At 45.8% G+C, this 54,030-nt stretch carries 53 protein-coding genes, 1 tRNA gene and 1 riboswitch; of the genes, 17 read left to right on the top strand and 37 right to left on the bottom strand.

Annotated features, from left to right (window positions below; translation table 11 throughout):
* Nucleotides 1-307 precede the first annotated feature (307 nt).
* Nucleotides 308-763: an RNA-binding protein gene (locus LIX84_RS21990; RefSeq protein WP_031780357.1), complete on the top strand. Its 456-nt coding sequence runs from the start codon at nucleotides 308-310 to the stop codon at nucleotides 761-763.
* Here LIX84_RS21990 and murI read toward each other — a convergent pair.
* The 3 genes from murI to btuB are packed head-to-tail and all read right to left on the bottom strand — an operon-like array spanning nucleotide 726 to nucleotide 4,149.
* The gene (murI, locus tag LIX84_RS21985) at nucleotides 726-1,529 is read right to left on the bottom strand and encodes a glutamate racemase (protein WP_104974705.1); all 804 of its coding nucleotides are present in this window, start codon (nucleotides 1,527-1,529) and stop codon (nucleotides 726-728) included. The two genes, LIX84_RS21990 and murI, sit on opposite strands and share 38 nt — an antisense overlap.
* A 40-nt stretch (nucleotides 1,530-1,569) precedes the next feature.
* Nucleotides 1,570-2,253 (bottom strand): ATPase, encoded by a 684-nt coding sequence (locus tag LIX84_RS21980; RefSeq protein ID WP_104974704.1) that lies wholly within the window; start codon nucleotides 2,251-2,253, stop codon nucleotides 1,570-1,572.
* Between the two features lie 60 nt (nucleotides 2,254-2,313).
* A complete protein-coding gene (gene btuB / locus LIX84_RS21975; protein WP_226422169.1) occupies nucleotides 2,314-4,149 on the bottom strand; it encodes a TonB-dependent vitamin B12 receptor in 1,836 nt (611 codons plus the stop codon).
* A gap of 56 nt (nucleotides 4,150-4,205) precedes the next feature.
* Nucleotides 4,206-4,403, bottom strand: a riboswitch (cobalamin riboswitch).
* A gap of 186 nt (nucleotides 4,404-4,589) precedes the next feature.
* Between btuB and trmA the strand changes: the two genes are divergently transcribed.
* On the top strand, nucleotides 4,590-5,699 hold the full coding sequence (gene trmA, locus LIX84_RS21970; RefSeq protein ID WP_033907263.1) for a tRNA (uridine(54)-C5)-methyltransferase TrmA: 1,110 nt from the start codon (nucleotides 4,590-4,592) through the stop codon (nucleotides 5,697-5,699).
* A gap of 67 nt (nucleotides 5,700-5,766) precedes the next feature.
* Here the strand turns inward: trmA and LIX84_RS21965 are convergent, their stop codons facing one another.
* Together LIX84_RS21965 and fabR are read right to left on the bottom strand one after the other, a co-directional pair.
* Nucleotides 5,767-6,132: a YijD family membrane protein gene (locus tag LIX84_RS21965; protein WP_005378634.1), complete on the bottom strand. Its 366-nt coding sequence runs from the start codon at nucleotides 6,130-6,132 to the stop codon at nucleotides 5,767-5,769.
* Nucleotides 6,132-6,773, bottom strand: a complete 642-nt coding sequence (fabR, locus tag LIX84_RS21960) for an HTH-type transcriptional repressor FabR (protein ID WP_005378632.1) — start codon at nucleotides 6,771-6,773, stop codon at nucleotides 6,132-6,134. Before fabR ends, LIX84_RS21965 begins: the two co-directional genes overlap by 1 nt.
* A gap of 263 nt (nucleotides 6,774-7,036) precedes the next feature.
* On the opposite strand from fabR, the gene sthA reads away from it, so the two are divergent.
* Nucleotides 7,037-8,467, top strand: a complete 1,431-nt coding sequence (gene sthA, locus LIX84_RS21955; protein WP_005389689.1) for a Si-specific NAD(P)(+) transhydrogenase — start codon at nucleotides 7,037-7,039, stop codon at nucleotides 8,465-8,467.
* Between the two features lie 57 nt (nucleotides 8,468-8,524).
* On the opposite strand, the gene dinF is transcribed toward sthA, so the two are convergent.
* The 3 genes from dinF to lexA all read right to left on the bottom strand — a co-directional run bounded on the left by dinF (nucleotide 8,525) and on the right by lexA (nucleotide 11,542).
* Entirely contained in the window at nucleotides 8,525-9,874 is a 1,350-nt protein-coding gene (gene dinF / locus LIX84_RS21950) for an MATE family efflux transporter DinF (RefSeq protein WP_226422168.1), read from the bottom strand.
* A 55-nt stretch (nucleotides 9,875-9,929) separates the two neighbouring features.
* A complete protein-coding gene (locus tag LIX84_RS21945; protein WP_005378679.1) occupies nucleotides 9,930-10,724 on the bottom strand; it encodes a class I SAM-dependent methyltransferase in 795 nt (264 codons plus the stop codon).
* Nucleotides 10,725-10,918: 194 nt separating this feature from the next.
* On the bottom strand, nucleotides 10,919-11,542 hold the full coding sequence (gene lexA / locus LIX84_RS21940; RefSeq protein ID WP_005393778.1) for a transcriptional repressor LexA: 624 nt from the start codon (nucleotides 11,540-11,542) through the stop codon (nucleotides 10,919-10,921).
* Between the two features lie 368 nt (nucleotides 11,543-11,910).
* Here lexA and plsB point away from each other — a divergent pair, with 368 nt between their 5' ends.
* Nucleotides 11,911-14,337: a glycerol-3-phosphate 1-O-acyltransferase PlsB gene (gene plsB, locus LIX84_RS21935; protein WP_226422167.1), complete on the top strand. Its 2,427-nt coding sequence runs from the start codon at nucleotides 11,911-11,913 to the stop codon at nucleotides 14,335-14,337.
* A gap of 67 nt (nucleotides 14,338-14,404) precedes the next feature.
* On the opposite strand, the gene ubiA is transcribed toward plsB, so the two are convergent.
* Nucleotides 14,405-15,259, bottom strand: coding sequence for a 4-hydroxybenzoate octaprenyltransferase (gene ubiA / locus LIX84_RS21930; RefSeq protein ID WP_226422166.1), 855 nt, complete (start codon nucleotides 15,257-15,259; stop codon nucleotides 14,405-14,407).
* The gene (locus tag LIX84_RS21925; RefSeq protein ID WP_005393781.1) at nucleotides 15,260-15,799 is read right to left on the bottom strand and encodes a chorismate lyase; all 540 of its coding nucleotides are present in this window, start codon (nucleotides 15,797-15,799) and stop codon (nucleotides 15,260-15,262) included.
* 161 nt (nucleotides 15,800-15,960) lie between these two features.
* Here LIX84_RS21925 and LIX84_RS21920 point away from each other — a divergent pair, with 161 nt between their 5' ends.
* Entirely contained in the window at nucleotides 15,961-16,371 is a 411-nt protein-coding gene (locus LIX84_RS21920; RefSeq protein ID WP_046874381.1) for a flagellar basal body-associated protein FliL, read from the top strand.
* Between the two features lie 58 nt (nucleotides 16,372-16,429).
* Here the strand turns inward: LIX84_RS21920 and glpG are convergent, their stop codons facing one another.
* From glpG to ftsY, 6 genes are all read right to left on the bottom strand, one after another.
* Nucleotides 16,430-17,272: a rhomboid family intramembrane serine protease GlpG gene (gene glpG, locus LIX84_RS21915; RefSeq protein WP_005393785.1), complete on the bottom strand. Its 843-nt coding sequence runs from the start codon at nucleotides 17,270-17,272 to the stop codon at nucleotides 16,430-16,432.
* Complete coding sequence (glpE, locus tag LIX84_RS21910; RefSeq protein ID WP_005378691.1) at nucleotides 17,272-17,592, bottom strand: thiosulfate sulfurtransferase GlpE; 321 nt, start codon at nucleotides 17,590-17,592, stop codon at nucleotides 17,272-17,274. Before glpE ends, glpG begins: the two co-directional genes overlap by 1 nt.
* A 493-nt stretch (nucleotides 17,593-18,085) precedes the next feature.
* Nucleotides 18,086-18,943, bottom strand: a complete 858-nt coding sequence (gene rpoH / locus LIX84_RS21905) for an RNA polymerase sigma factor RpoH (RefSeq protein ID WP_005378693.1) — start codon at nucleotides 18,941-18,943, stop codon at nucleotides 18,086-18,088.
* A 177-nt stretch (nucleotides 18,944-19,120) separates the two neighbouring features.
* The gene (ftsX, locus tag LIX84_RS21900) at nucleotides 19,121-20,089 is read right to left on the bottom strand and encodes a permease-like cell division protein FtsX (protein ID WP_226422165.1); all 969 of its coding nucleotides are present in this window, start codon (nucleotides 20,087-20,089) and stop codon (nucleotides 19,121-19,123) included.
* Entirely contained in the window at nucleotides 20,079-20,753 is a 675-nt protein-coding gene (gene ftsE / locus LIX84_RS21895) for a cell division ATP-binding protein FtsE (RefSeq protein ID WP_005393800.1), read from the bottom strand. The genes ftsX and ftsE overlap by 11 nt, the downstream gene beginning before the upstream one ends.
* Before the next feature lie 22 nt (nucleotides 20,754-20,775).
* Complete coding sequence (gene ftsY / locus LIX84_RS21890) at nucleotides 20,776-21,972, bottom strand: signal recognition particle-docking protein FtsY (RefSeq protein ID WP_226422164.1); 1,197 nt, start codon at nucleotides 21,970-21,972, stop codon at nucleotides 20,776-20,778.
* Nucleotides 21,973-22,202: 230 nt separating this feature from the next.
* On the opposite strand from ftsY, the gene rsmD reads away from it, so the two are divergent.
* Together rsmD and LIX84_RS21880 are read left to right on the top strand one after the other, a co-directional pair.
* A complete protein-coding gene (rsmD, locus tag LIX84_RS21885) occupies nucleotides 22,203-22,802 on the top strand; it encodes a 16S rRNA (guanine(966)-N(2))-methyltransferase RsmD (RefSeq protein WP_012841297.1) in 600 nt (199 codons plus the stop codon).
* Between the two features lie 25 nt (nucleotides 22,803-22,827).
* Nucleotides 22,828-23,094, top strand: coding sequence for a DUF1145 domain-containing protein (locus LIX84_RS21880; RefSeq protein WP_005393805.1), 267 nt, complete (start codon nucleotides 22,828-22,830; stop codon nucleotides 23,092-23,094).
* Between the two features lie 57 nt (nucleotides 23,095-23,151).
* Here LIX84_RS21880 and LIX84_RS21875 read toward each other — a convergent pair whose 3' ends face one another.
* The 4 genes from LIX84_RS21875 to LIX84_RS21860 all read right to left on the bottom strand — a co-directional run bounded on the left by LIX84_RS21875 (nucleotide 23,152) and on the right by LIX84_RS21860 (nucleotide 26,206).
* Nucleotides 23,152-23,736: a YhgN family NAAT transporter gene (locus LIX84_RS21875; protein WP_005393807.1), complete on the bottom strand. Its 585-nt coding sequence runs from the start codon at nucleotides 23,734-23,736 to the stop codon at nucleotides 23,152-23,154.
* 107 nt (nucleotides 23,737-23,843) lie between these two features.
* Entirely contained in the window at nucleotides 23,844-24,065 is a 222-nt protein-coding gene (locus LIX84_RS21870; protein ID WP_005393809.1) for a YecH family metal-binding protein, read from the bottom strand.
* Between the two features lie 69 nt (nucleotides 24,066-24,134).
* Nucleotides 24,135-24,755: a lysoplasmalogenase gene (locus LIX84_RS21865; RefSeq protein ID WP_005393811.1), complete on the bottom strand. Its 621-nt coding sequence runs from the start codon at nucleotides 24,753-24,755 to the stop codon at nucleotides 24,135-24,137.
* A 1,082-nt stretch (nucleotides 24,756-25,837) separates the two neighbouring features.
* Nucleotides 25,838-26,206: a hypothetical protein gene (locus tag LIX84_RS21860; protein WP_005393815.1), complete on the bottom strand. Its 369-nt coding sequence runs from the start codon at nucleotides 26,204-26,206 to the stop codon at nucleotides 25,838-25,840.
* Between the two features lie 328 nt (nucleotides 26,207-26,534).
* On the opposite strand from LIX84_RS21860, the gene LIX84_RS21855 reads away from it, so the two are divergent.
* Nucleotides 26,535-26,864 (top strand): DUF2500 domain-containing protein, encoded by a 330-nt coding sequence (locus LIX84_RS21855; protein ID WP_005393817.1) that lies wholly within the window; start codon nucleotides 26,535-26,537, stop codon nucleotides 26,862-26,864.
* Here the strand turns inward: LIX84_RS21855 and LIX84_RS21850 are convergent.
* The 7 genes from LIX84_RS21850 to rhtB all read right to left on the bottom strand — a co-directional run bounded on the left by LIX84_RS21850 (nucleotide 26,861) and on the right by rhtB (nucleotide 33,540).
* Nucleotides 26,861-27,874: an acyltransferase gene (locus LIX84_RS21850; protein WP_005393819.1), complete on the bottom strand. Its 1,014-nt coding sequence runs from the start codon at nucleotides 27,872-27,874 to the stop codon at nucleotides 26,861-26,863. The genes LIX84_RS21855 and LIX84_RS21850 overlap by 4 nt on opposite strands.
* Before the next feature lie 285 nt (nucleotides 27,875-28,159).
* On the bottom strand, nucleotides 28,160-29,377 hold the full coding sequence (gene arsJ, locus LIX84_RS21845; protein WP_152815608.1) for an organoarsenical effux MFS transporter ArsJ: 1,218 nt from the start codon (nucleotides 29,375-29,377) through the stop codon (nucleotides 28,160-28,162).
* A 255-nt stretch (nucleotides 29,378-29,632) separates the two neighbouring features.
* Entirely contained in the window at nucleotides 29,633-30,127 is a 495-nt protein-coding gene (locus LIX84_RS21840) for a cyclin-dependent kinase inhibitor 3 family protein (protein WP_226422163.1), read from the bottom strand.
* A 12-nt stretch (nucleotides 30,128-30,139) separates the two neighbouring features.
* The gene (locus LIX84_RS21835) at nucleotides 30,140-31,141 is read right to left on the bottom strand and encodes an ArsJ-associated glyceraldehyde-3-phosphate dehydrogenase (protein ID WP_005393824.1); all 1,002 of its coding nucleotides are present in this window, start codon (nucleotides 31,139-31,141) and stop codon (nucleotides 30,140-30,142) included.
* A 42-nt stretch (nucleotides 31,142-31,183) separates the two neighbouring features.
* Nucleotides 31,184-31,519 (bottom strand): metalloregulator ArsR/SmtB family transcription factor, encoded by a 336-nt coding sequence (locus LIX84_RS21830; RefSeq protein ID WP_005393826.1) that lies wholly within the window; start codon nucleotides 31,517-31,519, stop codon nucleotides 31,184-31,186.
* A 155-nt stretch (nucleotides 31,520-31,674) separates the two neighbouring features.
* Entirely contained in the window at nucleotides 31,675-32,898 is a 1,224-nt protein-coding gene (locus tag LIX84_RS21825; protein WP_226422162.1) for an EAL and HDOD domain-containing protein, read from the bottom strand.
* A gap of 24 nt (nucleotides 32,899-32,922) precedes the next feature.
* Nucleotides 32,923-33,540, bottom strand: coding sequence for a homoserine/homoserine lactone efflux protein (rhtB, locus tag LIX84_RS21820; protein WP_005393828.1), 618 nt, complete (start codon nucleotides 33,538-33,540; stop codon nucleotides 32,923-32,925).
* A 65-nt stretch (nucleotides 33,541-33,605) separates the two neighbouring features.
* Between rhtB and LIX84_RS21815 the strand changes: the two genes are divergently transcribed.
* Together LIX84_RS21815 and LIX84_RS21810 are read left to right on the top strand one after the other, a co-directional pair.
* Nucleotides 33,606-34,613 (top strand): alpha/beta fold hydrolase, encoded by a 1,008-nt coding sequence (locus LIX84_RS21815; RefSeq protein ID WP_139059602.1) that lies wholly within the window; start codon nucleotides 33,606-33,608, stop codon nucleotides 34,611-34,613.
* 236 nt (nucleotides 34,614-34,849) lie between these two features.
* A complete protein-coding gene (locus tag LIX84_RS21810; protein ID WP_005393831.1) occupies nucleotides 34,850-35,674 on the top strand; it encodes a Cof-type HAD-IIB family hydrolase in 825 nt (274 codons plus the stop codon).
* Between the two features lie 53 nt (nucleotides 35,675-35,727).
* On the opposite strand, the gene LIX84_RS21805 is transcribed toward LIX84_RS21810, so the two are convergent.
* The gene (locus LIX84_RS21805) at nucleotides 35,728-36,198 is read right to left on the bottom strand and encodes an EVE domain-containing protein (RefSeq protein ID WP_006743014.1); all 471 of its coding nucleotides are present in this window, start codon (nucleotides 36,196-36,198) and stop codon (nucleotides 35,728-35,730) included.
* Nucleotides 36,199-36,245: 47 nt separating this feature from the next.
* Between LIX84_RS21805 and LIX84_RS21800 the strand changes: the two genes are divergently transcribed.
* Complete coding sequence (locus LIX84_RS21800) at nucleotides 36,246-37,796, top strand: COG3650 family protein (protein WP_226422161.1); 1,551 nt, start codon at nucleotides 36,246-36,248, stop codon at nucleotides 37,794-37,796.
* On the top strand, nucleotides 37,796-38,410 hold the full coding sequence (locus LIX84_RS21795; protein ID WP_226422160.1) for a tRNA-uridine aminocarboxypropyltransferase: 615 nt from the start codon (nucleotides 37,796-37,798) through the stop codon (nucleotides 38,408-38,410). The genes LIX84_RS21800 and LIX84_RS21795 overlap by 1 nt, the downstream gene beginning before the upstream one ends.
* A 74-nt stretch (nucleotides 38,411-38,484) precedes the next feature.
* Here the strand turns inward: LIX84_RS21795 and LIX84_RS21790 are convergent, their stop codons facing one another.
* The 7 genes from LIX84_RS21790 to lptM all read right to left on the bottom strand — a co-directional run bounded on the left by LIX84_RS21790 (nucleotide 38,485) and on the right by lptM (nucleotide 45,730).
* Complete coding sequence (locus tag LIX84_RS21790) at nucleotides 38,485-40,971, bottom strand: EAL domain-containing protein (protein ID WP_226422159.1); 2,487 nt, start codon at nucleotides 40,969-40,971, stop codon at nucleotides 38,485-38,487.
* 138 nt (nucleotides 40,972-41,109) lie between these two features.
* Complete coding sequence (yigB, locus tag LIX84_RS21785) at nucleotides 41,110-41,826, bottom strand: 5-amino-6-(5-phospho-D-ribitylamino)uracil phosphatase YigB (RefSeq protein ID WP_226422158.1); 717 nt, start codon at nucleotides 41,824-41,826, stop codon at nucleotides 41,110-41,112.
* Between the two features lie 8 nt (nucleotides 41,827-41,834).
* On the bottom strand, nucleotides 41,835-42,767 hold the full coding sequence (gene xerC / locus LIX84_RS21780; protein WP_226422157.1) for a tyrosine recombinase XerC: 933 nt from the start codon (nucleotides 42,765-42,767) through the stop codon (nucleotides 41,835-41,837).
* Complete coding sequence (locus LIX84_RS21775) at nucleotides 42,733-43,464, bottom strand: DUF484 family protein (protein WP_226422156.1); 732 nt, start codon at nucleotides 43,462-43,464, stop codon at nucleotides 42,733-42,735. Before LIX84_RS21775 ends, xerC begins: the two co-directional genes overlap by 35 nt.
* Nucleotides 43,458-44,288, bottom strand: coding sequence for a diaminopimelate epimerase (dapF, locus tag LIX84_RS21770; protein ID WP_226422155.1), 831 nt, complete (start codon nucleotides 44,286-44,288; stop codon nucleotides 43,458-43,460). Before dapF ends, LIX84_RS21775 begins: the two co-directional genes overlap by 7 nt.
* Nucleotides 44,289-44,298: 10 nt before the next feature.
* Complete coding sequence (gene lysA / locus LIX84_RS21765) at nucleotides 44,299-45,552, bottom strand: diaminopimelate decarboxylase (RefSeq protein WP_006743007.1); 1,254 nt, start codon at nucleotides 45,550-45,552, stop codon at nucleotides 44,299-44,301.
* A 61-nt stretch (nucleotides 45,553-45,613) separates the two neighbouring features.
* Nucleotides 45,614-45,730, bottom strand: a complete 117-nt coding sequence (gene lptM, locus LIX84_RS23585; RefSeq protein WP_005378746.1) for an LPS translocon maturation chaperone LptM — start codon at nucleotides 45,728-45,730, stop codon at nucleotides 45,614-45,616.
* 74 nt (nucleotides 45,731-45,804) lie between these two features.
* On the opposite strand from lptM, the gene cyaY reads away from it, so the two are divergent.
* The gene (gene cyaY, locus LIX84_RS21755) at nucleotides 45,805-46,119 is read left to right on the top strand and encodes an iron donor protein CyaY (RefSeq protein ID WP_012841286.1); all 315 of its coding nucleotides are present in this window, start codon (nucleotides 45,805-45,807) and stop codon (nucleotides 46,117-46,119) included.
* A 69-nt stretch (nucleotides 46,120-46,188) separates the two neighbouring features.
* On the opposite strand, the gene LIX84_RS21750 is transcribed toward cyaY, so the two are convergent.
* Entirely contained in the window at nucleotides 46,189-48,717 is a 2,529-nt protein-coding gene (locus tag LIX84_RS21750; protein ID WP_006743006.1) for a class I adenylate cyclase, read from the bottom strand.
* 346 nt (nucleotides 48,718-49,063) lie between these two features.
* Between LIX84_RS21750 and hemC the strand changes: the two genes are divergently transcribed.
* The 4 genes from hemC to LIX84_RS21730 are packed head-to-tail and all read left to right on the top strand — an operon-like array spanning nucleotide 49,064 to nucleotide 53,143.
* Complete coding sequence (gene hemC, locus LIX84_RS21745; protein WP_005393847.1) at nucleotides 49,064-50,002, top strand: hydroxymethylbilane synthase; 939 nt, start codon at nucleotides 49,064-49,066, stop codon at nucleotides 50,000-50,002.
* 2 nt (nucleotides 50,003-50,004) lie between these two features.
* A complete protein-coding gene (locus LIX84_RS21740; protein ID WP_046874396.1) occupies nucleotides 50,005-50,733 on the top strand; it encodes a uroporphyrinogen-III synthase in 729 nt (242 codons plus the stop codon).
* 17 nt (nucleotides 50,734-50,750) lie between these two features.
* Nucleotides 50,751-51,962: a uroporphyrinogen-III C-methyltransferase gene (locus LIX84_RS21735; protein ID WP_226422154.1), complete on the top strand. Its 1,212-nt coding sequence runs from the start codon at nucleotides 50,751-50,753 to the stop codon at nucleotides 51,960-51,962.
* Complete coding sequence (locus tag LIX84_RS21730; RefSeq protein WP_226422153.1) at nucleotides 51,962-53,143, top strand: heme biosynthesis protein HemY; 1,182 nt, start codon at nucleotides 51,962-51,964, stop codon at nucleotides 53,141-53,143. Before LIX84_RS21735 ends, LIX84_RS21730 begins: the two co-directional genes overlap by 1 nt.
* A gap of 730 nt (nucleotides 53,144-53,873) precedes the next feature.
* Here LIX84_RS21730 and LIX84_RS21725 read toward each other — a convergent pair.
* A tRNA-Ser gene (locus tag LIX84_RS21725) sits at nucleotides 53,874-53,964 on the bottom strand.
* Nucleotides 53,965-54,030: the final 66 nt, after the last annotated feature.

Here is a 54,030-nt window from a genome sequence, read left to right as displayed (position 1 = left end):
CGAGAGAGTCAAGCATTTTTTCAAATTTCTTTTTCTCTCACTTCCGACTCGCTGTGTGACTTTCGTCTCACTCCGTGTCGGTGGATGCGCAGTATAGGGGGTTGAGAAATTAGTACAAGCGTTTTTTGCAAAAAAACCTTCAACAGGTCATTAGTTAGCCAAAAGCGTGATATTTGCATATTTCTTCGTCACATTTGAGACATATCACAGCAATTGGTTGGAAAAACACCAACCATATACGTAAGATTCATGTGTCTATTCTGTTAATGGACAATCGATCTCTTTATCACTATGTGTAGTAATTAAAATGACGTCTAAAAAAAATCTGATTTTATGTGCTGGGCTGGCCGTCGTTGGGGGAATCGTTTTCTCTCAAGTCACCATCCCACCAGCCTTGAGTTTTCTCATTGGTGTTATCGCTACTGCTTTTTTATTTTCATTTTCTAGCCAGACACCTTCTATTCAATCAACAGACTCGGATCCATCAACTAAAACTCTGTATGTCGGCAACCTTCCTTATAAGGCCAATGAGAGTCACGTTCGCGATTTGTTTGCTGAATATGGACAGGTCTATGCAGTACGCTTAATGAAAGATAAGCGCACTGGAAAAAGAAGAGGGTTTGGTTTTGTCGTGATGGCTGCGGCAGATGCCAAGCCAGCTATCGCTAAACTTAATGAAAAGGAATATATGGAGAGAACGCTAAAAGTGAGAATTGCGAACGATCCTAAACACCCGGATGGTGGTAAACCAGAACAGGATTAAAACCTAGCTTCTTTAAACAAATGTTCAGTGCATCTTCCTGCCAAGGAGTTGCACTGGCATAAATCGACTTACTTCCCTCTTCCGTATCCTCAATTTCATCACTTAATAGTAATGCTTTTACTCGACGTGCAATGGCTGCACCCGAATCAATTAAAGTAACGTCCCCACCCAAAGCTTGATGAATTTCCTCTTTGATTAAAGGGAAGTGAGTACAACCGAGCACCGCAACGTCTACTTTATCGCGAAGCGGAAGCAGGATTTTTATCAGTTCGTCTAGAGAAACGCTGTTGCCTCGCAACTTCTCTTCGGCCATATCCACCAAGCGAGTTGATCCCAACAGCTCAACTGGTTTGCCTTGCGCAAAGTCTCGTATTAATTCGTGAGTATATTGACGTGTTACTGTCGCCGGAGTGGCGATCAGCCCTACCCCTTTTGATGCCAAAAGCGATGCGGGTTTAATCGCAGGGACAACACCAACAACGGGAATAGATAAATTTTCGCGTAGGGAAGGAAGCACTATGGTGCTTGCCGTATTACAAGCAATGACAACAATGTCGACTTGGTGTTCTTCGACTAATGAAGAGACCAGTTGGTTAACTCGTGAAATGAGTACCGCCTGATCGAGCTCACCATAAGGGTAAGCCTGATTATCGAATAAGTATAAGTAGTCAAGCTGCGGCAATAGGCGATGTATCTCTTGGAATACAGAAAGACCACCAACACCAGAGTCAAAAACTAGGACTTTTTTCTTACTTGCTACTCGCACGAGCCTTACCTAAAGAACAGAAACGTTGCGATCATACTGCTTAGATTTGTTTTGGCAATGCTTTAGCATGGTATCTTTGATGGCTGAATCTATCTCCAGATTCTACATCTCGCTTCGTCAGCTCGATATGCCCTTGAAAAGACGGCGAAGACGTGACCAATGTGTGAAATTCACCATTTTCCCCACAGGGATCAATTTGACTTGGTAATGACTCTATTAGGACTTTGTCATACCAGAGACCACACCATTCTGGAGGGAGAACACTTCCGTCGATAGTGATCAACATCGTTTGAATACCACGCTCTATGATTTCCATCGCTAGTTTGTCGCTGCTCTCCCCTAATAGCGGAAAGACGCACTCCCAGCCAGCAGGTTCAATATAGCTGCGTCGGTACTCGGCAATGCCATTGCAAAACATATCGCCAAATGCGACAGCTTCTATATTCAGACCACTACTTTGTAATGCATTAACGATGGTCGATTGATAAATGTCGTTACTCGGAAAGACTTCAGGTAGCTCGATAGTAATGAGCGGAAGCGCAAGTAAGTCTGCTTGCATTTGTACAACCTCAAGCGGAGTTGCTTGGAAAGGGACTTCTTTCCCTACGTAAGTCGTGTACAAACCGACAACTTGATAATTTGGATTCTCGTTAAGGCGCTCAAGCGTTAATGTCGAATCTTTGCCACTGGACCAACTGATCACCACTTGCTTAGGTTTCGTCATTCGATTTTCCATCACAAAAATATTAAAAACCGCCCGAAGGCGGTTTGTGTTCATTCACGATTAGAATTCGTAGCCGACGTTTAGATAGTACGCTCGCTCCGCGGCAGGGTAACCTTTTGCCATCTCATACTCTTCATCAAATAGATTATCGATACGAGCACTAATAGAGGTGGACTCATTCGGATAGTAAGTCACAGCCGTATCAACCAACGAGTAAGAAGAAAGCGCGATATCTTGTGAAGGCCAAGTGCTGTAATCCACATCTGGTCGGTTACCTACGTACTGATAGCTAACCGACCAGTCCACTTTATCGAAGCTCACTAAAGCGTTCCACTTATACATTTCTTTAGCGCGGCGCTGCAACTGATGCCCTTTATCGTCTTCAGCATCTTTGTAATCCGCACTCAACTGGTGCTGCACAATCCCTGTATCAAACTCAGTAACAAGCTCCAAACCTTGGATATGTGTTTCACCATCGACATTCAAATATTTATATGTGGTTGGATGGTAATCGATAAGATTCGTGATTTTATAGTCATAACCCGTTACGGACCAAAAAACGCCTTGGACATCACCGCTGAATGCTAGCTCCCAAGCATCTGACTCTTCCGGCTTAAGATCTTTCTCACCGTATGTTGGGTCATACTGTTGATATAGGTTTGGAGCCTTAAACGCAGTACCAAAAGAAGCTTTAACCCCAAACTCTGGCACAAACTGGTAACCAGCCGCTAAGCTGTAAGTGAACTCACTACCGTATTCTTCGTTATCATCAAGGCGAGCACTGCCCTCAAGCATTGCTTTATCAATACTGGTGGTTGCCATACCAAACAGAGCGCCATTGGTACGATCAAACGTTTTATTCGCACTCTTGTCTTTATAAGACTCATTACGCCAGTCAATACCACCAGCAAACGTCGTATTGTTGTTTAGCAAGTAACTGTTGGTCCACTGGACATTTTGCTGCTCAAGTTCATCTTCAGTACCTGAGTGTTTGCCTTTTGCTTGCTCATAGTTCCAAGACTTCTGTTTCTGTGCCGTTACTTGTAGTTCTGACATCACATTATCAGACTGATACTTACCGCCCAGAGTGGCAGAAAGGTCGTCTTTTTCTGCTTCGTAATAACCGCGACTGCCGTAGCTGCTGTCATATTGATAAACATTTTCGTAAGCACGTAGGTTACCAAATACAGACCACTGGTCATTGAAGTTATGCACGTAACCTAGCAGACCATTCTTTGTATCAAAGCCATGGCGATCGCCGTCATTAACTCCCGGTACAGGACGAACGTTATAACCATCATCACTTTCACTACCAAGCGCGATATTCAGTTGGCCGCTCTCTGTGACTTTAATGCCAGATGCCACACTCAATTCTTGGTAATCTAAGCTACCTAAACCCGCACTTAACTTCGTTCCTTCTTCGTCAGCACGCGCAATGGTGATGATATTGATCACGCCACCAATCGCTTCTGAGCCATAAAGTGACGCACGCGCACCACGCACGTACTCAATACGTTGAACGTAAGTAAGTGGGATTTGGTTAAAGTCCACAGCGCCCTTCGCTGCTCGTGCAAAACGTACGCCATCAACCAGTACTAAAACTTGGTCGGAACTGGTTCCACGAACAAATAAAGACGCTAACTGACCACGACCACCATTTTGTGAAACTTGAATCCCCGTAAGACGACGCAATATATCTGGAAGGGTTTTCGCTTGAATGCGATCGATGTCTTGTCGAGTAACCACTTCGACATCTGCCAACGTACGGCTTTCGGCTTGCTCAAAACGGTTTGCAGTCACAACGATGGTTTCGTCAGTGGAGGTTTCTTGGGCCTGTAGATAAGAGACAGGTGAAAGCAGCGATGCCAAAGTGATCGCCAGTGCGGATTTTCTCATTGTATTGTCCTAAATCGCGTAATTCCTTCCGAGCCCTGTCATCATGACAGTCCAGTGCTTTGGCTCAGTTGCTGGCAGGTATTCGGACTCAAGAGCACGGGTGTACCGCCTACTTGCTCGACTTCCCACATAAACTAATGCAGTGTCTGATGAGCGTTCGTTCTCTTTTACCGCTGCGCGTCAGTTCTGGATTCACACCAGATTCCCATTTCAGCCATCTAGATTGCTAGATAACACCAACTTGAGGCAAATATTATTCAGCTATTGATTATTTGTCCAGCCAATATTGCCCTTATAAGTTGTAACGTTTTGATTGATTTTGCTTTCTACTCTGTCTGTACGCACTATCTTTAAATCAATTCCAGTACAAAACTGGACATCCTATTGAGATTGAATAAAATCTGCGCTCTTAAATTGAATGCACCATAAAAGGTAAGATCATGGCTACTCTTGATGTAAATCCACAACGCTACCAAGAACAACTGGCTGAAAAAGTCGAACGTCTCACGGATATGTTCGCGCCATACAACATGCCAGAACTGGAAGTGTTTGAATCACCAGAGCAGCACTACCGCATGCGTGCTGAGTTCCGTGTTTGGCATGAAGGCGAAGATCTTTACTACATCATGTTCAACCAAGAAACTCGTGAGAAATACCGAGTTGACCAATTCCCTGCAGCAAGCCGTCTGATCAACGACCTGATGCCGCTATTGGTTGAAGCGATGAAAGACAACGACTCGCTACGTCGTAAACTGTTCCAGGTGGATTTCCTATCGACGCTAAGTGGTGAGATTCTGGTTTCACTCCTTTACCATCGCCAACTTGATGAAGAGTGGATTGAAAACGCGAAAGCCCTTAAACAGCGCTTAAATGATGAAGGCTTCAACCTAAACATCATTGGTCGTGCTCGTAAGATGAAGATTGTCCTAGACCGCGACTACGTGATCGAGAAGCTCGATGTAAATGGTCAGAGCTACATCTACCAACAAGTTGAGAACAGCTTCACTCAGCCGAACGGCAAAGTCGCAGAGAAGATGCTGGAATGGGCGGTCGACTGCACCCAAGAAAGCACTGGCGACCTACTAGAACTTTACTGTGGTAACGGTAACTTCTCGCTGGCCTTGGCACAGAATTTCGACCGCGTCCTAGCAACTGAGCTAGCGAAGCCATCTGTGGTATCTGCACAATACAACATCGCCGCCAATAAGATTGATAACGTACAAATCTTACGTCTATCAGCAGAGGAATTTACTCAAGCGATCGAAGGTAAGCGTGAATTCCGTCGTCTACAAGATGCAGGTGTGGATCTGAAGAGCTACAACTGCAACACGATTTTTGTCGACCCACCACGTGCTGGGATGGATGTCGATACTTGTAAAATGGTGCAAGGTTACGAGCGCATCATGTACATCTCTTGTAACCCTGAGACTCTAAAAGAGAACTTGGACATTCTATGCGAAACACACAACGTGACGCGTTTTGCTCTGTTTGACCAATTCCCTTATACCCACCATATGGAAGCGGGCGTGCTATTGGAGCGTAAAGCGTAACCCACCGCGTCAAATACAAAAAAAAGCGAGCTCAATGGCTCGCTTTTTTTAATTTGATTCGTTTTGCTTATTCCGCAGAAGTCTTCTTGCTGACAAAACCTAACTTCTTACCAATCCATGCGAGTAAGATCATTGAAACCATGATCGCAAAGAAGTTTGAGCCTGCTTCTGGGTATTGCGCTTTAATAAACGCAGAGTGGCCAAACGCACCTACGAAGAAACACGCCAAGCCAACTAATGGGATATCTTCTGATACCGGATTATTTAGGTACTCTTGGTAAAGAGCTTGTACAGCCAGTACGAGTGCAATCAATGGGAAGATTGAAAACGATACTTCACTCATGGTCAACCATGACAACAAAGCATCACCACACATACCTGCAACCAGTGCCAAAATCAGCGTTTTCTTTTCAGATTTATTTCCATTCGACATTATTCTATCCCGCCTTTTAATCGGTTACGTTCACGTTCTTTGCGATACCAATAGGCCCCTTTGGCTATCATTCGCAATTGCATGATCAATCGCTCGGCGAGTTCATCGCGCTCACGTCGATCTAAATCTAAAGCTTCAGCCCCCGAACTGAAAACCAAAGTCACAGACGCTTCTGCTTGAGTATACGCCTCTTCTCTGGTCACGCCGGTGCTCATTAAATACTCGGTTAATTCTGCCGCAAAATGCTGGATTTCTCGAGCAACAGCGGTACGAAATTCAGCAGAAGTGCCGGAGCGCTCACGCAACAACAAACGAAAGACGTTCGGACTACTTTCAATGAATTCCATAAAGGTTTCGACCGAGGTACGAATTACGCTACCTTCTTTCACAATACGTTGACGCGCCTGACGCATCAGTTGACGTAGTAGCAAACCGCCTTCATCAACCATGGTTAAGCCTAGCTCATCCATATCTTTGAAGTGACGGTAAAAAGAAGTCGGTGCAATCCCTGCCTCTCGGGCGACTTCTCGCAAGCTAAGGCTGGAAAAGCTGCGATCCGCACTTAATTGACTAAATGCCGCATCGATCAATGATCGACGTGTCTTCTCTTTTTGCTGTGCGCGGATTCCCATCGATTTCATTCTTAACTTGCTCTTTTTCTATAGGGTACAAGGGCCTCAATATAACGCAATTTGCTCCTACGGAGAAAGATATGTTGCTTCACTCGCTCTGAGCGCCGAGAACGTTACTATTGGCATGCATCTAATTGCAATGTTCTCGATGCAATTTATAGACATACAACATACCAAATCATCCTTTTGGTCGATTCTGCGTGATCACTTCCACTCTCTAACAGGCATGACGTGTACCAATAGAGTAAATGAGTTAAAATCGCGCTAAAGCAATGTTAAGCAAATATAACAAGGAAGGCATCATGGCGCATGTTAATCACTATGACGTGATCGTAATCGGTAGTGGCCCTGGCGGAGAAGGGGCTGCAATGGGATTAACCAAAGCGGGACTGAATGTTGCCATTGTCGAGAAAGAAAGCAGTGTCGGCGGCGGTTGTACTCACTGGGGTACTATTCCATCAAAAGCACTGCGTCATGCCGTTAGCCGCATCATCGAATTTAATAGCAACCCGTTATTTTGTCGAAACAACACCAGCGTTCATGCAACATTTTCTGACATTTTAGGTCATGCTAAATCGGTCATTGATAAGCAAACTCGACTTCGTCAGGGCTTTTATGACCGTAACTCATGCACACTTTTGTTCGGAACCGCGCGATTTATCGATAACTACTCAATTGCAGTGATGCAAAGCGACGGCACAGAAGAAATCTATTCAGCGGATAAGTTTGTCATCGCGACGGGTTCTCGTCCGTATCAGCCTAACGACGTTGATTTCTTGCATGAGCGCATCTACGACAGTGATTCCATTTTGAGCCTGAAACACGACCCTCGCCATATCATCATTTACGGTGCGGGCGTTATCGGTTGTGAGTACGCTTCTATCTTCCGCGGTCTTGGAGTGAAAACCGACCTTATCAATACCCGCGACCGCTTGTTGGAGTTTTTAGATAACGAAGTGTCAGATGCGCTGTCTTACCACTTCTGGAACAGCGGTGTGGTAATTCGTAATGATGAGACCTATGAAAAAATCGAAGGCACAGAAGATGGTGTGATTATTCACCTACAATCTGGCAAGAAGATGAAGGCAGACTGCTTGTTGTATGCGAATGGTCGAACAGGTAACACCGATAAGTTGAATTTGGGTGCAGTGGGTCTGGAAGCGGACTCTCGCGGACAACTAAAAGTAAACCGTAACTACCAAACCGATATCGAACACATTTACGCTGTAGGCGATGTCATCGGTTACCCTAGCCTTGCAAGCGCCGCTTATGACCAAGGGCGATTTGTCGCACAAGCCATTACGAAAGGTCAGGCAGAAAACTATCTGATTGATGATATTCCAACGGGTATCTACACCATCCCAGAGATTAGCTCTGTGGGTAAAACCGAGCAAGAGCTAACAGCTGCGAAAGTACCGTATGAAGTAGGACGCTCTTCGTTCAAGCATCTAGCTCGTGCACAGATCGCAGGGAAAGACATCGGCAGCTTGAAGATATTGTTCCATCGTGAAACCAAAGAAATTTTAGGGATTCACTGCTTTGGCGAACGTGCCGCGGAAATTATCCACATCGGTCAAGCCATTATGGAGCAAAAAGGCTCAGCGAATACCATCGAGTATTTCGTCAATACCACCTTCAACTATCCGACGATGGCCGAAGCGTATCGTGTCGCTGCGTTGAATGGTTTGAACCGCTTGTTCTAATCTATGCTTCTTGATAGCAAACAGAAAAACAGCAGGCTTTGACCTGCTGTTTTTATATCAACATTGTGCGAGGAAGGTATCCTTGCGCCATTGGTAGAGAAAGATAACCCCTAAACCAACACCCCGCATCAACATAAAGCTCGTCATTGCAAACCACAGCGCGTGATTTTCCCACTCGGCGAATAAGTAAAAGACAACGAAGAAACTGCTGGTCGCGACAAACATACTATTGCGCATGTCTTTGCCTTTGGTTGCACCGACAAAAATGCCATCCAATAGAAAGCACCACATCGACGCAAGTGGCATCACCACCAGCCAAGGTAGATACACCGCTGCTTGCTGTTGTACAGCCTCAATTGAAGTGATCATGGCGATCAACTGCGACCCCGCCAAACCAAAGAGCGCGGTCAGTCCTAAGCAAATAACCAAACTCCAAAAAAAAGTACCGACAAGCGATGCACTCAATTGTTGCCTATCTTTGGCGCCAATCGCCTTCCCGACCATGGCCTCCATTGCATAAGCAAAGCCATCCATGCCATACGAGATAATCATCAGGAAGCTCATCAGTACCGCATTTGCAGCGACAACCTCATCACCAAAGCTTGCGCCTTGGAACGTCATAAAGCTAAAAGCCGCTTGCAGACACAAAGAGCGTAAGAAAATATCGCGATTCAATTTCACGAAGCGCCCTAACCCGTGTTGAGTGCTGGCTAGCAGCTTTTGAGGTGATGGTAATTGCCTCTCTCGCCAGGTTTTCCAGACACACATGAGACCAAAACCCATGCCTGAATAGTCAGCAATCACCGATGCCAGCGCAGCGCCTTCTACTTTCCACCCCAAACCAATCACAAACAACAAATCGAGAGCAATATTAGTCACGTTGGTGATGATCACCATCCACATTGGTGCTTTGGAATTTTGCGTTCCGAGCAGCCACCCCAACAACACAAAGTTCATTAGCGCAGCGGGGGCACTCCACACTCGGATAGAGAAGTATTGCATGCCGTAGTGCTTCACTTCAGCACTGGCGTCACTCCAACCAAAGATCAAATCAGCAATCGGGTTATGGGCAATAAGAAAGACTAACGCAAACAGCAGCGCCATAAGTGAGCCTTGCATAAACACCAAGGCAAGTTGCTTTCGGTCTTCACCGCCATAGGACTGCGCCGCCAATCCAGTAGTCGACATACGCAAAAAACCAAGCAGCCAAAACGTCACGCTGATCATGGTGCTGCCCAACGCAACACCACCCAAATACCAAGCGTGGTCTAGATGACCAATCACCGCAGCATCGATCAAACCGAGCAATGGAACAGTAATATTCGACAGCACCATAGGTATAGCTAAAGCTAAGACTTGGCGATGAACTTTTGGGTTAGATAAAGGAGAGAAGATTGAATTTGTCACAGGCACCTCATCAGTAAGATCGACGAGTGTACCTGAGCGCTTAACGATTAGCCAATTACCACTTGATGTGAACGAGGACTGGCGTGAGGCGATGCTTCAACATTGGAATCTTATTAAGCCAACGCTGCCAAGCTTTCCAACGAGAACAGAATCTATCGAATGGCGAGAAAGCTTTCACCCATTGTGCCCATGGTAACCATTGCAATATCTGTGCTGCAGGCGCTTCAAAGCCATGAGCATAACGATCAGAGCCAAGCTTTTGTCCCCACTTGGTTTCCGTTAAATCTCCTGCCAGCACCATACACAGTTCAGCAGAGACAAAATGTCGACCCAAGGTTTGAATAAATTTCGCGACTTGACGCTCTGTGCAATCGAGCAGTGCCATTTCACATAAAATGAGTACCGGTGCTTGCTCTGGAATGGCTAACGTCTCTAGCCACGACATTTCATCCACACTGCCACAGCGATGTTCATAACGTTCATTTTTGTGGAACAAGCGCTGACGCCATACCAAATTTTCCGTCACATCCAGCTCTATCCAATGGCAGCGTCCATTATCCAAACGATAAAAGCGGGTATCCAGCCCAGCTCCGACATTGATAATCCAAGCATCGGGATACTGCTGTAAGAAGTGACTAACCTGCTGGTCACAAAGCTGAGTCAGCGTCACGTGCAGCAATTGCTTCTGCGCAATATCACCACTCAAACAATCCGGCGCCATCTTACAGCTCAAACACGCTTTAGCAGCTATCGGATCATACACCAAGCCATTGTCGACCATGCTTTCACGGCTACGCAATAACAGTGGTTTTAATAAATGGTTAGGAACTTGATGTTTAGACTGAGACATGGGCATTTCCTGCGCCAGAGAGAAAACATAGACATTAATAAAGATGACAATGAATATCAATTACATTATCAAGCTTATAAATTGCTCAAAACAAACAAGGTCAAGATGATAAGCAAGCTTTTGGAGGAAGTAGAAAAAGAGAAAAGAAGAGAAAAGACAAAACAGCCCAGATGAACTGGGCTGCTTAAACACACTTACATCCAATCGGTATTACGAATAATACCAACGGCTAAGCCTTCAATCGTAAGGTGCTGAGACGTTAAGTCCACTTGAATTGGGGCAAACTCTTCATTCTCAGCATGCAGTAATATGGTTGAACCTTTGCGCTCTAAACGCTTTACTGTCACATCATCATCAACACGCGCAACGACAACTTGACCGTCTCTCACGTCTTGGGTCTTATGCACCGCGAGCAAGTCACCATCCATAATCCCGATGTCTTTCATACTTTCGCCATTTACACGAAGTAAGAAATCCGCTTGCGGTTTGAACATCGCAGGATCGACTTGGTAATGCGCTTCTACGTGTTCCTGAGCCAATATGGGCTCACCCGCAGCAACTTGACCAATCAAAGGCAAGCCCTGTTCGTCATTAGCGGCAGAGTCATCAAGTAGGATACGAATCCCACGCGATGCACCTGGGATAATTTCAATTGCTTGCTTACGAGCAAGCGCTTTTAGGTGTTCCTCTGCGGCATTCGCAGAGCGGAAGCCAAGCTCACGCGCAATCTCTGCACGAGTTGGTGGCATTCCGGTGTCATCGATTTTACTTTTGATCAAATCGAAGACTTGTTGTTGGCGTGGCGTTAACGGCTTCATGTCTCACCTGTCTTTTTATACAGTTAACTGTGAGTATATCCAGTAAATGCTCAAATGAAAACCCAATTGGTTGTTTTTTAATTTATTTGTGGAGTGCACTTCGTTTGCTGCCTAAGTTCATTATTCATGCGTTTAAAACACCGCCTTTTCAGTTAATCAAAGTAAAGCAACAACTTAGGAGTTCGACTAATTTACAGCCAATAAAATTAAAAGGTTTGACCAGTTTCTGGTATCCTTGCTGCGCTTAAATTTTATCGCCTAGGCTTATTTCTATTGCCGTACTCATTTCTTTTTCTATAGAAGAGATGCAAAGCGGACACTGAAATAAGGTTAGGCCTGTTTGAATACCTATTGAGGCTGTGAACTTTATGTCTTCTGGACAATCATTTTCACGTTCATTACTAAAACTACCTTTATCGGTACTGGTAAAGGGCACCACAATCCCGTCGAACCCGATTGAAGATCTGAATATCGACCTCGCTAAGCCGATTGTATATGCCCTACCGTTCCGCTCGAACGTGGATTTGCTGACACTGCAAAAACAAGCCATGAGCCTTGGTCTGCCTGACCCGCTCAGTCCGCTGGAAATCAATGGCAAAACGCTGAACCGTTTCGTCTTTATCGCTGCGCGTCCAACTGTGATGAACAACGATAATGATGTCCCAACCGACTCTGTCTCTCTGTTCACAGACTTACTGGAACTGCATAAGCTGGATAGTGAGTTGGACGTTCAAATGATCCCTGCAACCGTGCTTTGGGGTCGTAAACCAGGTAAAGAAGAAAACCAAAAGCCTTATCTTCAGCCAATGAATGGCCCGCAAAAGGCGAAAGCGGTAATGGCAGCAGGACGCGACTGCTTGGTTCGCTTTAGTCCCGTGGTATCTCTGCGTTATATGGCAGACTCTCACGGTACCGACAGCGCAATTGCGCACAAATTGGCTCGCGTGGCGCGTATCCACTTCTCTCGCCAAAAACTGGCTGCTTCAGGACCAAACCTGCCACAACGCCAAGTGTTGTTTGCTCGTTTACTAAAATCTCCAGCTATTGAACTGGCGATCGCTGACGAAGCCAAGAGCAAAAACATCTCGATTGATAAGGCACGTAAAGAAGCCCACGACATCATGGATGAAATCGCCGCCGACTTCTCATATGGTCTAGTGAAAAACGGCGACCGCATCCTGAGTTGGTTATGGACCAAGCTGTACCAAGGGTTGCACATCAATAACGCCTCAACGGTGCGTCGTTTAGCGCAAGACGGCCACGAAATTGTGTACGTTCCGTGTCATCGTAGTCACATGGACTACCTACTGTTGTCTTACGTTTTATACCATGAAGGCATGGTGCCTCCGCACATTGCGGCAGGCATTAACCTGAACTTCTTCCCGGCCGGTCCTCTTTTCCGTCGCGGTGGGGCATTCTTTATTCGTCGTAGTTTTAAAGGTAACAAACTGTACTCAACCATTTTCCGCGAGTATCTAGCTGAGCTGTTTGCCAAAGGCTATTCAGTCGAGTACTTCAGTGAGGGTGGTCGTTCACGTACAGGTCGCTTACTGCAAGCGAAAACGGGTATGCTGGCTATGACTATCCAAGCAATGCTACGTGGTCTAAACCGCCCAGTAACACTAGTGCCGGTCTACATCGGTTACGAGCACGTAATGGAAGTAGGCACTTACGCGAAAGAGCTGCGTGGCAAACGCAAAGAGAAAGAAAACGCAGGGCTTGTACTGCGTACTCTGCGTAAACTGCGTAACTTTGGTTTGGGCTATGTGAACTTCGGTGAGCCAATTCAGCTCAACCAATACTTGAACGAGCATGCTCCTGAGTGGACGAAAGACATCGACAGCATGGGTGGTAACAAACCACAGTGGATGAATCCTGTGGTGAACGACCTTGCTAATAAGATGATGACGCACATCAATGATGCGGCGGCGGCAAACGCATTGACCTTGTGTGCAACCGCACTGCTTGCTTCTCGTCAACGTGCACTTTCTCGTGACTCGCTGATCAATCAGATTGAGTGTTACTTAAAGCTACTCAAAAGCAACCCGTACTCAAGCACCTCCACTATCCCTACCGAAAGTGCTGAGGAGTTGGTCGATCATGCGATTTCACTTGATAAGTTCGTGATTGAAACCGATAGCATGGGTGACATCATTTCGCTGGATCGTAGCCAATCGATCCTGATGACCTACTACCGCAACAACATCATCCACTTGTTTGCTCTGCCATCATTAATTGCTCAGATGATCATTCGTCAGCGCAACCTTTCGGTAGAAAAGATTCAAGCGAATGTCGCGCAAATCTACCCATTCTTGAAGAAGGAGCTGTTTTTAAGCTATCAAGAAGACGAGTTGGATGAATTGGTCGTTAAAACACTGCATGAGTTTGCCGATCAGAAAATGATTAGCCTCGATGGTGATAAGCTGGAGATCAATCAGTCGAACAACCAGCCTTTGGTTCTGCTAGGTCGTACAATCACGGAAACACTGCAGCGCTACTCTATCGCGATGAACTTGCTTGTTGCTTACCCAGAGCTCGGTAAATCGGACCTAGAACAGAAGAGCCAAGATATTGCTCAACGTTTAGGACGCTTACACGGTATTAATGCGCCAGAATTCTTCGATAAAGGTGTGTTTACCGCTATGTTCAATACACTCAAACAGCAAAAATACCTCGATAACGATGGTAACTGTGACACGAAGAAAACGCAGCAATTTGCACGATTACTATTCACTCTGCTTTATCCAGAAGTGAAACTGACGATCGAAGAGAGTATTCATCAACTTCAGTCGTAACCGTTTTACCTTCTTCCAAAATAAGAAAAAAGGCATCCAATCGGATGCCTTTTTGCTATTTCTTCGCTTACCAAAATGCGACCAATAACCCTATCGCTATCACCATGCCAACATAGTTGTTGTTGAGGAAAGCCTTAAAGCACAACTCCCGCTCGCGGTGACGAATTAAGTGCTGCTGATAAACAAACAACGACGCTGCAATCAAAAGGGTCCAGTAGTAACTTTGCCCCAATTGGTAGAACTGCCCTAACCAAACCAACATCGCGAGCGTAATCAGTTGCAATACCCCAATGATGAGTTTGTCATGACGACCAAACAAAATTGCCGTCGATTTAATGCCAACCTTTAAATCATCATCGCGATCGACCATCGCATACTGAGTATCATAAGCTATGGTCCATAAAGCGTTAATCAGAAACACAAACCAAACTATCAGTGGTAGCTCCCCGGTTTGTGCAGCCCACGCCATTGGAATTGCCCAGCTAAACGCCAAGCCTAAAAAGAGCTGTGGAATATGAGTGTAACGCTTCATAAATGGATAAATGAACGCCAACACGATGCCAGCGAAGGATAGCTGAATCGTCAACGGATTCATGGTCAGCACTAACAAGAATGAGCTGATACCCAAAACCAAAAATAATCCAATCGCTTCTTTTGCTGTCACTTTCCCTGATGGCAGTGGGCGTTGCTTGGTACGTTTTACATGGCCGTCGACTTTGCGGTCAGCAAAATCATTAATCACGCACCCCGCGCTACGCATTAGGAATACACCCAATACAAACACGATAAATACATCCCAACTCGGCATCCCTTGGGCTGAGATAATTAGCGCCCAAATCGTTGGCCACATCAGTAATAGTGAACCAATTGGGCGATCCATGCGCATCAGTTGCCAATATGCTTTGGCTTTTTCTGCGGACATTTACACTGTCTCCTTAGCGTAAACTGGTGAATTAGATAAGAATAACTCGGCGACCAGCATCGGTTTGTGATTCATCCACAACCTTGAGCGTCGCGCTAACAAACGTCCTTCTGGTACGGCTACCCATCCCATTTGCAAAGAGTCTCGCTCAACGTTGTCTGCGCTGAACACTGTTAGTCCTAATGGGATATCCCCTTGTTGAGCCAAATCATACTGCTGATCAACTAAGGTTGAGCGAGGAATTAATGTCCGTCCGATAACCCAGTTATCATTGTCACCACACAAAATTACCTCTCGCAGTAAGCAATCTTGTTCGGACAATAACTGGCTTTCGTCCTGTTTTAACGTCGCCGCAGTGACGATCTGATTTTGTAGCAATTCTACCGTTAATGCTTGGCAGTGTTGCTTTAAACGACGTGACAAAGACCCTTGCTCTTCAAGCCAGTGCTTGGCAAATTCATTTGGAAATTCGAATTCTTCGGGGTTTTGCCACTCTACTTCCAATAAAGAAGCAAGATAGAGTGATGTTGGCTGATTCATACTAGTATTCAATTGGAGGCTTTATGCGTACAATAAAGCAACAACTTACCGTCCATAGTAATGTATGTAACCGTAAGTTCCGTTATTTGTTATAGACGGCCCATTGTATCAAGACTGAAGCGATTCGAATATCGCGATCCAGAGAAAGAAAAGTTAGAAATATGTACAAACGTTATATAGCCCAAATTATTTTTGCGTTAACCATACTGTTCGCCGCACCAAGTTGGGCTGAAACGGAAGAAGCTGGACCTAAGTTGGCATACTTTACCCTTGAGCCTGATCTCACTACTAACTTTTACACCAAAGGCAAAAAGTTAGGTTATGTGCAAGTGCGCATCGACATCATGGTAATGAGCCAACAAGATTTATCGATTGTTGAGCATCACCAACCTTTGATTCGCGATGCAGTGATTGAATTACTGGGTAAGCAAACAGAAGATACGATTAAGTCCCTTTCTGGCCGAGAAGATCTGCGCAAAACCTTAGTGACGACCCTCAACGAAACACTTTTGCCCGAAACAGGTAAAACCATCATTGCCGATTTGTTGTTTACAAAATACCTTTACCAATAAACCCAAATCGTTTTGAACATAAAAAAGACCGCTCTTGAGCGGTCTTTTCATTTCAGCTTTAGGCTTGCTGTTGGTATTTCATCTTGCCTGAATCAAACAGCGCAATCGCCATCCCCGACAGTAAACCCACTAAGTGAGCGGTGTTTGCAATCGCCATGAACGGCTGCACAAAACCAAGAACTAACCATACCAACATAAAAACGATGATTGGCTTGGGTAGCGTAAGGCCTAAATGTGGCAAGCGGTAACCCAATATCCACAAATAGCCAAGCAGTGCATAGACCACGCCAGACAAGCCACCGAAGTTTGCCCCTTCAACATAGAATTGGCCAGCCCCAGAAAGCGCTGCTGATACTACAAAGAGTTGCAATAGCTTACCGGAACCGAGACGACGTTCGATGTCGCCCCCCAACTGCCACCACCATAGTAAGTTGAACACGATGTGAGTCACTGAAAAGTGCAGTAACGCATGGCTTAGCCATCGCCACACTTGCCATTGTTGCCCCTCAAAAGCCGGGAAGTGCAACAACTTAAACACGCCATTGCCAAAGCCAAACATTTGTAACAAGTAGATGATGGTACACACCGTCATGATCAGCAAAGTCATTGGGCCTGCTTTTGCTTTGACCATGCTCATGATACTCGGGCTAGAATAATGAAAGGTGCTCTTGCGAGTATCGGCAACGTCCCACGAGGCGGCGCTGTATTTTGAATCAGATGGGTTAGCGAGGAACTGCTTAAGTTCCGCTTCCGCTTCTATTTCATGCTGGCTATCAGTCAGCCACAGCGCAAATTGCCCGTCTCCTTCTGGCATCATTTCGATGTCAATTTGGCGAGAGGCCATATAATCAATAAAGGCTTGCGCCATACGTGGATTATTTAACGTTACCAATCTCTTCATTAACTTCTCACTATCGGTAGTTCTGCTCGGTGCCAGGCTTCAAAGCCACCATCCACACTGTACACCTGTTCAAAGCCTTGGTTAACTAAATATTGTGCGGCACCTTGGCTACTAATGCCGTGGTAACACATCACCAGAATGGGTTGTTCGAACTCCACTTCATCCATAAACGCAACGATCGTATCGTTGGTTAAGTGATACGCGGACTCCGCATGCGCAACGGCAAACGATTGAGGGTCACGGATATCTACAAGCTTCGCATCACCCTGCTCGAGCAGCGCTTGCGCACCTTGTACATCGATATGCTTAAACTGATCCATTTACTTTCTCATTGTCTTATTAATATACCCAAGCAACCTCGAACCTAACGTACTAATCAGCACCCGAGGTACAGCATAAAATCTATATTTGAAGCCGCTTGGGTATACTGCCGCTATTGTAACCTATCCAACGGCAAACTTAGACACATGGATAATCAGGGTTTTAAAAAGTGTACACATTCCAACCATTTGTGGATAAAGCTGTGAATTGCGTTGATAAAGTATATTTGGATCTTTTGATCCACAATATGTAGTGATGATCCTGATCTAACTGTGTGTATATATATAACTATCCCCAGATGGAAAAGTGCTTGAATCCCTTATTTTGTCCGGGTTTCGAACAGTTGATAAATAATTACTTCACAGAGTTATACACAGGTAGCACATAAAATCCGGATCGCAAACGCTATCGATTTTCGATCGACAATAAAAAAGCCGAGATCACATGATCTCGGCTTTCTATGAAAATCTTACTTTCAATTAGCAGTGGAAATTAAAATTCACCCACGGCCAATTTTAGTTTCTTCATTGCGTTTTTTTCTAGCTGGCGAATACGCTCGGCAGAAACACCGAACTCATCAGCTAAGTCTTGCAATGTTGCTTTCTCATCATCTAACCAACGAGAACGCACGATGCGCTGACTACGCTCATCCAAACTCGCTAATGCATGACCCAAGCGGTTGTTGGTGTGCATTTCCCAGTTTGCAGCTTCGATGTTGTCAGCCACATCAGACGATTTGTCTTCTAAGTACAGCATCGGCGCTGTGTAAGCGTTTGAGCTGTCGTCTTCATCAGTTGGCATATCAAAGGTTGAATCCACCGCAGCTAAGCGTGATTCCATCTCGCGAACTTCAGAAGGCTCAACACCTAACTCACGCGCAACGGTTTCGACTTCACCGTTGTTAAACCAACCCAAGCGCTTTTTCGACTTACGCAGGTTGAAGAACAATTTACGTTGCGCTTTAGTGGTCGCAATTTTCACGATACGCCAGTTACGTAGCACGTATTCGTGGATCTCTGCTTTGATCCAGTGGACAGCGAAAGACACCAAGCGAACCCCTACTTCTGGGTTAAAACGCTTAACGGCTTTCATTAGACCGATGTTACCCTCTTGCACAAGGTCCGCCATTGGCAAACCGTAGCCAGAGTAACCACGAGCAACGTGAACAACGAATCGTAGGTGCGAAAGAATTAGACCTTTTGCAGCCTCAATCTCACCTTTGTAGTGTAATCGTTCTGCCAGCTCACGCTCTTCGTCTGCAGTCAGCATTGGGTAACTGTTTACTGAGCGAATATAGCTATCAAGGCTATCTTGCGTGACTAGAGCCATCGGATACGCTTCTTTTGTCATTCAATTCCTCATCAATCTCTGATCTGGAGCATTACATTGCAAATTTAGCTTCGATATCTTGAACTCAAAATGAACAAGTTTCAAGAAGGGGAAGCAATTATCCATAAACATTCGGTCTAAACAAGGGATCCAGATTAGCTAGTGCTAATAAAATCCAAGTAGTAAGACCTTCATCACTTAAACTGGTTCAATTTCTTTTAAATGTCGTTGCGCAGAAAAGCGCGCCGCAATGCATCCCAAAAGACTACCAATGATGATTAATAGCAAAGATTCATCCCAGCTTAGACCAATCAGGCGAAACTGGCTGTCGTACAACGCAGCAAGATCTTCCACCGCACTATTCATAACAATGGTCACTAAAGCCGTTACCAACCACGCGATGGTGGCACCTAATACGCCAAACCACATACCCGTGTACAAATAAGGGCGCAGAATAAAACTGTCCGTCGCACCGATCAGTTTCATGGTTTGAATCTCTTCTTTATTCGCCAGCACATTAAATCGCAACGTGTTGCCAACGATTAAAAATACCGCACCGAGCATCAACACTGTCAGAGTAATGACAATAATACTCGCGAGAGTTTTGATCGCATCAAGACGCGCCAGCCAGTCTTCGTCAAGTCTCACATCGGTCACGTCTTGTTGATCTCGAACGTCTTTGGCTAATGACTGAATATCACTTTTTAGCTCCGAGGCTGGCGTAATCACCAACACACCGGGTAGCGCATAGCCACTTAAAAGGCTGATAGCCTGATCGAATCCTGCATATTGGCTCAAATCAGACAGACCTTGTTGCGGTGAAATATATTCTACTTCTTTTACCAAAGGCCAAGTTTCAATTTGATCTTTGAGAACCATCACACGTGCATCCGGCATGCCTTCTACTAAGTAAGCACTAACTTGCGAGGGAGATGCCACATCTTCCGCGGCACCCGCGACGTTTTTCCCCAGTAGATACAAACAAGCTGGCATAGCAAGTGCCATTGAAATCACGGCTAGGGTCAGGATATTACCTAAAGGTCGTTGCCATAAGGCGCTAAAAGAGGATTTTGCTTGTTTTGCATGGACAGAGAAAAAACCATCGGTATTTGCACGCTTGGCACTGCGGCCTTTCCCCTTCTTTTGGGAGTGCTTGTTACCTGCCATAGTCTTCTACCTCACTTAGGAAGCCTTGGTTTAATTCAAAATGACGATACTGTGGGCGAGTGTTTACTAACCCCACATCGTGCGTGGCGAGTAAGATGGTCACTCCCGCACGATTAAATTCTTCGAATAGACGCAACACACGGTTGGATAATTCTGGGTCAAGGTTACCTGTCGGCTCATCAGCCACCAGCAACGTTGGTCGATTGACTACGGCACGAGCAATACCGACGCGTTGTTGCTCACCACCAGAGAGTTGGCTCGGCAGGCAACGAGCCTTATCAAGCAAGCCCGTTTTATCTAACGCCGCAGAAACGCGGCGTTTGATTTCGTTTTCAGAAATCGATTCGATGCGCATTGGCAGAGCGACATTGTCGTATACGCTGCGATCCATCAATAGACGATGATCTTGAAAAACAATCCCAATATTGCGGCGCAAAAAAGGGATGTCTTTGCTTGGAATACGCGTGATGTCGTGGCCATTAAAATGGATTTTGCCATCGGTTGGTCGCTCTATCGCGCAGATCAATTTCAGCAAGGTACTTTTACCAGCCCCGGAATGTCCGCCTAAAAACGCCATTTCACCGCGCCTCAGGTGAAAATCGACTTTTTGCAGTGCTTGTCGACCACCTCGGTAAGCTTTGCTTACTTGCTGAAATTTGATCACCGTTGATTTCCTCTAACTCTTTTTATTCTTCACGACTAAACAGTGCGTCAATAAACTCTTGAGTTTCAAATGGATGCAAGTCTTCGATACCTTCACCCACACCGATGTAACGAATTGGAATACCAAACTGGTCAGCAATAGCGAAAATTACGCCGCCCTTGGCTGTACCATCCAGCTTAGTCAAAGTAATCCCGGTTAGAGGGGCAACATCACTGAAAAGTTTCGCTTGGCTAATGGCATTTTGTCCTGTACCTGCGTCAAGCGTTAGCATGATCTCATGTGGTGCTGAGTCATCAATTTTCTTCATCACACGTACAATCTTACGCAGCTCTTCCATTAGGTTCGCTTTGTTCTGTAGACGACCCGCTGTATCAGCAATCACAACATCCACACCACGTGCTTTTGCCGCTTCAATCGCATCATAGATAACAGAAGCACTGTCTGCGCCAGTATGTTGAGCAATCACAGGAACATTATTACGTTCACCCCACACTTGCAGCTGCTCAACCGCTGCGGCACGGAAAGTATCGCCCGCTGCAAGCATCACTTTTTTGCCTTGAGTTTGGAACTGCTTGGCAAGCTTACCGATGGTCGTGGTTTTACCCACGCCATTTACACCCACCATTAAGATGACGTAAGGCGTTTTGTTGCTGTCGATTTCTAGTGGCTGTTCGACTTTAGAAAGAATCTCAGCCATTTCTTCTTTCAACAAACCATAAAGGGCTTCGCCGTCTTTCAGATCGCCACGTGTGGCTTTTTCTGTCAGGTTGTTGATAATTTTTGTTGTGGTATTCATGCCCACATCAGCAATAAGCAGTTGCTCTTCTAGCTCTTCAAATAAGTCTTCATCGATTTTCTTACCGCTGAACAGACCGAAGAAGCCAGCACCGATGTTTGCTTTTGTGCGGCTTAGACTGCGTTTGAGGCGAGCAAAAAAGCTCTCTGTTGGCTTTTCTTGTTCTTGAACGCGAGGTGCAGCAGGCTCTTCTGCTTCTGCTTCTGCTTCTGCTTCTGCTGGGGCAGCCTCTGATTGTTTCGCTTCTTCTTCAAGTTCTGGCGTTGCTTCCGCTTGCTCAGCAGCCGCGTCGGTTTGCTGCTCTTCAGAAGGCGCTTCCACTGCTTCTTCTTTTACTGTTTCTTCAGTTTTTGGTTTTGGGCTTTGTTCTTCGTCACCAAAACCTAGCCACGAAAGTAATCCGCGCTTCTTTTTTTCCGTCATCTGGGGCTATCCTAGATTGTTCTTTTATCTATTAATGACTCTTTTTTGACAAGATTATTATCTGTCTAAAAAAGGCTAATGACAAAGTTCTGAAAACTTTCCGATTAGGTAATTCTAATCTTATTAGTGTTACACTCTGTCATCTTGAATATTCTGGGCTGTATCCAAGCTCCAAGCTCACTGCTTGGGCGATTAGATATAGTATCACTTTATTAGCGGTCAAAAAATCTATGGTAAGACGTCGCCAGCAAAACTCATCACAAAAAAAGCCAACAACGGGCTTTGTTCGCATTATTAGTGGCTTATGGAGAGGCAGAAAACTTCCTGTACACGATGCTGAAGGCTTACGCCCCACGACAGATCGCGTCAAAGAAACGCTGTTTAACTGGTTGGCACAAGATGTGCCGCAGGCAAAATGTCTCGACTTGTTTGCTGGCTCTGGCGGCTTGGGATTTGAGTCAGCTTCGCGCCAAGCAGAGCAAGTGACCATGGTCGAGCTGAACCCACAAGCTTTCCAACAGTTACAGAAGAATGTGGCGTCTCTCAACGCGAACAACATCCAAGTAGTGAATACCGACGCACTGAGCTTTTTAAAACAGCCGGGTACTGCGCACCATGTGGTGTTTATTGACCCACCGTTTCGTAAGGGACTATTGGATGAAACCGTGGCTCTGCTAGAACAAAATGGCTGGCTCGCGGAAGATGCGATGATTTATATTGAAACAGAAAAAGAACTCAATATTGCCGACTTACCAGAAAACTGGCAATTACATCGAGAAAAAACAGCAGGCCAAGTGAGCTATCGTCTGTATGAACGTACCTCCGCATAACGCCTCGATTTAAAAGGACACTTAAATGAAAGCATTAATTCTGCTGGCCAAAGCGGCTATCGCCTTTGTTTGGTTAGTATTGATCCTCAATATCTTTATGCCGTTTCCCGGTAATGCCGCGATTGCGCTGTACATCATGACCGCTTTTTTGTTCATCATGCACGGTTTACAAATGGCCATCTTCATTGGCGCATTTGGCGACAAAATTAAAATGAGCAGTTGGGAAAAATATTCCATCCTGATCTTTGGTATTTTTGCCCTGCTCGATATTCGTCGTAAACACATGATGTAATCGCCCAAATACTAAAAAGCCGCTCTCAAGAGCGGCTTTTTTATTGCGTTTATTCCGTCACCCAAGATAACTCTTAACACCATCCAAAAACATTTGAGTGGAGATCATCACCAGCAACAAGCCCATTAAACGCTCTACCGCTTTTAGACCACGCTCTCCCAACAAACGATTAAAGAAGCCATAAAACATTAGAATAAAAAATGTTGCGCCCCAGGCAATCACAACTGACGCGGACATTTCCAACATTTTTTCTGGATGCTGTGAAGATAGCAAAAGCAATGCTGCAATCACTGAAGGGCCCGCGATCATAGGAATGGCCATCGGAACAATAAAGGGCTCCTCGCCTGCCGCCAGTCCAGTGATGCTACCAGCACTCGGAAAGATCATCTTAATCGCGATAATGAAGAGAATAATGCCACCTGAAATGCTGAGCGTTTCTGGCTGGACATGCAAAAAACTTAAGATGCTTTGTCCTGCAAACAGAAACAACATCAAGATTAGTAAGGCAAACAGTAGTTCACGAATCAATACCTTACGGCGACGCTTAGGATCGATGTGCTTGAGAATAGACAACACAATCGGCAAATTACCGAGAGGGTCCATGATTAGAAACAGCATGGTCGCTGCAGAAAGAATGTCCATATTCTGGCCTCACCTAAAAAATGGCGGCCAGTGTATAGCAAACTGACAACGTGAGTACATGGCTGAGGGCGAAAACAGCATATTCACCCTCGCATCATAGCCGCCGCTTAGTGATTGCAGACACGCGCCATATTGACCACAAACTTACCTTCAAGCTCACGGATTTTGTCGCGCTTGAGCAAAAATGCTAGCAATGCATCTAAGTCTAGATCATTCAGTTTACAGGTGTGAAAGCGAACGGTGTTGCCAAAGTGCTGTGCCAGCGCTTCGCGATCCATTGGCGTTTCTCGAAGTAGGTTTAGCAGCTCGTGGGCATGGATTTCACTCATTATTGACTCCAGTCATCAAGAACAATACGTCCAGTTTACTGAAATCTTCGGGAGCTGCTTTGACTTAAATTAGTAAATGATAGAGGCAACAATGAGGGCGTGGGCAAAGAAGTAGCTACCACTTACCCACAAATAGGCGTGTTTCATCGGTTTTCGGTAACCGTGTATCGCATACGCCAACGCCGAATAGATCAAAACTAGGGTTCCGCTGAAACCGATAGCATTGGCATAGCTCGGGGCCTGCAACCAAACTTCACCCGCCGCCCAAGCAAGCTGAACCAACATCATCCCCATGATCACAACAGGAAACACCAGAGAGTCGAGTTGAGGTAGCAACAAAAAGAACGCCACGATACTCGCTGCGAGCAGTAGGGCCAACAGCCACCAGACAATCTCACCATTAAGCTGCACCCAAAATGACTTGCTGTAGCACACCTGAGCAAGTAAATACGCAGCAAAGTAAATTAGCTTGCGAGTTTTAAACGAGTGCAGCGTATCTGCCACCATAGACACAATAAGCCCACCCGCAATCCAGTAGGTATATGTTGCGGATGCGCCTTGAGTTAACACCAACACAAGAAGAAGTAGCAGAGTAAAGATTTTAAACACGAGGGATTGTGTCGGGTTAGCTTGTTTTGCTCCCAACACGGAATACACACCTGATAGCCCTATCGCCAGCCAACTCCACATGCCGTATACACCTTTTACTTAAACTCGCCGCTAGTCTAGGTAGACCAGTTTTGATGTAAAGACACAATCTGCGAAAGTTGGATCTCGCTAGCGATTCGAAACATTTTGTAACCCTCAGTCTGCACAACAATTAAGTCGATGAGCCTTAATGACGGCCATAAATATGGGGCAGAGCCCTATCCCATGAGCCAAGTTCATCAAATCACACGGCACAATAACCCTCGCTAAGTCAGGCCATTTAACTAAAAAGCAGCCCAATGGCCTTGGTAACCCATTACGTAAAAAACTGATGACTAAACCATCAGACTGTATACATCACAGGCAACAAGAATAAATATCAGACACAAAACAGAAAATCGTCTTGGTAGCGAGCTAAGATAGTAGAAACCACCGATGAACAGATTAGAACAACATGAAAAATCAAACTTAACTCAATAACAAAAACATCAAATAACGAACGTAAGCTAATGATAAATAAAGCCACACTCTCAATAACCATCGAAAACACCGACTTCATAAACCATCAAATCACTAAACACTTTTTAAGCCCATATTTTCTCATTAGATAAGAAAATTCCCCTTCCACACCGCAACTCAATGATGCACCTCCATAGCACATCTTTTTATTTTCTCAATTTTTGAGAAACACAGACAAAATCGGCAATCAACATACCAACCGAAACAAAAAACAATTTCCAAGCCAACAACAAACCAAGATTGACACTTTAAAATCATACACTTAAATTAAATACGAACAACAATCACACAATACGAGCATTTTAAATACAACACAAAAAACACAGTTTCATTAGTCAAAAACACGTAAAAAAAGACAAGTTAAGTGTATTTTTTGAAAAGATTATCGAGCATATGTTGATCAAACCCCAAAAACAGTGCTATATTAAATTCATCGAGTTCATCAAAGATTAAGGGGTAGTGTTATGATTTCATCTTCTCAAAAACAAGGGCTGGTAATGATTGCAGTGGTTGTGGGTTTAATGACACTGCCAATGATGTACTAACCTACTGATTAAAAATAAAAAAGGACGCAAATGCGTCCTTTTTTATTTATCTGTGCTTTTCTACTGTATGTGTTTGGACAAGATATCCCAATGCATGTAGTAGAAACCAAGAGCGGCGAGCGTAATCAACGTCATTAGCAAAATTGCTGCACGCCAAATAAAACGAGAGCTTCTTGGCGTTAGCTCTTTTTCACAAGCGTCACATGCCGCCATAAAGCCTTTCCGATCATCCAGCTTATAATCGTCTTCGTGAACCACTTTATTACGCACAGTAGCGATAAAACGAAGCTTCGCTATCACGTCATGTGGTAAACGTTCTTCACAACTATTAATAAGTTGGTGTAACCCTTTCCCTTCTGCATGGTACTGAGTACGCAAAAGTTTTTCGATCGTTCGGGTACGCATGACTACTTTTTCAATATCTGACATCGTAACCCTCCTTACCAGACCCTTCCCGTGTTCGTTATTTTTATTCTTCTATAAATTTAGAGCTTTTTCGAGCCGTTGAGTGCAATTTTACTTTCAATTTGTGCCCTTGAGCGCATATAGCCAGACAAGTGAAAGCTGCTTAGTTCAGCTTTAGTGACGTAGCTTGCAGATGAAGCAACGATTTCATCGCGCCCCCATTGAGGTAAACCGTGAAGTGCGCCGAATAAAATTCATGTCCCTTTCATTAGATTATGAATAAGTTATCTCAACTCATCGTTTCATCAATGAGTTCTGTAGAATAGAGCTCAATGAAACATCGGAGGTTAACATGCCAATCTCACTTATTGTCGCCCTGTTCGCCCTTATTGCTTTGGGCGCATGGGTATTTTTTCGTTTCTATAGCAAGCACTATGTGGGCGAAGACGCTCCAGAACAAAGTGCACAGGTAACTATTTTAGATAAGCAAGCTATCGACATCCCAGATGCACCACCAGGCCAAGACGACCAAGAATATTGGATTTATGTCCAACGCGGTTCTATTGGCCCTAAACGAGAGTTCCAAATTGGAGTGCACTACTACCATGCACTCAACCCTGGAGATAAAGGAACACTAACCTATCGTGGTAACAAATTCCTTCACTTCGCCATCAAACGTTAAGGCAGTAACCAACGAGTCTTGGCAGAGCGAGAAAAGAGATAGCTCATCGCCAAGGCTCCAGCTCCACTGATAATGATCCAGACTGGAATCACCCATGCGGGATGTCCGGTGTACCAACCAAACGCTTTCATCGGCCATAAGAAAATTGGGTGAAGTAAATAAATCCCCAAGCTGTGCTGACTGATCACACTCACCACTTTTTGTACTTTTGGTGACAAGCCTTCCCCAAAGTAACGACCGATCATGAAAATCATCGAAGCCGCTAGAATGACATTCAGTGTTTTGTAAGACAGCCAGCGTCCAACCGTGTACTTCTCCGCCTCTAAACTGTTCGTCACGACCATAGTAAATGTCACAGCCAACGCGACGAGGCCAAACCCTGTAAATAAGGTCACCATAGAGCGGTTCAAAGGCACTTTTTGAAATAGAACATAACCCAGAGGAAGGTAACCCATGTAGAGCCACATTTGGTTACTCCACGGACCATCAATCTTGAACAAAAACAGCGTGCTGGTGAAAAGCCAAAATGCGAGATAGGTATACAACACATTGTCATCAACGTTGCGTACCATCCATTGGAACAACGGAATCACAAAATACAGAGGTATAAAGTAATAGAAAAAACCGAGGTGGTAATACGTTGCGTGAAATGGGCTATTGCTTAACACCTCTTTTACGGTTTCAAAGTCAAACCCTTGAGCCGTCCAGCCAGAGAGGTATGCATAAAACATCGACCAAATAAGAAATGGGACTAGGACTTTGCCTAAACGCCTTTTGATATAATACTTACCGTCAAATGGTCGAGTGTCACTGAGCATCAGCGCTCCGGTGATCAGAATGAAAACTGGCACCGCCCAGCGGGTAACGCTATTAACGCCTACCGCCGTCAACCATTGGTCAAACGGAATCACTCCTAACTCATTTCGATAAGGGGCCAAGACGTGAATGGCGATCACTGCCACCGCAGCAAAGCAGCGCAATAAATCAAAAAACAGAACCCTTTCTCTCATACCTTTCCCTACTTTGAGTCGCTTATCGTTTATAGCATAGGGTAAATCTCAGCCAGTGAAATGGTTAACAATCTGTTTTTGCTTATTTTTAACGCAACAATGACCTACAACGGGGATTTCATCGCCACTCTAATCCGTTGGCGGGAACAAAAACCAAACATCAGCATGAACTCACGAGACCGAACCCACACCACTTGATTACGCCGCGTGATGTACAAGAAACAAAAAATGGCTCCAAGTTGGAGCCATTTTGTACGATCTACAGATAAAAACACCGGGCAAAATTTACGCTGTGGCAACGTTAGCTTTTGGCAACTTAATCGAAATCAACGTCGTCAACGCCAAGAAAGCAAAGGAGACCCATAAGCACGCCGCAAGACCAGCCTCTTGGTAGATCCAACCCGATAATACCGTGCCAATCAAACGTCCCATCGCATTGGCCATGTAATAGAAACCCACATCCAGAGATACGCCATCGCCTTTGGCATAGCTCACAATCAGATACGAGTGCAGTGAAGAGTTAATGGCAAACACAGCGCCAAAAATCATTAACCCCACAACAATCACCAACTCAGGCTGCCAACCGATTTGCACACCATAAGCAATACCGCCCGTAATTAACGCAAGAATTCCTGCCCATACTAATGCTGCACTACCATCAGGCACGCGACCTTGCGCTTTGCCAGTAATACGCGGCGCAAAGCCTTGCACAAACCCATAAGCAATGACCCATGCGGCTAAAAAGCCACCGACCCACAAGTGATCCCAGCCAAACACGCTACCAAGATAAATAGGCAGAGCAACGACAAACCACACATCACGAGCACCAAACAAGAACATGCGTGCTGCGGATAAAATATTTATAGATTCGGACTTGGAGAAAATTTGGCGAAACTTAGGTTTGCTCTTTGCTTTACCCATGTCTGCTTCTAGCCAGATCATGCTGCAAACAAACACTAATGCCAGCACACTCGACATAATAAACATCGAGTTTTGGAAGCCCACCCAAGACAACAACAAGCCACCAACAAAAAAGCCCGCTCCTTTGAGTGCATTCTTCGAGCCAGTCAAAATCGCTACCCATTTGTAGAGCGCCCCTTGCTGCTCGTCTGGTACTAGCGTTTTAATCGCGCTCTTAGCACTCATTTTGTTCAGATCTTTGGCAATCCCCGACAAAGCTTGCGCCGCCATCACCCAAGGAATCGTCAGCCATGCGTTGGGTACTGCCAGCATCAACAACGCAAACACTTGCATCGCTAAACCAATATTCATGGTTTTGTTCAGGCCTAACCTTGCGCCCAACCACCCACCAATCAAATTGGTCACCACACCAAAAAATTCATAGAAAAGGAACAGTGAGGCAATAGCTAACGTGGAATAACCCAAGTCGTGAAAATAGAGCACCACCAGCATACGCAGCGCTCCGTCGGTCACGGTAAAGTTCCAATAGTTAAACGTCACTAACATGTACTGACGAATACTTTTGTTCAATTGAGAAATCATATTGACCTCTTATGTACAGCGATAGAAGCATTTAGATCATCATGTGCCAAATGCTTATTAACCTGTACACCAACCATAAGGCGATACAACCTTAGTTCGAATTCACAAACACACCGAAATTTACAAACGGACAAAGATAACCAATAAAAACAAAAGCTTAAATTAAAACCTCTAGTTTACTGCTGACCTATTTTCCATTATATAAACTGGAGCATAGCTTTTGGATCATGATATTCCAAAAGCTATTTAAGCTGATCAAGCGTCTTGCGCCACGCGTTCGATGTACTCAAGCTGCACCGGCTTTGTAAACGCACCAGGGCGAAGAGCCTGCACTTCTCGCACGATATCTTCTAACTGCCATTTCTTCTCTAGCAGCAAGTGAGCCGCAAACAAACCTGTACGACCCGAGCCGCCCATGCAGTGCATCGCGACTTTGCCACCTTGAGCAAGAATCGCATGCAGTTCCGGACTGGCTTGGTGCCACTTCGCCGCAAATTCGTCACTTGGTGCGCAGTCATCTTCAATCTCGATCTGGAACCATTTCATGCCCAGTTGCTGAGTGGTGTCACCCAAAGCCGCAACGTCTTTCGCTGCTAACTCGCTATCGTCCAATGCGGTAACGACCGCTTGAACCCCCTGTTCCTTCAACTGTTCCAACGACGCTTTCAACTCGACGCCTTTGGTACCCGGGCACGGTGTCAGAACTAATGCACCGGAGTCCAAATCTAATTGCCATATAGGATGAGACATTATGAACTCCTGTTATGCCAGACCAACGTTTCGAACCAATTCTGCGGTGCGCGTTGCGTAACCCATTTCATTGTCGTACCACGCGTAAATCTTCACCATTCGTGAGCCAACCACCATGGTGGATTGTGCATCAACGATGGTTGAGCGTTGGTCGCCTTTGTAATCAATCGACACTAACGGACGTTCCTCAAAACCAAGAATGCCTTTTAGCTCCCCTTCCGACGCCTCTTTCAGCAAAGCATTCACTTCTTCTGCTGTGGTATCGCGTTTTACATCGAAGATGATGTCGGTCAATGACGCATTCGCCAATGGTACACGTACCGCGTGGCCGTTAATCTTGCCTTTTAAATCTGGGAAAATTTCCACAATTGCTGTCGCACTGCCGGTAGTGGTCGGGATAAGACTCATGCCGCACGCACGAGCACGACGCAGGTCTTTATGTGGCGCATCCAAAATGGTTTGCGTATTGGTCAAATCGTGAATTGTCGTGAAAGAGGATTGCTCAATGCCCAACTTCTCATGAATAACTTTCACCACAGGCGCTATACAGTTTGTTGTGCACGAAGCGGCTGTCACGATACGATGTTTTTCAGGATCGAAGATGTGGTCATTCACACCAACTACAATGTTCGCAATGCCTTCTTCTTTCACTGGTGCACTCACCACCACGCGCTTCACACCTTGATCGAGGTATTGGTCTAGGTACGAGGTTTTGCGGTGTACACCTGTCGCTTCAATCACAACATCGCAGCCAGACCAGTTCACAGCGTCGATATCACGTTGCTGAGTCGTGGCGATGCGCTTGCCATTGATGACGAGTTCATTGCCCTCAACCTGCACTTCATGGTGCCAACGACCTTGCACTGAATCGAACTCTAATAAGTGGCCAAGCGTCGCTGCATCACCTGCGACATCGTTGATTTGCACAAACTCTAACTCTGGCCAGTCGAATGCCGCTCGCAGTGCTAAACGACCAATTCGGCCAAAGCCATTAATTCCTACTTTAATTGTCATAGTTTTACCCTTTAATCTTCTACCTTGAATCTCTGTTTGCTATTAACAGCAAGCCTCACGACTTTTATCGTGCAAGCGTGTGATGTCGTCTTGGTACTCTTGCTTCAAACAGTTTGATGCCACTAAGTCTTCAATCAGCTTACGCATCCAACCTGGTAATTGCTGCGATAACTCGTAGTACACCCATTGCCCTCGGCGTTTATCCACCAAGATGCCACTAGAGCGTAACTGAGCAAGATGACGAGAAACTTTCGGCTGACTCTCTTGCAACGCAAACGCCAAATCACCCACGCAAGTTTCGCCTTCACGGGCCACCAGCATTAAACAACGTACGCGCGTTTCATCGGATAACAGCTTGAAAAACTGATGTGGAAGCATAATAAACATACCTATATATGGATATGCGTATATATTTATTTAACTCTGAGATGTCGTCAAGAGTGAACCCATCATCGTCATAAAAGTTTCACATCGAAACAGCCAATAAAGATTGAGAGAAGAACGGTTAGAGAGAATAAAGATACGGCAGAAATTTACGCGGTTGCGACGTTTTGACTCCAGCGAACCGCTTCGCCTAACGAAAGCTTGACCTCTTCCAAAGACAATCCCAACTGCGTCGTGATTTTTTCAACGCCTGACCAGTCGGCACGCTCGTAACACTCTTCGAGAGAAATCAGCGCACCATAAAATCCCTTGCGATGTAATAAGGCTTGTTGTACGGATTCGCTAAGTGGCAATTGCTTGACTAAAGATTCCACCGACAAATCGAGCATCGCATCTAAAATCGATAATAAACCGACCATAAACCCTTGTTCGTTGAGGTGGGAAAATGGCTGATAACGCGACATTAATTGGCAGAACTGCGCTCGTTGTAATGAAAGGTGATACAGCTCTCGAGGCTTGTTACTAGAGATATACGACGCCACGACCAAGGAGACAAACTGCTTAAGATTATCCTGACCAAGGTAGATCAAGGCCTGACGAAACGAGCTGATTTCGACAGCGAGGTTTGGCGCTTGCGTATTTACAAAGCGCAATAATTTGTACGACAACGCGACATCTTGCGTAATGATGGTTTCAATACGAGTAAAGTCTGGCTCTGGTGAGCAGACTTCACGAAAAAGCTGTAGCGCTAACACTTGCTCAGGGCTCACGTATTTTGTTTGCGAAACTAATGGCTTACTAAAAAAGTAGCCTTGGAAAAACTTAAAGCCAGCCGCTTTGGCTTGCTCAAACTCTTCTGCGGTTTCAACACGTTCCGCCAAAAAGTGGTATTTGACGCGTTTAGCAAGGTGAGCTTTGACCAACGCACACGCTTTTTCCAGCCCCATTGCCATGATATCGAGTTTAACGATGTGCACGTAAGGTAAGAAGCGACGCCACTCCGGCGTTAAGGTGAAATCATCCAGCGCGATCAAATAACCTTCTCGATACAACTCGCGAATCGCATCGAGAAGATCATCGGTCGGCTGGCAAGTTTCCAGGACTTCGACGACGATTTTGTTTTTTGGCAAGCTGCGCGGTAAGCGGCGCACCAGGCTTTGATGAGGAAAATTGATAAAGCATCGCGAAGAAGCAATCACTGGGTTAGTGCCGAGTGATAGGAAATTCTCGACAATTAATCGGTATGTTGCTCGGTTTGACTCAATATGCGAAGGGTATGCATTACTCTCCCCATCTCGAAACAACAATTCATAACCCAGCGTCTGTCTTTTGCGGTTAAAGATCGGCTGGCGAGCAACATACGTTGTATTCATGCTAAAGAAGGACCTATAAATGGCTTATGACTTTGCAGCTGCTAATAATGCACCACAACCCATAAACATTGAACCGAAGACTTTGTTTATTTTCCCCATGATTTTATCAGAGCGAATAAAACGTCCCATTTGCGCCGCCAAGGTGGTGTAACCCAACATCACACACGCGTCGATCACAACAGTCGTAACACCAAGCACCAACAGTTGCGTCAGTTGGTCTTGTGCCGGGTCAATAAACTGTGGAAACAACGCCACCAGAAAAACAATCGATTTAGGGTTCGTCAGGTTAATCAAAATAGCTTTGTACAAGAGTGCCATGCCAGACATGTCTTTGTGGCTCTCAGCCGCCACCAAGCTGGAGGTGTCTCGCCATTTCTGGATACCCAACCAAACCAAATAAGCCGCGCCAACCCATTTAATGACAGAAAATGCCGTTGCCGACTGTGCGACCAGCGCACCAATTCCCGCCCCAACTAACGCAATGTGAATGGCCAAACCAATTTGGAGACCGATCACAGCCCCCAAAGATTTGCGAGTACCGTAACTCAAACCATTGCTGATTGAGTTCACCGTGCCAGACCCCGGAGCCAAACTAAAAACGATTGCAGTTACTACATAAGCTAACCAGACGTGGGTATCCATTGCATTTCCTCACTAATTCTTCGATGATACATCGCGTAAACAACGTATCTTCAGGTAATCGACTAATGGCTACTAACCATTCACCTTTGACTTATACTCAAGAGTCATTATTTGAGCAAGCAATTGGTGGTCCGATCGCGGCACTTTGGCAAACTCGCCAAGAAGGCTTTGTTAAAGGAACTGAGAAAAAGAACATCTACTGGTGCAAACTGACCAACCCAGAACATAAAAAAGCCGTGCTCATCGTTAATGGGCGCATTGAATCTTCCTGGAAATACCAAGAACTGTTTTACGATCTCTATCGCCAAGGCTTCGACGTCTATTCCTTTGACCACCGCGGACAAGGTTTATCAGATCGTCTATTGTCTGACTCAGATATGGGTCACGTCTATGACTTTACTGATTATATTGACGATATGGACGTGGTCGTAAACAAACACGACCTTAGCGACTATCAGCAATGTTTCATCATTGCCCACTCCATGGGCGGCGCAATCGCTACACGTTATCTGCAAACTCACCCAGAACATCCCTTTACCGGCTTGATTCTCAGTGCGCCTATGTTTGGTATTAATCTGCCATGGTACTTATCGCCAATAGCGATTCCAGTGACACAAATTATGTCAGCGGTATCCACTTTGCCACGTTATGCGCCAGGACATCAGGCCTACTTTCCTAAACCCTTTGAAGATAACCCACTCAGCCAAAGTTACGGCCGCTACCAATGGTTCCGAAATCTCTATACGGAAAAACCGGAACTGCAAGTCGGTGGACCGAGCACTCGATGGGTATGGCAAGGGCTAATGGCAGCAAAACAATGCTTTTTATTGACTCGCCAAGTCAAAGTACCGGTGCTCCTGATTCAAGCTGGGAACGATCGTATTGTCAGCAATCTGGCACAAAAACGTTTTATCGATAAATTGCGTAAAACCAACCCATATGCGGAGCTACTTTCTATCGAAGGCGCACAGCATGAGATCTTATTCGAGACCGACCAGTATCGTAATCAAGCACTCGATGCGATCTTCCGCTTTATGAATGACCCGAAATCATCGCCAAACGAAAAAACATAATAAGAACTCTAGGCGACCATTTCACGGCCATGATTAAAGAGGAAATGTCTGCACATTGATTTGCCCTCTTTTTCATCCTCATTTTGACGTACACTGCTTGGGTCTGGCTGCGTTGAACCATGTAGATGCAACCGACCAAAGTTCCCCCGCATTCGGAGCAGCATGATCTAGTCAGTCTGCTGTACTCCGTTTGCAATCACCTGTTCCACACTATCCAAACCGTTTACGAGGACTTCATGAGCACATCGCTACCTTGCAAAGAGATCACTAAAATCGTTGCCTCTGATCTGGATGGCACGTTACTCGCACCAAACCATCAGCTCAGTGCTTATTCAAAAGAGACGCTAAAAGCGCTGCATGAAAAGGGTTACACCTTTGTCTTTGCAACAGGCCGTCACCACGTAGACGTTGCGAGCATCCGTCGTCAGGTCGGTATTCCGGCTTACATGATCACCTCGAACGGTGCCCGTGTGCATGACCAGGAAGATCAGCTGATGTACAGCGAGAATGTCCCTGCAGAACTGGTTCAAGGCGTGATCGACACGATCAAGCACGATCAAGAAATACTTATCCACATGTATCAAAATGACAGTTGGTTGATGAACAAAGACGACGAAACATTGCGTGATTTCCATGACGAATTCACATACGTCTTATTCGATGAAGACCAAGCGCCAACTGACGGTATTGCGAAAATCTTCTTCACCCATCCGGCACAAGATCACGAACGCTTGGTGGTGTTTGAAAACAAACTACGTGAACAATTTGGCGATAAGCTGAATATTGCGTTTTCAACACCATGGTGCTTGGAAGTAATGAGTGCAGGTGTGTCTAAAGGCCATGCTCTTGAAGCGGTAGCGAAAAAACTCGGCCTCACGTTAGAAAATTGCGTGGCATTTGGTGATGGCATGAATGACGTAGAAATGCTGTCGATGGCAGGTAAAGGATTGGTCATGGGTACATCACACGAGAAAGTGATGAAAGCATTGCCAAATAACGAAGTGATTGGCAGCAATGCAGAAGATGCGGTTGCACACTACCTACAAGATCACTTGCTGTAAGCAGCAATACTCCAAACAATAACAAAGGGCTGCACATTCGCAGCCCTTTTCTTTTATCGCTGACTTGGCAACTTCTCTTTGCCAAGGATCGCTTCCCACTCTTCTTCTGTCACAGGCATGATCGACAAGCGATTTCCACGTTTCACCAATGGCATGTTCTCAAGTTCTGGCATCGCTTTCATCACCGATAACGGAATCACTCGCGTGGTTTTACGCACGAATTCGACATCCACCATAATCCAACGCGGATTGTCTGGGTCTGACTTTGGATCGTAATAATCACTTTCAGGATCGAACTGGAAATGATCGGGATAGGCTTCTCTCACGACTTTAGCAATACCGGCAACACCAACATTCTTGCAAGAAGAGTGATAAATCAGGACGAAATCGCCCACCTTCACTTGGTCACGCATCATATTGCGCGCCTGATAATTACGAACTCCCTCCCAACATGAAACCTTTTGGGTTCGAAGCGTGTCAATAGAAAAGGTATCTGGTTCAGTTTTAAATAACCAATATGCCATAATGCCATCCGATGCCGATTGAGTAACAATAATGAGGAAGATATAACATGAAGGCTTTGAAAAACCCAGTGGCGCTTGTCACTCTGCTGGTTCTGCAAGCATGTAGTTCGCAGCCGCCACATTCTGGCGCTGCCGACCCAGCTTCTCCACCAGCCACCTTAGATAAGCCTGACACCATTCAACCTCAAACCTTTATGCTACGTGGAAAAGTGATCGTCGGTCACGAGAGCCAATACATCATGCCTTGTGGCAGCGACAAGCAATATTGGTTGCAACTATCACCACAGCAAATGCAACGAGCAATTCAGTTAAATAACGAGCCTTACCAGACCATGTATGGCGAGGTTATCGGCCACCTCAACCCACCGGGCATCGATGGGTTTTCTGCTGATTTCGATGCTAACTTTGTCGTGGAACAAGTGAACTTCCTCACAACGGAAAATCCAAACCGTTGTCAGCAACCAAACAAACCAACTCGCGTGTTTGGTAATGAGCCTTCTTGGTCGGCAAGCTTTGAGGCTAATGGACTAACATTCCAGCAAATCGGCAAACAAACCACAAAATTAGCGATTAAAAGCAGTCAGCTTCAACCTCGCCAGCGCACTTATCAACTACAAGATGGTGAGCTTCGCTTAACAGAAAACCTCTGCTCAGACACAATGAGCGATTCTTTGTATGGCTGGAAAGCAACACTAAAACATGATGGCGAGACGTATCAAGGTTGTGGCATGGCTGCAAACGTCGATGCAACGCTTGGTTGGGCTAATACCTATGTCGCGACCTCAACTCAATCACAAGGTTTTGAAGTACAAATGACCTTAAACCCAGACCACAGCGCCACAACAAAATACCGTTACGCCAATGGACAAGCACCATTAATCGAGCGTGGTTACTGGCAACAGTTAAGTCCGTCTCAGGTTCAAGTTGTCATGACGCATCATCAACAGCAAAGACTGATGTCAGAGCGACTGTTTACTCGAGAAGGCAATCAGCTCAAAGCGACCAAAGAAAAAGTCGGTAACTTGGTATACCCAATCGCCGATGGTGGTTTAGTCCTTTATCCTGCCACCGTTCGTGATGAAGGCATCATGCAACCAGCCGAAAAACGCGCCAACAAGCCCATCAGCAGTGCAGACGTACCTTCTAGTGCGGAGTTTGACTCCAAAGTAGATGCCGCCGTACGCAACTACTTCTTCATTCACCAAACCAACCCCAACAACAACCAGTACCGTTGGCTAACCTACGACCTCAACGGCGATGGTAACGAAGAGCTATTAGTACAGCTGGATTGGTGTGGTTCCGGTGGCTGTACATTGCTGATATTTGAACATCACGAAAAAGAGTGGCGCTTCAATAGCCGCATCACACTGGTACAAAGCCCGATTATGCTCGGCCAACAAACCTCTCATGGCTGGCGAGATCTTATTTTTAATGTCAGCGGTGGCGGATCTAAGGCAGCCCAACACGTGATGCAATACAGTGGGGTTAGCTACCCACTCAACCCAAGCATGGCACCAACGGCAACGCCAAACCAAATCAGTGGCGTGCGTCTGTTCTCGGATGGGGTTAGCCCTGTGCGCGAAGGAGTTCGTCTGTAATGTCGCAACCGTGTCCAAATTGTGGTTTTCAATTCAACTGTATGTGCTCACTGGTGCCGAAACTTACCAGCGAGCACAACATCTTGCTGTTGATGCATCCGAATGAACTGACGCGTGATACTAATACCGGCCAGCTACTAGAGCAGTGCCAACTCAATATTGAGCGAGTAATCTGGGACCGAAAACAACCACCAGCAGACTTGCTCGCTCGATTAGCTGACCCTTCGCTGTATCCAGTGCTTCTATTCCCAAGTGAAGAAAGCGTCACACTCGAACATGTGGCGCTCCAAAGCCAGCAACAAACCAAAAATCCGCTGTTTATTATTTTGGATTCCACCTGGCAAGAGGCGCGCAAGATGATCAACAAGAGCCGTTGGTTAGAAAGTATCCCTACTATGGAGCTGTCTGCATCGGCAGACTCGCAATATCAGCTGCGACGCAACCAACAACAAGGTAACTTGTGCACGTTTGAAGTCGCCGCACATTTACTCGGACAACTCGGCGAGCAAAATAACCAGCAAAAAATGCTCACATTCTTTGCTCACTACCTTGCACTATTTCAAGCCGAAAAAAGTGGACACGCTCTCAAGCAATCACCGAGCTCACGCAACTAAAACCGAATTACTCAAAATAAAAAAACGCAGCCAAGGCTGCGTTTTTATTTAGAATGGTTTCACGTGAAACAGCATTAAAATAATCGGGTCGGCTCACCCAGATAATAGCCTTGCAGATAGTCGACGCCCATATCCTGCGCGATTTTGCACACCTCTCGATTGTGGACAAACTCCGCGACCGTCTCCGCGTTAAACACCTGACATAAACGCACCAACTGAGAAGCTATTTTGCGCTGCTTTAAGTCTTTATCGATATCACGGATCAAGCTACCATCGAGCTTTATGACTTCCGGCTCCAGCTTTAGGATTTCATCAATATTGGAATAGCCTGAGCCAAAATCATCAACAATGATACGCGCTCCTAAGCTTCTAAAATGACTGCATACTTCGATCATTCGACCGTAGTCTTTGATTTGCTCAGATTCCAACACTTCCAAACCAATTCGCCTAGGGTCATTGAGCTGACAAATTTCATGCTCTAAAAGCATTAAAGTTTTATCACTAAGCAAATCTTGCGGCGATAAGTTAATAGAAAAGTCACCTTGCTTATCTCGCATGTAATATAACGTAGAATGGATCATGTGCCGACTCAATCGAGTATAAAGATGCGTATCGGAAATAATAGGCAGGAAGCGCCCTGGCGCAATCACCGTTCCATCCTCCTCCAAAATGCGAACCAAACATTCTTGGCTTGCCAATTTATGGCTATCCGCATGCACTATCGGCTGGCTATAGGTGATGATGTTCTGTTTGAGAATGGCTTTACTGACGCAACTCAACCATCCAAGTTGCTCTTTACGCACATCCTCACTGACTTCGATGTCTTTCGCATTGCAGATATGGGTATTACTGCGCACACCGGAACGCCTCGCTTCAATGCCTTTAAGCAATAGCTCATCTGCAGAAGCTGATGGAAAATCTCGACGACTCACTAAGCCACCGCACAGCGAGATAGAAAGATAATCTATTTCGCGCAGACCAATTGGTTCAAAATTAGTTTGCTCTACCGCGTCGGCAAAACGAGTAAAGTGCTGTTTGATGGTTTCGCTGCTTTGGTCAGCTTTAAATATGAACGCCCACTCACCAACCCCAATACTATAAAGCTGCAAAGCCGTTGGCATGCCAAAACGCTTTCGCAGTCGATTCGTAAAATGCATTGAGAGGTCTTTAAGTAGCTGATCCCCTACTCTATAACCGTATTTTTCATTGATATGGCTGAAGTTAAGTAGCTTTAGAGTCAGCAAGTGCTCATCCAAATCGATGCTACTCAGCCGCTCTTGCAGCGCGACTCGGTTTTGTAATCCAGTGCGACTATCTCGCCGATAGCTTTCTTGTAACTTGCGCGTTTGGCGATCGAGTTGATACCCCATATGCGCGTTCATATGGTTGAGGTCGCCAATCGCATTTCGAATCAAGCTAAACAATGGTGAAATAGAGGAGCTAACGGGCGACTTAGGCAAGTTCAATGCTTGTACTTCATCTCCCTCTCGCATCGCTAAATACGTCAGACTGTGATGAAGAATTTCTGGCTGTCCAATACCGCCATGCAGTTCCCCCATACAATAACTACCAAACGTCGTCGCGATATCTTTGAAGGCTTGGACTTCGTCGCTGCTGTCAATAAAGTCTAACCGTGACGCGCAGTTAAAAATCATCACGACTTCAGGTTGGTGCATGGCTAACTCAACCACACCATGTCGCACCTGTTCGAGCGTTAATGAGGGGTGGTTATAGCAAAATTGTACTTCGTCACCAAGACACCAAGGCCTGTCGAAACTCATACTGCCATCAGCGTGTAGCTCCGTTACCGTGCAAACTTCCTTGCGCCCCAAGCTTTCTCGATATAAAGGAAAGCTGAGCAACTGACTCAGCGTCACATCATGGCCATCCGCCAAATAACGCTTGTATACGTCCAACGCTTTCTGTTCACCTAAGCAATACAAGCGCGTTCCTTTTGCATGGGTGACTTTATGTGGCATGCCAATCGGGTTCCATTCCGAATACGCATCCGTCCATAGCTTCAAGGTATCGCTGTGCAAAGCTACGGCGACCACGGCATTATCGTAAACTCGGTTTTGATATAGCACCCAACAGCCATCATCAATACTCTGTGCCAACCCTCCAGAGATCACGACTTCTTCACTAGCGAAGGTTTGAAACAAGGGATAGTCACGTCGTTCAATTTGCACAGCAAAGCTGAGGATCACTTGCGAATTATGCTGCAACAGAAGCGAGCGTTTGAGCTCTCCACCATCAATATCGGGGGAGTAAGAGTAGGTTTGGACGGCAGAAGTAAGCGTGGTTTGTTCGAACTCAGTCACACTGATCAGGCAACCAGAGGTAAATATCTCCCCCTCCAGAATGACATTACGCGTACTATGCCCCATGACATGAGCATTCGGCAGCAACAATAAAACAGCGTCCGCAAGTGTGGTCGTAAAGTCGCGTGATTGAGTCGACAATATTTGCACCAAATATTGTTTACTTGAAGATAACTGAGAAGTGACTAAAAAGTCATTTAACTGACTGACATCATAAACCAGTTTTGAAAAAGCTCGCATGCACCTACCACTGCCGTAACACTATCTTCACCACGACGTGTGGCGTTACTCTTTTTACTTAATAGTGAATAATTTACGTGGCTTTACGCTGCTTTTCTAGACACAAAATGAGATTAGAATGGATTAATGCGAAAGCAATTAAAAAAGTGTGAGTAACGGCTGCAAACTATTGATTTCAATATCAGGTAAAGTACGTGTTTTTGAATGGTTAATGACATTTTTATTCATATCATTGAACCAACAAGCCGCAAAACCAGCCGACTTTGCACCATGCACATCTGTGGTTAGGTGATCACCGACATGCAGAATATTCTCTGCTGGAATATCCAAGAACCGTTTCGCCTTAGTAAACATATCGGTGGCGGGTTTCGCTAACCCATCTGGCCCCGCTTTGAGCACACATTGAAAATACGGCGTTAAGCCAATTTTATCTAAATCGACGTTGCCGTTTGTGATCGCCACGAGCGGAACTCGCTCTCCCAATTGTGTCAAAACATCTAAGCTTGATTGGGGCACTTCAAACTGACTGCGCCAATCCAAAGCGAGCTGCACACCCTCTTCAGCTGCGGCTTGAGCTTGCGCTTCATCATAGCCAACTGAAAGAAAACCATGCTTTAGCTGCACTAAACGCCAAAGCGTCACATCGCTTCTGAGACCCGGTCTCTGCTGGAGCACATGTTTTTTTACCTGCATCCAATCAGCCTTATCCATGTGCGCCACGGCAGGATGTGTTTGCTGCAACCAAGCCAACAACTCACGCTCCATACGGATAATCACCGGGTAATTGTCATACAGCGTGTCATCAAGATCGAAGGTCATGGCCTTAATAGGCTCGATACGGCGATAATATTTCATACTTCGGCTCACTCCCCGTTCTTTTTACGTGCGCGTGGGTGGGCTTGGTCGTAGGCTTGCGCTAAATGTTGGAAATCCAAGTGCGTGTAGATTTGGGTCGTCGAAATGTTCTCGTGCCCTAAAAGCTCTTGCACCGCACGTAAGTTATTGCTGGATTCGAGCATATGTGTCGCAAACGAGTGACGCAATTTATGCGGACTAATATGGCTCGCCACAGACTGTTTCTGTCCCCATTCTGCCATACGTTTTTGCACGCTACGGTGCGAAATACGCGTTCCGAGTTTAGACACAAACAAGGCGGGTTCACCTGGCGCAGCAAGGTCGCCCCTGACTTTCAGCCACTTGGCAACCCATTCAGTTGCCATGCCAGAGAATGGTACTTTACGTTCTTTATCGCCTTTACCGATAACACGAAGCTCGCCACTGCGCAGTTGTACATCACGTACATCCACACTCACCAACTCAGCCAAACGCAAGCCTGCACCGTACATCAGCTCCATCATGGCGCGATCACGCATAGCCAACGGGTCGTCTTCGTTGACCTCAAGCAGTTGGCTCACTTCATCAACATCGAGGTTTTTCGGCAACGGGCGCTTTTTACGTGGCGCTGAAACCCCTTTGGCAGGGTTAGCTGACATCTCGCCACGCAGAATAAGGAAATCGAAAAAGCTACGCAGCGATGAGAGGCGCGTCGCCAAACTGCTGGCTTTCATGCCTTCCCGCATGCCCTTACCTGCTAATTGGCGTACCCAGCCTGCATCCACTTGAGACCAATCTTTAAGTCCCATTTCAGCCAAGTGCTGCGCCATGGTTTCTAGCTGCTGTTTGTAATTGCGTTGAGTATGTAGGCTGAGCCCCTTTTCGCTTCGTAAGAATTCATAGAAGCGCTCAAGAGGCTTTTGCAGACTATTTGGCAGAGGAGTGTTGGGAGTTGTCGTCATCGTAACTTTGCCATACCAGTGTTTGAGCGAGATGTGCCACTACTAATGATAGGTGACGCAAAAACAAGGTATCCATATCTGGTTGAAAATGACCGCCATCCTCACTAGAGAACGCTAGCACGCCCAGTGTTTGCTGTTTCACGAGCGGTAGTACCACATAGGACCCCATTTCCGGCACATCCATATTGCCAAACAAAGCTTCACGATCCACTTTGCGAAGACGTCCTAAGTACGCGTCTTTGCCATTTAAGTGAGTGGTCGCAAAACGTTGATAACTTTCCTTACTCAATTGAATAGATGCATCGCATTGACTAAACAATCGAACAAACGCGCGTAAGCCCAGTGCTTTAGCTTTCTCTTCAATAGAATGAATGACTTGTTTAAAGTCACCACACTTTAGAATCTGCCCCTGCAAATCCATAAATTCGTAAAAGGTGCGATCGTTGTTCGCCGCAAGCGACATCAGTGTGGTGATCTCTTCCTCTAACTCTTCAATGCGCTGACGTTGGCGATTCATTTGTATGTGCACCAAAGACACCGCACCCAAGCCTGAGTGTGGGAAAGATAGACGATCCACAAGCTCCGGACGCTGCACAAAAAAATCGGGATGATCTTTGAGGTACTCGGCCACCACTTCAGCCGTTAAGGCATCTGCTTCTACTTGAGACAAACCGTTTCCTTTTTCTTCTACTAGCAAGACAATTGACCATCAAATACATGCGTTGTAGGTCCGGTCATAAACAACGGCTTACCCGGACCTTGCCACGCAATTCGTAGTTCACCACCTGGTAGAGAAACCTTAACGTTTTCATCCAGCAGACCCTGAAGAATCCCTACCGCTACCGCCGCGCATGCGCCGCTACCACAAGCTTGTGTTTCACCTGTGCCTCGCTCGTAAACTCGAAGACGAATATGGTCACGACTCACCACCTGCATAAAGCCAGCGTTGACGCGCTCTGGGAAACGCTCGTGCGACTCAAGCAGCGGACCTAATGTATCGACATCAACAGTATCCACGTCATCGACCACCGTCACCACATGCGGGTTACCCATGCTTACCGCGCCACAGAACAACGTTTTTTCACCAGCGCGCATGATGTAGGTTTTCTCTTTTTGCTTGGCTTTGAAAGGAATTTTGTTCGGCTCAAACTCTGGCACACCCATGTTGACCGTCACTTCTCCATCATCTTCGATGTTGAGAATCATCTTTCCTTTTTTGGTGCTTACGCTGATGCTGTATTTATTGGTCAACCCTTTTAAGCGAACAAAACGCGCGAAGCAGCGCGCGCCATTCCCGCACTGCTCGACTTCACTACCATCGGCATTGAAAATCCGATAATGGAAATCAGTTTCAGGGTCGTAAGGGGCTTCTACCACGAGCAATTGGTCAAAACCAACGCCGGTATGACGATCCGCCAAACGGCGGATCAGGTCTTGCGAGAAAAACACGTTCTGGGTAATACAGTCGACGACCATGAAGTCGTTGCCCAAACCGTGCATTTTGGAAAAGTGGAAATGCATTTGTTGTGTGTTACTCCGGTAGAATCTGTTCCAGCTGCCACAAACTGGTCAGCTCCTCACGCTGGCGAACTAAGTGGCTTTGTTTACCATCCACCATTACTTCTGCCGCTCGGGTACGAGTATTGTAGTTCGAAGACATCACAAAACCATAGGCACCTGCTGAACGAACCGCGAGTAGATCACCTTCTTGCAAAACGAGTGCGCGATCTTTACCCAAGAAGTCGCCGGTTTCACAAATAGGGCCAACCAAATCGTAAGTCTGTGCTTCACCCGTGCGCGGCGAAACTGGCACGATATCTTGCCATGCTTGGTATAGTGCAGGACGCATCAAGTCGTTCATTGCCGCATCGATGATGGCAAAGTTCTTGTGCTCAGTATGTTTTAAAAACTCAACACGCGTTAGCAAGATACCTGCATTCGCAGCAATTGCTCGGCCCGGCTCAAAAATCAGCTCCAAGTCTTGGTGATTTTCAAGACGACCAAGTAACGCTTTGGCGTAATCTGAAGGCTGTGGTGGTAACTCATCACGATAGACCACACCCAAACCACCGCCGACATCAAGGTGACGAATGTTAATGCCTTGCGCTTTTAAATCATCAATCAGGGCTAATAAACGGTCTGTCGCGTCGATAAATGGGTCGATATTGGTCAGCTGAGAACCAATGTGGCAGTCGATGCCTTGCACATTCAAGTTCGGCAGGCTTTGCGCGAATTTATAAACATCTGGCGCACGATCAAACGCAATGCCGAATTTATTGTCGCGAAGACCAGTCGAAATGTAAGGGTGTGTTTTCGCGTCGACATCTGGATTGATACGCAGAGAAATTGGCGCAATCACACCAAGCTCACCCGCAACCTTATTCAAACGTTCTAGCTCAGGCTCAGATTCAACGTTGAAACATTTGATACCTAGCTCAAGAGCACGCTTCATTTCTGCAGGTGTTTTCCCAACACCAGAGAAGACGACTTTCTTCGGATCACCGCCTGCGGCAATCACACGCTCAAGTTCACCACCTGATACGATATCAAAGCCCGACCCCAAACGCGCCAGTGCGTTCAATACGCCTAGGTTTGAGTTCGCTTTCACCGCGTAGCAAACTAGATGAGGATGTTGACCCACAGCACTATCAAACGCCTTCCAGTGGCGCTCTAGCGTGGCTCGAGAATATACGTAAAGAGGAGTGCCATATTGCTCTGCAAGAGCTTGAAGTGGGACGTCTTCGGCCCAAAGCTGGCCATCATCCTGATAGTTGAAGTAATCCAAAATTCGCTTCCCTTATTTTATTCGACTGCTGAACCCTAATTTCACCCTAAGGCGCGGTTATTTATTGTGATTGCTCATTCTGTTGAGTGTCATCTGGAATGTATAGTGAGCCAGACTGGCCACATCCCGCTAACGTCGCGGCAACCATCACAAACAACACAGTAACTAATTTTTTCATTTCGCATATCGTGATTATTGAATCAATGCCCCCTATAATCGCACCACACTCAGGAAAAGCAATAGGATAGACGGATGAACGATACTGAATTTCATCAACTGGTGGATGCGCAGATGCAAATCATCGAAGAATCCATCGATGATTCAGGCGCAGACATTGATTACGAAGTCACTGGCAACGTAATGACATTGGAATTTGAAGACCGCAGCCAAATCATCATTAACCGCCAAGAGCCGATGCATGAGATCTGGCTAGCGTCCAAATCTGGTGGTTTCCACTTCAAGCTTATTGAAGATAAATGGACCTGCTCAAAAACGGGTATGGAGCTATTTGAAATGGTGAAGCAAGAGTGTGAAAAGCACGCGGGCGAAGCCATTGATTGGGCATAATGTCCGTCAATCGTCACCAAAACAAAAAGAGCACCGAAGTGCTCTTTTTGTTTATTGATACGGGTTTAATTACGCGTTTACCGCTTTAGTGGGACGATGCGGTGAGCACCCATCATTGCGATAAGGGATGATATAAGCATTGCCCTCTTCAGGATGGATAATCTGGTAGTACTGCGGCAGGTTAAAGTTGATAAATTTCGACGCAACACGACTGTCGTCTTTTACTGATGTGTAAAAGCTGTTCACGGACGAAATCATCTCGTCTTTGGAGCCACTGAATTGGTGATACACTTCAACTTGGTTTGACTCATCCAACACATAAATATTGAAGCCATCTTCATTATCTTCAAAGAAGAACTGCACCAGACCTTCACTGGCAAAACCATCCACCGCTTCTGGCATTTGATACTCTTGCTCTCGATCGAGCATTAATAGCGGCGAGCCTTTAAGTTTGTTAGTAGAAATGCTGCGATAGAAATCAATGGAGTTTTCTAACTTCTGCACCGACACGCCACGACGTTCAAAGAACAGCCCGTAAGTTTGGTTACCGAGGCGCATCGCTTTAAAGCGGCGGCGTTTTTCTTGCTCTACTGGCTTCAAGCGTAAGTCGATACATTCCGCTAAAAGCTGGTAGACCATATTACGCATAACACCACGCATGTTCTTCGCATAACAGAACACATCCACCGATTCTGGTGGCAACGCGTCTTGGTGCATTTTGCCCAGAATAGTTTTCAGTGCGTCCAGCATCGCCGTTTCCCCTTTGAAATGCAGCGTACGCACTTCATGCCAGGAGTTACGGTAAACCAAGTCGACACTGCCGACTAAGTTTTTATGTTCCGGACCAAAACTGAAGATATCGGTATTTTTCACATCCACTTTCAGCGAACGGCCCGAAAGCTCTGACGTAGGATCATTTTCAAAGTTGATGAACATCGCTAGCTGGCTGATCTCACATGGGCTCGCTAATGCCTGCATCGTCGGACGGCGCTTACGCAGCGCAAAGGTATTTCGTAAGTCGCTCACCATTTGGTAGAACTTATCGATATCCAGTTGCGCTTCACGCACCACCGCGTGCAAACGAGTCGACTCGGTGATTAAACCATTAAAGAATGCCCAAGAGACTAACTTGCTTAAGTATTCATGATGTTCTAAGTATGGCTGCCCCAAAATGCGGTGCGCAATCAGAGGTTGTTTATAGAGATACCAACCAGACTTGTTCACACCACCATCTTTCACTTCGATGAAGCTTAAATCCGGTTCATGCAAATCAGGGGAAATCTGCGGGTTGAGCAACGTCACTTTGCCCGGCAATACTTCAAAAGCGGCGTAAAGCTTACGAGCCAAAATACTGATGTCTTGCGGGCTGATAGCGGAGGTAATGTCGTTGCGACGCGCAAATTGAATCAAATTACGGTAGCTCTGCATCAACGCATCCAACAACGCATGATGCACCACTTTTACCTGTTCAACTTTCCAGTTGCGGCGATCATCGAGCTCAGCAACAACGCTGGCATCCCAATCCCATTTTGCAATCATGTCGCTCAGCGCTTCACGGCGCCAAGCCACTGAACCGACATCCGGTTCACGCGACAACTTTTCGTGGGTTTTGAGATAGAAGCAACGGCGCACCAAATCCAAACGAGTGTCATCTTGGATTCGCTCTAAGTAGCGGGTCACTTTTTCCAACATTAAGTAGTACGCATCCATGCCGTAAAGGTCTGGCTCATGGGCAAAGAAACGACGTTTGGTGTCGATGCTTAGCAGTTGCGTATGCGGGTATTCCCACGAATAAGCTTCAAGCAGAATGGCTTTTAATACCGATTTGTAGGGAGAATCGATACTTTTGTATAGCTGCCACAAGTTCGAGCCGAAGTACTCTTCAGCAGGAATGCGGTTCAATTTACCAAAGTCGATCCATTCACTACAGTCGATGTAACCATCACTGCACAATTGAGAAACATATTCGTCGTAACACTCTTCCATTTCTGGCGGCACTATTTGCCATAATAAACGCTGTCCAGCAATACGCACCGCGCTGCGATAGAATTCATCAAGCAAAAGTAAGTGCTGAGATGAGCCACAGTTATCACCCGTCATCTCTTCAGAATGGTTGCTTCTAAAGCGTTCTTCATCCATTAAGAAGAAGTTCGCCTCCACCCCTTGGCTTTGTGCCCAGTCGGTGATCAGCAAGCATTTATTGGTCAGCAATTCTCGCTCGTCACAATCCATATCTGGCGAAATACACACCCAAATATCTAAATCACTAGAAGTACTTTGACCAATTGATGAGGTACTGCCCATGGTGTATAAGCCCAAGATAGCCGGCTTCTCTGCCGTCTTAAGTGGCTGACCAATCGCAAGTTGAATGTCATCAATGAATTGCTGTTGAATGCTATTTAGCGCCAGCCCATGTACACCAAACGGGACATCGGCATCGTAATAGCCAGGAATCACAGGGTGGTTGTAGTTCAACAAGGCAGGAATCAAGTGGAAGACTTGCTGGCTTTGCGAATCCATAAGCGCCAGCGCGCGATCAACTCGCTGCTGATTCAAATTATCTAGTCGCTGAATGATTTTTTGGGTGTAAGCCTGCAAGGGGAATTCCTTGGTTGAACAATCACGAAAATCTGCTGACGTTTTAAACCAAAACGGCCTAAAAACGTGATCAATTTAACACTTTTATTGGTGCGGGTAAAGTTTCACGCCCACGCACCACTCAGGATGCAAAACCATACTTTAGTCACAAAATTAATCGCGCGGTAGTGTCGCTCTTATTACCTATTACTAATAATAGTCCTTAGTCTAATTGAGAATCCAGTCACACTATTTTCATAACGTCATGTAATTCCATTCATAGCTCTCAGAGATAACGAACTAACAGTAAGCATTTCTTGATGAGAATGGTAGGATAAACCCAAATCCAAACAGCATTGAGAAGATCATGACACAATCCACACCTATTCGCATTGCAACTCGAAAAAGCCCTCTTGCTTTATGGCAAGCTTACTTTGTCAAAGACGCCCTTCAAGCCGCTCACCCTGGTTTGGAAGTCGAGTTAGTAACCATGGTGACCAAAGGTGACGTGATTTTAGATACACCGCTAGCAAAAGTTGGCGGCAAAGGCTTATTCGTAAAAGAGCTTGAAGTCGCAATGCTAGAAGGCCGTGCAGACCTTGCCGTTCATTCAATGAAGGACGTACCCGTCGATTTCCCGGAAGGTCTTGGCCTTGTGACCATTTGTGAACGTGAAGACCCTCGTGATGCTTTCGTCTCCAATACCTATAGCAACATTGATGAACTCCCTCAAGGTGCAGTGGTTGGTACTTGCAGTTTGCGCCGTCAATGCCAACTGAAAGAATATCGTCCAGACATCATCATTAAAGAGCTTCGCGGTAATGTGGGCACTCGCCTTGGTAAACTAGATGCGGGTGAATACGATGCGATCATTCTTGCTGCGGCTGGCCTTAAACGATTGAAGCTTGAAGAACGCATTCGTAGCTTTATCGAGCCAGAGCAATCATTACCTGCGGTAGGCCAAGGTGCTGTCGGTATTGAGTGCCGCCTTGACGATGAAAGGCTGCTTAAACTACTTGAGCCACTTAACCACCAAGACACTGTAGACCGCGTTTTGTGTGAGCGCGCAATGAACCTGACGCTAGAAGGCGGCTGTCAGGTACCTATCGGCAGCTATGCCCTGCTAGATGGCGATAACATTTGGCTACGCGCATTAGTTGGCGAACCAGATGGCAGCGAAATTGTTCGTGGTGAAATCCGTGGCCATCGTAAAGACGGCGAAACGTTAGGAGTGCAGTTAGCCAATGAACTACTGGATAACGGCGCTCGTGAAATCCTAACTAAGCTGTACGCAGATCACGAATAATCATGGCAGTGTTGGTCACTCGGCCGGGAGAGCAAGGCAACGCGCTTTGCTCTCTGCTCGAAAGGCACGGCATTTCTGCATATCACCATCCTCTGATCGACATTGTCGCCGATCTCACGGACACACACCTCTCTAAACACCTGCATCAAGCTCAAATTGTTATTGCTGTTAGTCGACATGCCGTGCAATGTGCACAGCAAATCTTAGCCAGCAACGAGACATCATGGCCGAAACAAGCCATTTACCTTGCCGTTGGTCAAAAAACAGCACACTATTTAAGCAAATGTACCCAACAGAAAGTACACTATCCCCAAGTCAGTGATAGTGAACATTTATTGCGACTGCCAGAGCTCAATAATGTGGCCCAACAACAGGTTCTTATCCTTCGTGGGAACGGTGGAAGAGAGCTGATCAAAGATGCATTGGTGAGACGTGGCGCAAAAGTTCACTATAGTGAGACTTACAAGAGAGAATTCATCCCATTCGATCCAGTAAGCTGTGTCTCACTATGGAAAACCCTACAAATTGACCAGATCATCGTCACCAGTGGTGAGCAACTGGATTATTTGTGCAGCCAATTGACGTCAGAGCAATTGACTTGGCTTAATCAACAAGAGTTGTATATCCCCAGTCAGCGTATCGCTGACATCGCACTTCAAAGGGGGTTCACTCGGGTGAGATGCACGGGAAGCGCATCCAACCAAGAATTACTGGCGGCTCTCCAGCCCTAGCTACACAGGATATAGGCATGACAAGTAAAAATAACGACCAAAAAAATAACGATAAAAACCTTTCCGAAGAAACCTCATCGGCACCGCTAGCCGAAAAAAGTACATCGCAGCAGGATGCGGCCCCTAAAAAAGAACAGCCAAACGTGGCCGAATCCCCAAAAACAGCCGAGCCTGCCAAAGTCGAATTTGAAGAAAAACAAGGCAAGCGCGGAGTTAAACTAGGCACAGTCGCTATCATCTTATCGATTATTTTTGGCGGTGGCCTCGCATACAAGCTGCATCAGCAGCAAGCCGATTACCAAGCACAGATCGCCCAACTAAAAAGTCAGCTAGAAAGCACTCAAGCTTCCATGAAGCAAGAGCTCAGCCGGGTACAAGAAGAAACCATCGAGAAAGCAACGACCGTGACACACAAAGCGGAAGTGGTACTGGGACAGCAACAGAAGAGCATTGAAAGCTTACAGCTTGCCGTTGCCGATGTGAAAGGTCGCCGACCAAACGACTGGCTACTTGCTGAAGCCGATTACCTCGTCAAATTAGCAGGTCGTAAACTGTTCTTAGAGCATGACGTAGAAAGCGCAACTCAACTAATGGAAAGTGCTGATCAACGCATTGCAGCACTGAATGACCCTAGCCTCGTCAAACTACGTAAAGCAATGGCGAACGATATCACCAAACTTCGTACTATCCCGCTGATTGACCGTGATGGATTGGTACTACGCTTAACTGCTCTGCAACAGCAAGTAGACAAGTTACCTCTCGCCAATGCACTACTCCCAGAAGCAGAAGCCGTAGAGAACACTGAAGTGTCTGAAGATATTGCAAACTGGCAAGATAACTTAATGACCTCTCTGAAGGACTTTTCAGAAAACTTCATTACCTTCCGCACGCGCGATGGTAACGTCATTCCACTGCTTTCTCCTGAGCAACACTTTTACCTAAAAGAAAACATCAAAGCCAAATTGGAGACCGCAATAAAAGCGGTGTACCAAGAGCAAGGTGAAATTTACACCACGTCTCTAAAAACAGCCGACAAATGGGCATTAGCTTTCTTCAACCAAGACGATAATTCCGTTAAAGAGTTCAACAAAACTGTTAACCAGTTAAGCCAGCAAAACATTCAAGTGGAATACCCAACGAAACTGCAAAGTCAGTCTCAACTATCAGATGTCATCCGTGAGCGCCTACGTCGCGAAGTCACAACGATGACAGGTATGGAGGATAAGTAATGTTTCGTCTTATTTTCCTATTTGTTGTACTAGGTGCAGGACTATTTGTTGGCACTCAATTTTCTGGTCAGCAAGGCTATGTACTCATCTCCATCGCTGAGAAAACGATCGAGATGAGCGTAACGACATTGGTCGTATTCGTTATCGCAGCACTCGCAGGTCTTTTTCTACTTGAGTACCTAATTAAAAAGCTAGTTTACGCAAGTTCTACAACATGGAACTACTTCAGCGTGCGCAAAATGCGCCATTCCCGTCGATACACCAATGAAGGCATTATTAAACTCCTTGAAGGAGACTGGAAAGGTGCCGAGAAAAAAGTGACTCGTTGGGCGAATCATCACGATATGCCGCTACTTTGTTACTTAGTCGCGTCTGAAGCTGCACAAGGTCAAGGTGATAAAGCAAAACGTGATCACTACCTAGAGCTAGCAAGCCAGCAAGAGAATGCTCATCTTGCAGTAGAGCTAACTCGTGCTAAACAGTTTATTCGCGATAACGAGTTCGAGGCTGCTTTCGATACTTTGCAATCGTTAAAAGGTCAGTATGCGAGTAATTCGATTGTATTGAACTTGCTGAAAACAACGTACATGCAGCTAAAATTGTGGCAACCTCTTATTGACCTCTTGCCACAACTCACCAAAGCAAGACTCATCACGGAAGAAGAACACGCAGAGCTGATTCAAAAGGCGCAATGCGGCTTACTCCATGAAGTGGCACAGCAGCAAGGTAGCGAAGGGCTTATCTCTCATTGGAATAGCCTTGCACGCAAAGTAAAACAAGACACACACCTAGTCGCCTGTTTTGCTCGTGAGTTGATAGCCCGGAAAGCAGATGCTGAAGCCTTTACTGTGCTAAAAGAAGCATTGAAAAAACAACCGGCTCCTGAGCTTTATCAACTACTGCCAGATCTAAACCTGCCAGATATCCACCCTGTCGTGGTTTTCTTAGAGGGAGTAGTGAAGAAAGAGCCAGATAACGCCGCAGCGCATAGCGCATTAGCGCACTTCTATTTCCGTCAAGAGAAGTGGCAAGAAGCCCAAGACCACTTTGAGATCGCCTTAAAGCTTCGCTCTGACGTCTCTGATTATGCATTCCTAGCAGATACACTAGAGAAGCAGAATCTAACTAAAGCCGCTCACGAAGTCTCTCGTAAAGCTCTCACGCTCGTCCAGAACGACTAAGTAGCAGTCATCTAACCAAGCCGGCAGTTTACTGTCGGCTTTTTATTGCCTGTCACTCATCAACACTCCACAAACCTGCAATATCCACTAGAGCTAATGCCCTGCAATCGCCTGAACTTCATTGGGAAGCCCTAGCAAAGCTTCCTTAATTCGTTCCAAGCAGCACTCCATTAAGCCCAATAAAATCCTCTAAAAATAGCTTGCACACTTTCTTCAAGGCGAACAACCAAATATAAGTTTCTAGGAAGGAGCTCTACTAACAAAATACAGGTAACTTGAAATAGTGCAGAAAGCAAAAATAGGTACATAAGCTCCGATACTCTCCATTCTCTTCAATGAAGGACTGTCTCCTATACAATACTTAGACCGTGTTTATTGTACCAACTAGAGCAAGATAGCGAATAGCTATTAGGTAACACTAAGAGCGCTAACGCACGTAATATAGAGTAAAGGCAAGTCTCTTGTTAACAGAAACACTTCACCCTTAGAGGTAGGAATGCCAATACTCAGACTTGATGGCTCTCGTTAGAAGATAAAGTTATGAACTTCTGTCGCTGCACAACCTGTGGATAGCGAGAACGCGCTTAAAGCAAGGCTTCTCAAGTGACATAGTGCAGGGATACCTAGTCCGGGGATACGATCAGCTAAGGGATTGATTCCAGTCCCTAACGAATTTCCAAGCGTCAGAAACGAAGAAAGCCTCGCTATTTCTAGCGAGGCTTCTTAATAGTGGCGGAGAGATAGGGATTTGAACCCTAGATACGCTATTAACGTATGCCGGTTTTCAAGACCGGTGCTTTCAACCACTCAGCCATCTCTCCACAAATTGTCATCAACAGATTAGTACACTGATGATGTTGTTACTTGTCTATGCAAATAACGATATT

This window comes from Vibrio sp. E14 (genome assembly GCF_020515785.1).
Lineage (GTDB): Bacteria > Pseudomonadota > Gammaproteobacteria > Enterobacterales > Vibrionaceae > Vibrio > Vibrio diabolicus.
The sequence above is the reverse complement of the archived record's forward strand: the minus strand, read 5'-3'. Positions and strand labels throughout refer to the sequence as shown.

Coding starts and splice junctions, on each gene's coding strand:
- LIX84_RS21730 (WP_226422153.1), top strand. CDS start 51,962: ATGTTTCGTCTTATTTTCCTATTTGTTGTACTAGGTGCAGGACTATTT.
- yigB (WP_226422158.1), bottom strand. CDS start 41,826: ATGAAATATTATCGCCGTATCGAGCCTATTAAGGCCATGACCTTCGAT.
- hemC (WP_005393847.1), top strand. CDS start 49,064: ATGACACAATCCACACCTATTCGCATTGCAACTCGAAAAAGCCCTCTT.
- LIX84_RS21945 (WP_005378679.1), bottom strand. CDS start 10,724: ATGTCTCAGTCTAAACATCAAGTTCCTAACCATTTATTAAAACCACTG.
- LIX84_RS21830 (WP_005393826.1), bottom strand. CDS start 31,519: ATGCTTCCACATCAGTTTTTCAAGCTGTTATCCGATGAAACGCGCGTA.
- LIX84_RS21875 (WP_005393807.1), bottom strand. CDS start 23,736: ATGGACATTCTTTCTGCAGCGACCATGCTGTTTCTAATCATGGACCCT.
- LIX84_RS21825 (WP_226422162.1), bottom strand. CDS start 32,898: ATGAATACAACGTATGTTGCTCGCCAGCCGATCTTTAACCGCAAAAGA.
- LIX84_RS21810 (WP_005393831.1), top strand. CDS start 34,850: ATGAGCACATCGCTACCTTGCAAAGAGATCACTAAAATCGTTGCCTCT.
- glpE (WP_005378691.1), bottom strand. CDS start 17,592: ATGGATCAGTTTAAGCATATCGATGTACAAGGTGCGCAAGCGCTGCTC.
- LIX84_RS21965 (WP_005378634.1), bottom strand. CDS start 6,132: ATGTCGAATGGAAATAAATCTGAAAAGAAAACGCTGATTTTGGCACTG.
- LIX84_RS21740 (WP_046874396.1), top strand. CDS start 50,005: ATGGCAGTGTTGGTCACTCGGCCGGGAGAGCAAGGCAACGCGCTTTGC.
- LIX84_RS21920 (WP_046874381.1), top strand. CDS start 15,961: ATGTACAAACGTTATATAGCCCAAATTATTTTTGCGTTAACCATACTG.
- LIX84_RS21980 (WP_104974704.1), bottom strand. CDS start 2,253: ATGACGAAACCTAAGCAAGTGGTGATCAGTTGGTCCAGTGGCAAAGAT.
- sthA (WP_005389689.1), top strand. CDS start 7,037: ATGTTAAGCAAATATAACAAGGAAGGCATCATGGCGCATGTTAATCAC.
- LIX84_RS21990 (WP_031780357.1), top strand. CDS start 308: ATGACGTCTAAAAAAAATCTGATTTTATGTGCTGGGCTGGCCGTCGTT.
- LIX84_RS21865 (WP_005393811.1), bottom strand. CDS start 24,755: ATGTGGAGTTGGCTGGCGATAGGGCTATCAGGTGTGTATTCCGTGTTG.
- lexA (WP_005393778.1), bottom strand. CDS start 11,542: ATGAAGCCGTTAACGCCACGCCAACAACAAGTCTTCGATTTGATCAAA.
- LIX84_RS21880 (WP_005393805.1), top strand. CDS start 22,828: ATGAAAGCATTAATTCTGCTGGCCAAAGCGGCTATCGCCTTTGTTTGG.
- LIX84_RS21790 (WP_226422159.1), bottom strand. CDS start 40,971: ATGCGAGCTTTTTCAAAACTGGTTTATGATGTCAGTCAGTTAAATGAC.
- LIX84_RS21850 (WP_005393819.1), bottom strand. CDS start 27,874: ATGAGAGAAAGGGTTCTGTTTTTTGATTTATTGCGCTGCTTTGCTGCG.
- LIX84_RS21795 (WP_226422160.1), top strand. CDS start 37,796: ATGTCGCAACCGTGTCCAAATTGTGGTTTTCAATTCAACTGTATGTGC.
- LIX84_RS21835 (WP_005393824.1), bottom strand. CDS start 31,141: ATGACAATTAAAGTAGGAATTAATGGCTTTGGCCGAATTGGTCGTTTA.
- btuB (WP_226422169.1), bottom strand. CDS start 4,149: ATGAGAAAATCCGCACTGGCGATCACTTTGGCATCGCTGCTTTCACCT.
- LIX84_RS21735 (WP_226422154.1), top strand. CDS start 50,751: ATGACAAGTAAAAATAACGACCAAAAAAATAACGATAAAAACCTTTCC.
- fabR (WP_005378632.1), bottom strand. CDS start 6,773: ATGAAATCGATGGGAATCCGCGCACAGCAAAAAGAGAAGACACGTCGA.
- ftsY (WP_226422164.1), bottom strand. CDS start 21,972: ATGACGGAAAAAAAGAAGCGCGGATTACTTTCGTGGCTAGGTTTTGGT.
- LIX84_RS21805 (WP_006743014.1), bottom strand. CDS start 36,198: ATGGCATATTGGTTATTTAAAACTGAACCAGATACCTTTTCTATTGAC.
- cyaY (WP_012841286.1), top strand. CDS start 45,805: ATGAACGATACTGAATTTCATCAACTGGTGGATGCGCAGATGCAAATC.
- LIX84_RS21855 (WP_005393817.1), top strand. CDS start 26,535: ATGCCAATCTCACTTATTGTCGCCCTGTTCGCCCTTATTGCTTTGGGC.
- glpG (WP_005393785.1), bottom strand. CDS start 17,272: ATGAAGAGATTGGTAACGTTAAATAATCCACGTATGGCGCAAGCCTTT.
- dapF (WP_226422155.1), bottom strand. CDS start 44,288: ATGCATTTCCACTTTTCCAAAATGCACGGTTTGGGCAACGACTTCATG.
- LIX84_RS21800 (WP_226422161.1), top strand. CDS start 36,246: ATGAAGGCTTTGAAAAACCCAGTGGCGCTTGTCACTCTGCTGGTTCTG.
- LIX84_RS21870 (WP_005393809.1), bottom strand. CDS start 24,065: ATGAGTGAAATCCATGCCCACGAGCTGCTAAACCTACTTCGAGAAACG.
- rhtB (WP_005393828.1), bottom strand. CDS start 33,540: ATGGATACCCACGTCTGGTTAGCTTATGTAGTAACTGCAATCGTTTTT.
- xerC (WP_226422157.1), bottom strand. CDS start 42,767: ATGACGACAACTCCCAACACTCCTCTGCCAAATAGTCTGCAAAAGCCT.
- lptM (WP_005378746.1), bottom strand. CDS start 45,730: ATGAAAAAATTAGTTACTGTGTTGTTTGTGATGGTTGCCGCGACGTTA.
- LIX84_RS21815 (WP_139059602.1), top strand. CDS start 33,606: ATGGCTACTAACCATTCACCTTTGACTTATACTCAAGAGTCATTATTT.
- rsmD (WP_012841297.1), top strand. CDS start 22,203: ATGGTAAGACGTCGCCAGCAAAACTCATCACAAAAAAAGCCAACAACG.
- arsJ (WP_152815608.1), bottom strand. CDS start 29,377: ATGATTTCTCAATTGAACAAAAGTATTCGTCAGTACATGTTAGTGACG.
- LIX84_RS21925 (WP_005393781.1), bottom strand. CDS start 15,799: ATGAATCAGCCAACATCACTCTATCTTGCTTCTTTATTGGAAGTAGAG.
- plsB (WP_226422167.1), top strand. CDS start 11,911: ATGTCTTCTGGACAATCATTTTCACGTTCATTACTAAAACTACCTTTA.
- ftsX (WP_226422165.1), bottom strand. CDS start 20,089: ATGGCAGGTAACAAGCACTCCCAAAAGAAGGGGAAAGGCCGCAGTGCC.
- LIX84_RS21860 (WP_005393815.1), bottom strand. CDS start 26,206: ATGTCAGATATTGAAAAAGTAGTCATGCGTACCCGAACGATCGAAAAA.
- ubiA (WP_226422166.1), bottom strand. CDS start 15,259: ATGTCCGCAGAAAAAGCCAAAGCATATTGGCAACTGATGCGCATGGAT.
- trmA (WP_033907263.1), top strand. CDS start 4,590: ATGGCTACTCTTGATGTAAATCCACAACGCTACCAAGAACAACTGGCT.
- LIX84_RS21840 (WP_226422163.1), bottom strand. CDS start 30,127: ATGTCTCATCCTATATGGCAATTAGATTTGGACTCCGGTGCATTAGTT.
- rpoH (WP_005378693.1), bottom strand. CDS start 18,943: ATGACAAAAGAAGCGTATCCGATGGCTCTAGTCACGCAAGATAGCCTT.